At 38.8% G+C, this 57,671-nt stretch carries 62 protein-coding genes, 5 pseudogenes and 2 other annotated features (1 of these 69 running past the window's edge); of the genes and pseudogenes, 42 read left to right on the forward strand and 25 right to left on the reverse strand.

Going from position 1 to position 57,671, the window contains the following annotated elements:
- Positions 1–234 precede the first annotated feature (234 nt).
- A complete protein-coding gene (locus tag H4683_RS15500; RefSeq protein ID WP_192599744.1) occupies positions 235–654 on the forward strand; it encodes a hypothetical protein in 420 nt (139 codons plus the stop codon).
- Positions 655–789: 135 nt separating this feature from the next.
- Positions 790–990 (forward strand): hypothetical protein, encoded by a 201-nt coding sequence (locus H4683_RS15505; RefSeq protein ID WP_192599745.1) that lies wholly within the window; start codon positions 790–792, stop codon positions 988–990.
- A 1,155-nt stretch (positions 991–2,145) separates the two neighbouring features.
- On the opposite strand, the pseudogene H4683_RS22615 reads toward H4683_RS15505, so the two are convergent.
- The 4 genes and pseudogenes from H4683_RS22615 to H4683_RS15525 form a co-directional block, all read right to left on the reverse strand.
- A pseudogene (locus H4683_RS22615) lies at positions 2,146–3,196 on the reverse strand (tyrosine-type recombinase/integrase).
- Between the two features lie 144 nt (positions 3,197–3,340).
- A complete protein-coding gene (locus H4683_RS15515; protein WP_192599746.1) occupies positions 3,341–3,619 on the reverse strand; it encodes a hypothetical protein in 279 nt (92 codons plus the stop codon).
- A 747-nt stretch (positions 3,620–4,366) separates the two neighbouring features.
- Positions 4,367–4,843: a hypothetical protein gene (locus H4683_RS15520; RefSeq protein ID WP_192599747.1), complete on the reverse strand. Its 477-nt coding sequence runs from the start codon at positions 4,841–4,843 to the stop codon at positions 4,367–4,369.
- Positions 4,844–5,015: 172 nt separating this feature from the next.
- On the reverse strand, positions 5,016–6,485 hold the full coding sequence (locus tag H4683_RS15525) for an S-layer homology domain-containing protein (RefSeq protein WP_192599748.1): 1,470 nt from the start codon (positions 6,483–6,485) through the stop codon (positions 5,016–5,018).
- Positions 6,486–6,638: 153 nt separating this feature from the next.
- Between H4683_RS15525 and H4683_RS22435 the strand changes: the two genes are divergently transcribed.
- Positions 6,639–6,836, forward strand: coding sequence for a transposase (locus H4683_RS22435; RefSeq protein WP_225942139.1), 198 nt, complete (start codon positions 6,639–6,641; stop codon positions 6,834–6,836).
- 545 nt (positions 6,837–7,381) lie between these two features.
- Here the strand turns inward: H4683_RS22435 and H4683_RS15535 are convergent.
- The 4 genes from H4683_RS15535 to H4683_RS15550 are packed head-to-tail and all read right to left on the reverse strand — an operon-like array spanning position 7,382 to position 9,512.
- Positions 7,382–7,738 (reverse strand): hypothetical protein, encoded by a 357-nt coding sequence (locus H4683_RS15535; protein ID WP_192599749.1) that lies wholly within the window; start codon positions 7,736–7,738, stop codon positions 7,382–7,384.
- 52 nt (positions 7,739–7,790) lie between these two features.
- On the reverse strand, positions 7,791–8,537 hold the full coding sequence (locus tag H4683_RS15540; RefSeq protein WP_225942131.1) for an SHOCT domain-containing protein: 747 nt from the start codon (positions 8,535–8,537) through the stop codon (positions 7,791–7,793).
- 27 nt (positions 8,538–8,564) lie between these two features.
- The gene (locus H4683_RS15545) at positions 8,565–8,963 is read right to left on the reverse strand and encodes an ImmA/IrrE family metallo-endopeptidase (protein ID WP_338062482.1); all 399 of its coding nucleotides are present in this window, start codon (positions 8,961–8,963) and stop codon (positions 8,565–8,567) included.
- A 60-nt stretch (positions 8,964–9,023) separates the two neighbouring features.
- Positions 9,024–9,512 (reverse strand): helix-turn-helix domain-containing protein, encoded by a 489-nt coding sequence (locus H4683_RS15550; RefSeq protein WP_192599750.1) that lies wholly within the window; start codon positions 9,510–9,512, stop codon positions 9,024–9,026.
- A gap of 137 nt (positions 9,513–9,649) precedes the next feature.
- Here H4683_RS15550 and H4683_RS15555 point away from each other — a divergent pair, with 137 nt between their 5' ends.
- Together H4683_RS15555 and H4683_RS15560 are read left to right on the forward strand one after the other, a co-directional pair.
- Positions 9,650–9,826: a helix-turn-helix domain-containing protein gene (locus H4683_RS15555; RefSeq protein ID WP_192599751.1), complete on the forward strand. Its 177-nt coding sequence runs from the start codon at positions 9,650–9,652 to the stop codon at positions 9,824–9,826.
- A gap of 168 nt (positions 9,827–9,994) precedes the next feature.
- Positions 9,995–10,153, forward strand: coding sequence for a hypothetical protein (locus tag H4683_RS15560; RefSeq protein ID WP_192599811.1), 159 nt, complete (start codon positions 9,995–9,997; stop codon positions 10,151–10,153).
- Here H4683_RS15560 and H4683_RS15565 read toward each other — a convergent pair.
- Both H4683_RS15565 and H4683_RS22440 read right to left on the reverse strand, forming a co-directional pair.
- Complete coding sequence (locus H4683_RS15565; RefSeq protein WP_420826567.1) at positions 10,098–10,565, reverse strand: transposase; 468 nt, start codon at positions 10,563–10,565, stop codon at positions 10,098–10,100. The two genes, H4683_RS15560 and H4683_RS15565, sit on opposite strands and share 56 nt — an antisense overlap.
- A gap of 478 nt (positions 10,566–11,043) precedes the next feature.
- Positions 11,044–11,118: pseudogene (locus H4683_RS22440) on the reverse strand (VWA domain-containing protein); the annotation flags it as partial.
- A gap of 625 nt (positions 11,119–11,743) precedes the next feature.
- Between H4683_RS22440 and H4683_RS15570 the strand changes: the two are divergent.
- Positions 11,744–12,046 (forward strand): hypothetical protein, encoded by a 303-nt coding sequence (locus H4683_RS15570; RefSeq protein ID WP_192599752.1) that lies wholly within the window; start codon positions 11,744–11,746, stop codon positions 12,044–12,046.
- 294 nt (positions 12,047–12,340) lie between these two features.
- Here H4683_RS15570 and H4683_RS15575 read toward each other — a convergent pair whose 3' ends face one another.
- Positions 12,341–12,577 (reverse strand): hypothetical protein, encoded by a 237-nt coding sequence (locus H4683_RS15575; protein ID WP_192599753.1) that lies wholly within the window; start codon positions 12,575–12,577, stop codon positions 12,341–12,343.
- Positions 12,578–12,789: 212 nt separating this feature from the next.
- Here H4683_RS15575 and H4683_RS15580 point away from each other — a divergent pair, with 212 nt between their 5' ends.
- The 4 genes from H4683_RS15580 (at position 12,790) to H4683_RS15595 (ending at position 17,256) form a co-directional block, all read left to right on the forward strand.
- Entirely contained in the window at positions 12,790–13,161 is a 372-nt protein-coding gene (locus tag H4683_RS15580; protein WP_192599754.1) for a hypothetical protein, read from the forward strand.
- A gap of 88 nt (positions 13,162–13,249) precedes the next feature.
- Positions 13,250–14,149: a hypothetical protein gene (locus H4683_RS15585; RefSeq protein WP_192599755.1), complete on the forward strand. Its 900-nt coding sequence runs from the start codon at positions 13,250–13,252 to the stop codon at positions 14,147–14,149.
- A 91-nt stretch (positions 14,150–14,240) separates the two neighbouring features.
- Positions 14,241–14,466, forward strand: a binding site (T-box leader).
- Between the two features lie 44 nt (positions 14,467–14,510).
- Positions 14,511–14,736: a binding site (T-box leader), on the forward strand.
- Between the two features lie 49 nt (positions 14,737–14,785).
- A complete protein-coding gene (gene thrS, locus H4683_RS15590; RefSeq protein ID WP_192599756.1) occupies positions 14,786–16,738 on the forward strand; it encodes a threonine--tRNA ligase in 1,953 nt (650 codons plus the stop codon).
- Positions 16,735–17,256: a GNAT family N-acetyltransferase gene (locus H4683_RS15595; protein ID WP_192599757.1), complete on the forward strand. Its 522-nt coding sequence runs from the start codon at positions 16,735–16,737 to the stop codon at positions 17,254–17,256. Before thrS ends, H4683_RS15595 begins: the two co-directional genes overlap by 4 nt.
- 78 nt (positions 17,257–17,334) lie before the next feature.
- Here H4683_RS15595 and H4683_RS15600 read toward each other — a convergent pair whose 3' ends face one another.
- The 3 genes from H4683_RS15600 to H4683_RS15610 are packed head-to-tail and all read right to left on the reverse strand — an operon-like array spanning position 17,335 to position 19,854.
- Entirely contained in the window at positions 17,335–18,501 is a 1,167-nt protein-coding gene (locus H4683_RS15600; protein WP_192599758.1) for an MGDG synthase family glycosyltransferase, read from the reverse strand.
- Positions 18,498–19,115 (reverse strand): DedA family protein, encoded by a 618-nt coding sequence (locus H4683_RS15605; RefSeq protein ID WP_192599759.1) that lies wholly within the window; start codon positions 19,113–19,115, stop codon positions 18,498–18,500. Before H4683_RS15605 ends, H4683_RS15600 begins: the two co-directional genes overlap by 4 nt.
- Positions 19,116–19,143: 28 nt before the next feature.
- On the reverse strand, positions 19,144–19,854 hold the full coding sequence (locus H4683_RS15610; RefSeq protein WP_192599760.1) for a polysaccharide deacetylase family protein: 711 nt from the start codon (positions 19,852–19,854) through the stop codon (positions 19,144–19,146).
- Between the two features lie 200 nt (positions 19,855–20,054).
- Here H4683_RS15610 and H4683_RS21975 point away from each other — a divergent pair, with 200 nt between their 5' ends.
- Complete coding sequence (locus H4683_RS21975) at positions 20,055–20,189, forward strand: hypothetical protein (RefSeq protein ID WP_275403089.1); 135 nt, start codon at positions 20,055–20,057, stop codon at positions 20,187–20,189.
- Here the strand turns inward: H4683_RS21975 and msrA are convergent.
- Both msrA and H4683_RS15620 read right to left on the reverse strand, forming a co-directional pair.
- A complete protein-coding gene (msrA, locus tag H4683_RS15615) occupies positions 20,173–20,697 on the reverse strand; it encodes a peptide-methionine (S)-S-oxide reductase MsrA (RefSeq protein ID WP_192599761.1) in 525 nt (174 codons plus the stop codon). The genes H4683_RS21975 and msrA overlap by 17 nt on opposite strands.
- Before the next feature lie 169 nt (positions 20,698–20,866).
- Positions 20,867–20,965, reverse strand: a complete 99-nt coding sequence (locus H4683_RS15620; RefSeq protein ID WP_192599762.1) for a YjcZ family sporulation protein — start codon at positions 20,963–20,965, stop codon at positions 20,867–20,869.
- A gap of 223 nt (positions 20,966–21,188) precedes the next feature.
- Between H4683_RS15620 and H4683_RS15625 the strand changes: the two genes are divergently transcribed.
- The 6 genes from H4683_RS15625 (at position 21,189) to yfkAB (ending at position 28,220) form a co-directional block, all read left to right on the forward strand.
- Positions 21,189–22,235 carry an ArsR/SmtB family transcription factor gene (locus H4683_RS15625; protein WP_192599763.1) on the forward strand — a complete coding sequence of 349 codons (1,047 nt, stop codon included), beginning with the start codon at positions 21,189–21,191 and terminating at the stop codon, positions 22,233–22,235.
- Positions 22,236–22,258: 23 nt separating this feature from the next.
- Entirely contained in the window at positions 22,259–23,476 is a 1,218-nt protein-coding gene (locus tag H4683_RS15630; RefSeq protein ID WP_192599764.1) for an MFS transporter, read from the forward strand.
- Between the two features lie 170 nt (positions 23,477–23,646).
- Positions 23,647–24,606, forward strand: coding sequence for an LCP family protein (locus tag H4683_RS15635; protein WP_192599765.1), 960 nt, complete (start codon positions 23,647–23,649; stop codon positions 24,604–24,606).
- Between the two features lie 26 nt (positions 24,607–24,632).
- The gene (locus H4683_RS15640; protein ID WP_192599766.1) at positions 24,633–25,853 is read left to right on the forward strand and encodes an AI-2E family transporter; all 1,221 of its coding nucleotides are present in this window, start codon (positions 24,633–24,635) and stop codon (positions 25,851–25,853) included.
- Positions 25,854–26,085: 232 nt separating this feature from the next.
- Positions 26,086–26,868, forward strand: a complete 783-nt coding sequence (locus H4683_RS15645; protein WP_192599767.1) for a DUF4097 family beta strand repeat-containing protein — start codon at positions 26,086–26,088, stop codon at positions 26,866–26,868.
- Between the two features lie 221 nt (positions 26,869–27,089).
- Positions 27,090–28,220 carry a radical SAM/CxCxxxxC motif protein YfkAB gene (gene yfkAB, locus H4683_RS15650; protein WP_192599768.1) on the forward strand — a complete coding sequence of 377 codons (1,131 nt, stop codon included), beginning with the start codon at positions 27,090–27,092 and terminating at the stop codon, positions 28,218–28,220.
- Positions 28,221–28,419: 199 nt separating this feature from the next.
- On the opposite strand, the gene H4683_RS15655 is transcribed toward yfkAB, so the two are convergent.
- The gene (locus tag H4683_RS15655; protein ID WP_192599769.1) at positions 28,420–30,396 is read right to left on the reverse strand and encodes a M28 family peptidase; all 1,977 of its coding nucleotides are present in this window, start codon (positions 30,394–30,396) and stop codon (positions 28,420–28,422) included.
- Positions 30,397–30,533: 137 nt separating this feature from the next.
- On the opposite strand from H4683_RS15655, the gene H4683_RS15660 reads away from it, so the two are divergent.
- From H4683_RS15660 to H4683_RS15670, 3 genes are all read left to right on the forward strand, one after another.
- Complete coding sequence (locus tag H4683_RS15660) at positions 30,534–30,905, forward strand: hypothetical protein (protein ID WP_192599770.1); 372 nt, start codon at positions 30,534–30,536, stop codon at positions 30,903–30,905.
- A gap of 312 nt (positions 30,906–31,217) precedes the next feature.
- Entirely contained in the window at positions 31,218–31,673 is a 456-nt protein-coding gene (locus tag H4683_RS15665) for a hypothetical protein (RefSeq protein WP_192599771.1), read from the forward strand.
- A gap of 156 nt (positions 31,674–31,829) precedes the next feature.
- Complete coding sequence (locus H4683_RS15670) at positions 31,830–31,970, forward strand: hypothetical protein (protein ID WP_192599772.1); 141 nt, start codon at positions 31,830–31,832, stop codon at positions 31,968–31,970.
- A 311-nt stretch (positions 31,971–32,281) separates the two neighbouring features.
- Here the strand turns inward: H4683_RS15670 and H4683_RS15675 are convergent, their stop codons facing one another.
- The 4 genes from H4683_RS15675 to H4683_RS15690 form a co-directional block, all read right to left on the reverse strand.
- Positions 32,282–33,574: a M56 family metallopeptidase gene (locus tag H4683_RS15675; RefSeq protein WP_192599773.1), complete on the reverse strand. Its 1,293-nt coding sequence runs from the start codon at positions 33,572–33,574 to the stop codon at positions 32,282–32,284.
- Between the two features lie 9 nt (positions 33,575–33,583).
- Entirely contained in the window at positions 33,584–33,952 is a 369-nt protein-coding gene (locus H4683_RS15680) for a BlaI/MecI/CopY family transcriptional regulator (protein ID WP_192599774.1), read from the reverse strand.
- A 164-nt stretch (positions 33,953–34,116) separates the two neighbouring features.
- Positions 34,117–34,728 carry a nucleotidyltransferase family protein gene (locus tag H4683_RS15685; RefSeq protein WP_192599775.1) on the reverse strand — a complete coding sequence of 204 codons (612 nt, stop codon included), beginning with the start codon at positions 34,726–34,728 and terminating at the stop codon, positions 34,117–34,119.
- Complete coding sequence (locus tag H4683_RS15690) at positions 34,725–35,723, reverse strand: XdhC family protein (protein WP_192599776.1); 999 nt, start codon at positions 35,721–35,723, stop codon at positions 34,725–34,727. The genes H4683_RS15685 and H4683_RS15690 overlap by 4 nt, the downstream gene beginning before the upstream one ends.
- A 156-nt stretch (positions 35,724–35,879) precedes the next feature.
- Here H4683_RS15690 and H4683_RS15695 point away from each other — a divergent pair, with 156 nt between their 5' ends.
- Genes H4683_RS15695 through H4683_RS15705 form a run of 3 tightly spaced genes read left to right on the forward strand, consistent with a single transcriptional unit; the run spans position 35,880 to position 39,549 of the window.
- Entirely contained in the window at positions 35,880–38,225 is a 2,346-nt protein-coding gene (locus H4683_RS15695; protein ID WP_192599777.1) for a xanthine dehydrogenase family protein molybdopterin-binding subunit, read from the forward strand.
- The gene (locus H4683_RS15700; protein ID WP_192599778.1) at positions 38,222–39,052 is read left to right on the forward strand and encodes an FAD binding domain-containing protein; all 831 of its coding nucleotides are present in this window, start codon (positions 38,222–38,224) and stop codon (positions 39,050–39,052) included. Before H4683_RS15695 ends, H4683_RS15700 begins: the two co-directional genes overlap by 4 nt.
- The gene (locus H4683_RS15705; RefSeq protein ID WP_192599779.1) at positions 39,049–39,549 is read left to right on the forward strand and encodes a (2Fe-2S)-binding protein; all 501 of its coding nucleotides are present in this window, start codon (positions 39,049–39,051) and stop codon (positions 39,547–39,549) included. Before H4683_RS15700 ends, H4683_RS15705 begins: the two co-directional genes overlap by 4 nt.
- A 23-nt stretch (positions 39,550–39,572) precedes the next feature.
- Here the strand turns inward: H4683_RS15705 and H4683_RS15710 are convergent, their stop codons facing one another.
- On the reverse strand, positions 39,573–39,902 hold the full coding sequence (locus H4683_RS15710; RefSeq protein ID WP_225942133.1) for a hypothetical protein: 330 nt from the start codon (positions 39,900–39,902) through the stop codon (positions 39,573–39,575).
- Positions 39,903–40,062: 160 nt separating this feature from the next.
- On the opposite strand from H4683_RS15710, the gene H4683_RS15715 reads away from it, so the two are divergent.
- From H4683_RS15715 to H4683_RS15755, 9 genes are all read left to right on the forward strand, one after another.
- Complete coding sequence (locus H4683_RS15715; RefSeq protein WP_192599780.1) at positions 40,063–40,764, forward strand: YwaF family protein; 702 nt, start codon at positions 40,063–40,065, stop codon at positions 40,762–40,764.
- A 115-nt stretch (positions 40,765–40,879) separates the two neighbouring features.
- The gene (locus H4683_RS15720) at positions 40,880–41,083 is read left to right on the forward strand and encodes a hypothetical protein (protein WP_192599781.1); all 204 of its coding nucleotides are present in this window, start codon (positions 40,880–40,882) and stop codon (positions 41,081–41,083) included.
- A 482-nt stretch (positions 41,084–41,565) separates the two neighbouring features.
- Positions 41,566–42,165 (forward strand): Yip1 family protein, encoded by a 600-nt coding sequence (locus tag H4683_RS15725; protein ID WP_192599782.1) that lies wholly within the window; start codon positions 41,566–41,568, stop codon positions 42,163–42,165.
- Between the two features lie 236 nt (positions 42,166–42,401).
- A complete protein-coding gene (locus H4683_RS15730; RefSeq protein WP_192599783.1) occupies positions 42,402–43,274 on the forward strand; it encodes an ABC transporter ATP-binding protein in 873 nt (290 codons plus the stop codon).
- Positions 43,274–45,415 carry a hypothetical protein gene (locus H4683_RS15735; protein WP_192599784.1) on the forward strand — a complete coding sequence of 714 codons (2,142 nt, stop codon included), beginning with the start codon at positions 43,274–43,276 and terminating at the stop codon, positions 45,413–45,415. The genes H4683_RS15730 and H4683_RS15735 overlap by 1 nt, the downstream gene beginning before the upstream one ends.
- Positions 45,412–46,092, forward strand: coding sequence for a hypothetical protein (locus tag H4683_RS15740; protein ID WP_192599785.1), 681 nt, complete (start codon positions 45,412–45,414; stop codon positions 46,090–46,092). Before H4683_RS15735 ends, H4683_RS15740 begins: the two co-directional genes overlap by 4 nt.
- Before the next feature lie 18 nt (positions 46,093–46,110).
- Positions 46,111–46,662, forward strand: coding sequence for an RNA polymerase sigma factor (locus H4683_RS15745; RefSeq protein WP_192599786.1), 552 nt, complete (start codon positions 46,111–46,113; stop codon positions 46,660–46,662).
- A complete protein-coding gene (locus tag H4683_RS15750; protein WP_192599787.1) occupies positions 46,655–47,458 on the forward strand; it encodes a hypothetical protein in 804 nt (267 codons plus the stop codon). The genes H4683_RS15745 and H4683_RS15750 overlap by 8 nt, the downstream gene beginning before the upstream one ends.
- A complete protein-coding gene (locus H4683_RS15755) occupies positions 47,455–48,195 on the forward strand; it encodes an ATP-binding cassette domain-containing protein (RefSeq protein ID WP_192599788.1) in 741 nt (246 codons plus the stop codon). The genes H4683_RS15750 and H4683_RS15755 overlap by 4 nt, the downstream gene beginning before the upstream one ends.
- A 118-nt stretch (positions 48,196–48,313) precedes the next feature.
- Here the strand turns inward: H4683_RS15755 and H4683_RS15760 are convergent.
- Positions 48,314–48,715: pseudogene (locus H4683_RS15760) on the reverse strand (tyrosine-type recombinase/integrase); the annotation flags it as partial.
- A 550-nt stretch (positions 48,716–49,265) separates the two neighbouring features.
- On the opposite strand from H4683_RS15760, the gene H4683_RS15765 reads away from it, so the two are divergent.
- The 5 genes from H4683_RS15765 (at position 49,266) to H4683_RS15785 (ending at position 53,330) form a co-directional block, all read left to right on the forward strand.
- A complete protein-coding gene (locus H4683_RS15765) occupies positions 49,266–50,414 on the forward strand; it encodes an IS4 family transposase (protein WP_192599790.1) in 1,149 nt (382 codons plus the stop codon).
- A gap of 54 nt (positions 50,415–50,468) precedes the next feature.
- Complete coding sequence (locus tag H4683_RS15770) at positions 50,469–50,858, forward strand: hypothetical protein (RefSeq protein ID WP_192599791.1); 390 nt, start codon at positions 50,469–50,471, stop codon at positions 50,856–50,858.
- Positions 50,859–51,307: 449 nt separating this feature from the next.
- Positions 51,308–51,919, forward strand: coding sequence for a DUF2239 family protein (locus tag H4683_RS15775; protein WP_192599792.1), 612 nt, complete (start codon positions 51,308–51,310; stop codon positions 51,917–51,919).
- 61 nt (positions 51,920–51,980) lie between these two features.
- Positions 51,981–52,421: a DUF1330 domain-containing protein gene (locus H4683_RS15780; RefSeq protein ID WP_192599793.1), complete on the forward strand. Its 441-nt coding sequence runs from the start codon at positions 51,981–51,983 to the stop codon at positions 52,419–52,421.
- 18 nt (positions 52,422–52,439) lie between these two features.
- Positions 52,440–53,330: an alpha/beta fold hydrolase gene (locus H4683_RS15785; RefSeq protein ID WP_192599794.1), complete on the forward strand. Its 891-nt coding sequence runs from the start codon at positions 52,440–52,442 to the stop codon at positions 53,328–53,330.
- 173 nt (positions 53,331–53,503) lie between these two features.
- Here H4683_RS15785 and H4683_RS15790 read toward each other — a convergent pair.
- Positions 53,504–53,905 (reverse strand): annotated as a pseudogene (locus tag H4683_RS15790) (tyrosine-type recombinase/integrase); the annotation flags it as partial.
- Between the two features lie 408 nt (positions 53,906–54,313).
- On the opposite strand from H4683_RS15790, the pseudogene H4683_RS15795 reads away from it, so the two are divergent.
- Positions 54,314–55,581, forward strand: a pseudogene (locus tag H4683_RS15795) (IS4 family transposase).
- Positions 55,582–55,591: 10 nt separating this feature from the next.
- On the opposite strand, the gene H4683_RS15800 reads toward H4683_RS15795, so the two are convergent.
- The gene (locus tag H4683_RS15800) at positions 55,592–55,738 is read right to left on the reverse strand and encodes a plasmid partition protein ParG (protein ID WP_192599795.1); all 147 of its coding nucleotides are present in this window, start codon (positions 55,736–55,738) and stop codon (positions 55,592–55,594) included.
- 207 nt (positions 55,739–55,945) lie between these two features.
- Here H4683_RS15800 and H4683_RS15805 point away from each other — a divergent pair, with 207 nt between their 5' ends.
- The 4 genes from H4683_RS15805 to H4683_RS15820 all read left to right on the forward strand — a co-directional run.
- Positions 55,946–56,515 carry a DUF4879 domain-containing protein gene (locus tag H4683_RS15805; protein ID WP_225942135.1) on the forward strand — a complete coding sequence of 190 codons (570 nt, stop codon included), beginning with the start codon at positions 55,946–55,948 and terminating at the stop codon, positions 56,513–56,515.
- 35 nt (positions 56,516–56,550) lie between these two features.
- A complete protein-coding gene (locus tag H4683_RS15810; RefSeq protein WP_192599796.1) occupies positions 56,551–57,033 on the forward strand; it encodes a hypothetical protein in 483 nt (160 codons plus the stop codon).
- Positions 57,034–57,434: 401 nt separating this feature from the next.
- Entirely contained in the window at positions 57,435–57,659 is a 225-nt protein-coding gene (locus H4683_RS15815; protein WP_192599797.1) for a protein rep, read from the forward strand.
- Positions 57,565–57,671, forward strand: the start of a protein-coding gene (locus tag H4683_RS15820) for a protein rep (RefSeq protein ID WP_192599798.1). 115 nt of this gene lie beyond the right edge of the window; the window shows 107 of its 222 coding nt (coding positions 1–107); the start codon lies at positions 57,565–57,567; its stop codon lies beyond the right edge, outside the window. Before H4683_RS15815 ends, H4683_RS15820 begins: the two co-directional genes overlap by 95 nt.

Consider the following 57,671-nt stretch of genomic DNA (forward strand, 5'->3'; position numbering starts at 1 on the left):
ATACTTAAAAGGTTGAACCGCCGTATACCGAACGGTACGTACGGTGGTGTGAGAGGTCGGCTGATCAAATAATGATTAGCCTCCTACTCGATTGTCGATTTAAAGAGGAATTCGTATTTAAAACGCCGAACAATAGAATGATGAACAAATTATCGGGAGTGTCCTGTTCTTGTTCAACAATCGGGCCATTTTGTGAAAAGGTTTCGGTAAAACTTCCAAAGGAGCTGGAGGAATTTGAAGCGAATATTATTACTGATATTAATGGTTTGCAGTATTCTAACTGGATGTGGTGGAAATAAAGAAACCATTTCAGAAATTAATTTAGAAAACGTAAATGATAATGTGAAAAGTTTTATTGAGAATGTAGAAAGCGATGAAAAAGGTTTAGAAACTGGTATTTATATGTACAACGATTCTAAAAATCAACGCTATCTGTATCTAAATCAAGATTTCTTGGATGACGGAAGAGGTTTTGGAGATGTAGATATCAATACGGACGAAAATTCGATTAATATTTACCTGAATGACATCCCTGTTTCTGAGGGGGAAGTAGCCACATATAAGTTATACAAAATCAATCCCAAATGGGACTATGAGTACCTGAAGGTTTTCAAGAATGGTGAGGAAACGCATTTTGCAGGTATTGGGACTTAATAGATTTACTGAAGCAATCGGGCGCGATTGTTGAATTCATCTGTGCCACAATCGGGCCATTTAATTGAATACATTGAATAACATTTTAAAGCAAATTGGAAAGGGCAAGTATACCCAATAAGGGAGGGAAATTGTATGTTGATTAGTTTGATGCAAGGTATAGGGATTTTTTATTATTGGACTTGGTTTATCTGGCCATTTGTGTTTGTTGTTTCATTGGTTTATGCGATTTCATCTTTAGTAAAAGACGATAAAACATCAATGAATCCTGCCATAGTTGCTTCTATATCACTTTTAATAATTCTGGCTGGAGTGACTTCCCCTACATTTAGTTAACCATTAAAGGGCGCGATTGTTTAATAAGCGTCTCTTTTTTCTACTTCAACTAACGAGGCAGGTTAGTTCAATAAGAAAAAATGGACTTTTGATATTTTTATATGGAAAATTTAATAAAAATTGGAACTTATATTCGATTCAAACGTATTAAAGTAAAGAAGCAGGTTAGTTCAATAATGATTCTTTTTGCTCGTCTAATTCGTATGCAATATAAAAATCATACCTTTTTGTATTATATAACAATTATAGAATCATAATTTCGTTTCCTACTTTATAACAACTCCAATCGATAAACTATTTATAAAATTATTCAAAGGGGTTTATGCTGATGCTGACGATACCAGAATCAATACAACCATCAATCGTCTATGTTACCACCGCTTATTTTATTTTCTTACTCCTTTTTGTTTTTTTCAGAGTTGTTGTTTTCAATTTTGCCCTAAAAAACATTAAACGCCCACTAAGCATCGCTTACGATATTTCTCTTTTCGTCATTACAACACTTTGGTTCCTTTATCTACATTTACAAGACTATATTTATTACAGTTACGATTCCCCCACATTATTATTTGTTGGTTCAGCCTATTTCGTTTCAATAGTCGATTTCATATACAATTATTTTTCATATAAAAAAATAAAATCCACGAATTTGTAAACTCGTGGATTTTTATTCTTATCGCTTGTAAGGTACTTACCCAATAGCAGTCCACTGACAATCAGTGTAAATATTTGTACTTCAACTAACGGGTGCTTTAGTGCAACAATAGGAGATCGTCTATTGCCGGTCTTTTAAATTTGCTCTCAATACGAACATCAAAAAGGCCACCAATCCTAAATGGACGGTCGCCTTTTTTATTTGGGTACAATATTACATTCTATTAGCAACACTAACCATTCTTAAAATATGCCACCAAGCGTTTTTTTATTAGCCCCAATGTAGCCCCAACAACATGCTTCATCATGCTTTATCTTGCATTATCGTATTAAACAAAAATTTATCAAAAGGTTGAAGTAACGAGGTTACAGATGAATAACGGTGTATAATGCGTTATGAAAATGTTATAGCACGTACTATTCAATAGTAGCAAGAAAGCTTATACTACAAGGGTTCCGACCTGCTAAAACTACGATGTCCCCCCAAATGGTCCCCCAAACTCAATAATTAACGGCTTCACTGAATGCTTTGACAGACTCTATCTCAAGTTCCTTAAATGAGTGGCCGTACACTCTTAGGACCATCTCCGGAGTATTCCCTAGGCGGTCTGCAATTGTATTCAGCGGTGTGCCTTTGCTGATTAAGATGGTAGCATGAGTATGCCTAAGTCCGTGTGGTGTGATGCTTTTTACTCCAGTCTTCTTGACGATACGTTTAATCGGTCCGCACACTGATTTAACACTAATGGGGGTCGCGTATCTTTCAGAGATAAGTACATATTCTGATTCAGACCATATTTCCCCGTAGGTAAGCATTATTTTTTTACACCAAGTCCGATAGATTTTCAATTGATTTAACAATATATCGTCCACAAAAAATGTCCGGTAACTATTATTAGTTTTCGGCTTTCTGTCACCATGACTGTCGCGAGTGCGTTCAATTGTAATTGTTTTTCGTTCGAAATCGATATTGGTCCACCGAAGCCCTAGCATTTCTCCTCTTCTCATCATTTACGACTGTTATTTTATTGAATCTGTTGCGCGGAAGAATTTCATCTTCGACAGCAGCATTAACAGCGATTTTAAAAATGTTGTGATAAAGTTGGACGCTACCTGGATCATACTTCTTCAGCAGAGCGTTAATATACTTTTGCTTGTAAGTTGTACGATCTAGCGTTGTTAATTTTTCCTTTCCAAGCAACGGCTTGATGACTAGTCGATTCGCTTGTTCACGTTGTACACGTGTACTGATTTCCCAATCATTCTTATTCGCCTCAAACCAACTATCCATCCATTCCGCAACGGTGATATTCTCATTATCAACACGTTTAACATGACCGTTAATCAAATCCGTTTTAATTTTCAGTAATTCTCTAATTGCTATGTTCTCTGAGGCTAATCCCTGTTTAGGTTTTTCGCGGCGATTCTTTAACGCGTCATAGTACCGATGTCGGTATCCCCACAACTTTTCACCTTCGGCATTGAAATAATGAAATACCTCAGATTCTTTCTTTGAGGGATATTTCTTCGGCTTCTTCTTTGTAGTTTTCATCATGTTTATCTCCCTTTTGCGTTGACAGGCGCACGGTGGGGGATAGATATGGGCATCACCTCCTTTCATGAATCGAATGTACGTTCACTTTATAGTTAAAAGAAAACTCACCAAAGGAAAGGTGAGTTTAGATGAAGCCGCTTTTTATTTAATCGCAAACCCTAACACGCCGATAATTAGTGCTGTAGCAATACCGACAGAAGTTAAGATAGTGGTGATTAAAAAACGCCGTGATTCTTTTTGATCAATCGAAAGTTGAGTCTTAAAAGAGTTAAATTTAGTTTCCAAGCTGCCATCAATTTTCATGTGTAGGTGGTCGATTTTTTCGGATAACAATTTTTCTTGAGTGATAAATTTTTCGTCCATCGATTTTGCCAACGCACCGATTCGACCATCGATGTATTCTTTTGGTGTAATATCCAAATTACTCACTCCTTTAGCTGTATTTATCGAATCCTCATCGGATGAGGTTTCATATTTTGAGGCAAGAACTTCTGCGATAGAATCTATTATTCCGATTCTTATTTCTTCTATATATTCGGCACTACTTATTTAGAATTAACTAGGTGGTATACCTCACCAGTATAACGAACAAATCTAGCGTGAGGCCATCACCAAGCGATAAATCGGTGTTGGAAGAACATTCTATTTGTTAAGTGCTGACTATATATTATATCATTTTCTGGATAAAAGGATCCTATCACGCCTCTGAAATTATTGTGACTTTCTATTTTTACAAGATTATCCGCCATATTACTCATCCTCACTAGTAATATTCAATTTAGTACTGAAAAGGGAATTGGAAGAATGGTTTAACATTAAATTTATATCAGAACTTTTTTTCACTTCAGTTGCCGAGTAAATAATTTCAAGTGAATAATAATTCCAAACGAAGTCCTCACTTGGGAATTTTTTTGTTTCCGGGAATATCTAATGTTGTGAAAAACTGAAGGTTATCATGACTTAAAAACTTCTCGTCACAATAAAATTGAGAAGACGAGAGAACTTCAAAATTCTTTCCTCCATTTTGGTAAACTATATATGTTGAACTTATGATCTTCACCTAATCTCCAGCGAAGGCGTCTTACTGGGGTAGCCGAAGCGATTGGTTTTCTAGCAGGCTTATCGCGGGAGGCATCCCCAAGCGCCAAGTGATGTTGAAGGGATTCTTTAGTTCAATCTATATAGATGGAAAGTTACAGTTTCAAAGTATAGAAACCTCTTATTGTCTTCTTGGATTTCCGGATGAAGTTCTTTGAACCAATCTGATTCAAGATCTTTTTCATTGCATACATTGCCTCTCCAAAACGATAAACCTAATTTTAGAAATTGATAGCTGTAACCTAGTGATGACTCTGGATCTCTTAAGTAGGGAGTGATAGTATCGAAGAGCTCTATAAGCTCAATAGCTTTTGTATTTAAAATATCGATCCCCTTGAATTTGCATTGAAAGTGGTGTTTAAGATCTTCTATGATAAGATGAATATCTATAACTTTTCCTTCTTCATCGTATTCAAAAAAGAATGAGTCTTCATGGATGTTGTACTTCTCGATGTTTAGTTTACTATAATGTTCTACTTCTTCTATCTTCATTCCAAAATTAAATAAACCAACTGAATGTCCTTCGTTTATTATTAATTCATCCATTTTATTCCTCCAAAAAAGTTGTGTTCATCTGGGAGTAATACAAATCTACTCAATCTCTTATGAATCAGTTTACAGTAGAAATTGCTGAGGCTCTAGTGGGGGACGGGAAGAGATTGTCTATTTCACGGAAACGCAAAAAGCAGACACGCCGAGCGGTCTGCTCTTTACTCCATCACATATCCGTAATATAACCATCCGATCTAATCGAAACATTCCAAATAGAACCGATTCCCTTCACATCTATCCGAAGCCCCGATTGATGATAAAACTCTGAACGGACAGGTTTCTCATATTCAATCACAATTGTATCTTCTTTCTTACCAGTAAGACGAGCAGTGAACAGATTTGTGCTGGCATCTCTTGTAATCTCCGCGATCTGCTCGTGGGCTTTCGTAACAATCTTATGCTCCCCTATATCATCTGCTGTTCCTTGCTTATACGTCGCGGAAAGTTCTTCACTTAACGACTCTACTTCGTAATAAAAATGCGTTTTCTTTGCTTTTGCTTCAATTCCATAGCGTGATTCCTTACCGCTAGCGAAACGTACAGTAGCAATGTACTGACCGGGCTTGTCGATATCAATGCAGACATTCGTGTGATCACATGTTTTGAACGCCACATTGTCGGACAGCTTCTCTCCGTCCATCGTCGTAAGCGAAATGTTTTGGGCTACTTCCTTGTCTCCGAATATCCCTTTTTCTTCGAAGTTGATGTACGGAGTGTCGAGTTGTATGGCTGTCGGCAGAAAATCACTCGTCTCCTCGAGCGTCAATTTCAACTCGTCGTTTTCTTTTTTCACATGCACATAATATTTTTTGTAGTTCTCCGTTTCAAAAAAATGCTTATCAGACAGGATGAAAGTGCCCGTTCCTTCTTTTTTCGGGATCAATTGGATTTTATCGCCCTGATAGCCATCCTTCCATTCCACCAAAATCACATCGAATAGACCAGGATTCATTTCAGTTTCCATAACAAAGAATCGACTCCAGCCAAAATCATTCGCTCCGAGTGTCACCACATTCGTCGGTTTCGCCTCTTCCGTCGCTTTGATCATTTTGGCAGCTTGACCTCTTGTGATGGAGAGATTCGGGCTAAATGTATTGGAAGTCGTTCCTGCCGTAATGCCGAGATGGTGGATGATCAAAACATTCTCGTAATGCGACGAATCCCATTTCCACCCGATATCTTTGAATGGATTCTCTCCGTGCTGGCGCGGTAAATCAAACGCCTTGACCAAAATTGAAGCCATCTGTCCTCGCTTGATTGGATCATTTGGACCGAAACGCCCATCTGGATAACCGCCAATAATACCTTCCTGCGCCATCGCGGCAATCGCCATGTAGTAGCCATTTGCCGTCGGGACATCTTTAAATCCAGGATTCTTGACATTCTTCGTATCCAATTTGATCATCTTCGCAATAATCGCGGCTGCCTGCCCTCTCGTAATGGAATTCCCTGGCTTGAATGTGCCGTCCGGATAGCCTCCGATAATATTGCGTTCCGCCAGATCATTGACTGCTTCTGCGAAGTGCTTTGTTGGCGGCACGTCTTCAAATAGCTGTTTGCTTGCTGCGTTGCCGGATAAAGGAAAACTGCTGGCAAGCAACAGTGCGCCGAATAAAGTGATAGTTTTTTTCTTCATTTGGTTTCTTCCTTTCTATCTTTTTTTATGGGTCGTTGCTGTTGGGTAAGCAACCTACAGACGGAGATATTCAGAAAAAGTTTCGAAAATTTTTTCAGCAGTTTTGGTGAGTGGATGAATTGTTTTGGGTTTTCAAAGTACTAAAGCGGATCACTGTCTTTATTTTATCTGCCGCCTTATAGTCCCCAACTAAATTTGATGGAAGGAGTTTGGAAGTGGTTAAAAGAATCCGTCATCAATACTGTTTTTTTCCCGAATGTAGATAAAATCAAGAAAAACGTCAATGAGTTTCTGAATTGGGTTAATCAAGATCTGGATACCGTGGTAAATAGATTGTACGTTAGGATGTAAAACAAAGGTTCAACTTATATAGTAGAATATATATATAACGAGTCTCTTTCTAGTGTAATTGGATTGATTAGTTTTTTAAGACCATTTAACGTAAAATCGAGTACAATTTCAGTAACTCCATCTTTTTCTAATCTAGCTATAGAACTATTTTCGTGTTCTTTTCCGCTACGGATCGTAATCCGCTGTATACCTGGCATTAAACTCATTGAAGTCAAAAAATCCACCAAACTGGTATTTGTATTAGTGAAAAGTTAAAAGAAAAGCCCTAGGTAGGGCAGTATCATTCAAACCACTCAACTGTTCCCAGTACGCTTTTATGCGTCAACAACGCATCAACTCTCCGGTTAAATATCAATTCCATTCGGTAATACGCGAATTCCTCAGTAACCACGAAGTGATCAGCAATCCCTGTAATCCAATTCCACTTCCTTAGTAGAATCCATACCTATCCGCAACTAGCTTAATATACCCACCAATAAGGTAAAAAAATGCGACAGAGAAGTGGGCGGGGGATTCATCATTGTTGTGACAACTTTCTTATAATATCAATCCGAAGATAATGCTATTCTTGCATCGTCTCCGATGACGTCGGTTCTGTCAGATTTTATTCTCCCTGTTTTTTCTGTTTCATTAATTTTCATCGCCACTCCAAGCTCTCTTGTAACCTTTTTGCCTTTTGAAAATTTAGCTAAGGGAGAAAAAGCACTAGATATCTGTTTTTCCCGCGGGGCAGCTTCATAGACTTCTTCTTGAATTATCTTTTCGCAAACTGAAAAATAAGAATATATTTCTGTTACTCGCAGTGTTTCTTTGACAAAATCCAAAGTACCTAAGAATCTATTGTCGTTGAATGGATCTAAAATTTCTTCCCCTTCCAAAAATATCTCTTTATCATCATCCAACGATATATATCATTAATTTAAGTTAAAAGAAAAGCCCTGGGTAGGGTGATAATTATTCTTTTCTTTTGATACCTAACGCCACTTCTAATTGAGTTAATTTCACAGCAGCCTGCATCATTGCGATATCTGATTCTTCCATAAGTTTTTGAATATCTGCATCAGTTGCGGGCTTTAAATTACTTTCGTTGATTGCTTTAGCCATGTCCTTGTGCGCTATTTGTCTTTTGATCATCGTCATTTGGTAAGCATTTTGGAATTCGCTCAAGAGTTTTTTGTTTTCTTTAGAAAGAAAGTCTCCCTTTAAATCCCCAATCGTTCCGTGTAACCATTTGTATCGTTCTTCGCCTGATTTTAAGTTCTTATATGTATTTGTAGAAGACAAAGATCCTTCTGAGAATTGGAGCAATGTAGATTTCCAGTAATCTGCATGAGTTATATCGAATTCCTTCATAATTTTATCGATTTCAGGCTTCAGCTTTTCATTGTATACTTTACTTTCTTCCTGCTCTGTCAACTCATTTTTCTCTGTGTTTTTTTCACTCTTTTCACTCGTCATTGCGATAACGGCAATTATTAACGGAAAAATCATTATGATTCCGAAGCAACCCAAACAGCCGAAAGGTTTTTTCTTTTTAATTGGCAGAACGGGAATATTATTCGATTCATCCTTGCTTATTTCAACAATTTGTTTTTCTGTATTAGGAATTAGTCCTTTTTTCATTTTGTCAAACTCTTCTTGCGTAATGACTCCTTCATCCAGCAATTTTTTAAGTTTTTTAATTTCATCTGCGATACTCAAATCTATAAGCCCCCTTCTATTTGTTGCTCATCGAACATTCCGTAAATTGTTAAGATGCGAAACCTCTTCAGGCATGCTATACATGTTAGCAATCTCGTTGATTGAAAGACTATTATCTTTGTACTCGTAGATAACGTCATCAGAAAGTAGTAACTCAACCGCAAAAGTGTTTGCTTCAATTTCGATTCTTTCTATAGAGAAAAACGTATTTTTCTTCAAAAAAGGTGTATTAGCATTTGGATGTAATATTGCATGTCCTAATTCGTGTGCACAGATGAATTTTTGTAATGCTTCTTTGGCATCATTATTGATGTGAATGAACTGAATCCGCTTGTAACGATTGTAATATCCTAAAGTGCCCCCTAGCATTTCAAAAAACAGAAATACCTTTATATTGAGCGATTTCAAAAGGATCGTTCGACTCACATTCTTTAATCAGCCTAGTAGCTGCTTTTTTGGCACAATCATCACTCCTTTGTAAGTTTTTTAGTCTCTATATTTTTTAGGAGTGAATTTTTGTTTGGCCAGCCGCTTTGCTAATCGCATAGAGTTTTCCAACGAAGCGATAAGAAGTTCTTTATCTTCATCGTCTATCTCTTCTATTGTTTGTCCGTCGAATTGAGAGTAAACCCCCTCTTTTCCGAGGTTACTTATCATATTTTGTAAATCCTTCGCGATATCTCGTTCATCTTTTGTTGTTAATTCCGGAGGGGTTGAATCCCAATCGTTTTCTTCGTTATCCGTCTTCCCTTCTATATAACCCGCAACCCTCATTAATTCTTCGTAGGGATAGCTATAGGCCTCAGCTAACCGTTTTAGAGTATCTGGCGATGGGTGTATAGGTTTTTTCGAACCTCTTCTGTAACCCTTTTCTATATCAGCTATATACGTATGGCTTAATTGCGTAACGTCTGCAATTTCCCTTAAAGACTTTTTACCTCGTAATTTTTTAAACAACTCTCCTAAACTGTTCATATCAACCCACCTTGTAAACTCTATTTAACATAGTGTAAACCATATGCAACAAATTAATAAGCTATTTTAATTAAAAAACTTGTAGAACATAGTTGACAATCTGTTGCACATATATCACTACAAAGGTCGTAAGCAATGTGAAACATCTTCGTATTAGTCAAGAGTTCGACTTAACGCAAGAGGAATTAGCTAAAGCTTTAGGAGTTTCAAGACATACGATTATATCTATAGAAAACGGTGGTAACACGACGGGTAAAATGGTGATGAAAATTGCGGAGTTCTTCAGAAAAGATCCGAGGGCAAATTTTTTATAGATGATGTTGCACATAGAATACAGAAGAGTTAATCGGAACCAGAAGAAAAAACAGTAGTCTAACAGCATCCTCATGTCAAAGTGGTGGAGAAATCGCATAGAGGGGATTTAATCAGTAACCCACATACAATCAACGGGAGTGGGGAAGACGGATAGGGAGGTGAGAGGGATGACAGAGGAACGCAAACAGGAAATCATCGAAGAACAGATTGGGTTGTTGGTGAAGCTAAACGAGGAATGCGAACCCGAACAAATCATACTAAACTGCGAAATCAGACGTGTTGATTATTCAGAATTAGGTAGACAAGTCCTGTCATTTGCAAAGTAATTATACAGAAAAAAGCCAGCGTATCCTCCAGAAGCATTCGTAGAAAAGAAGTAGGCGATAGTTTTGGTCTATAAATTGAGGCCTTTGTCTGTTGGTGAAGCCAGATTAGTAGTACATATGCGATTAGCGCCGCAAACAGCTGACTAAACACTGCATTTTCAGTCGTGCCAACTAACATTGGCACATTCAGGCTTTGTTTAATCCAGCGAAAAAAAGACTCAATTCCCCAGCGTGCTTTATACATATCGGCGATTACTTCAGCGGACACGTTGAAAAGACTTGTCACTACACAGATTTCATTTCCGTCGTTGTCTTTAAAAAAGACGACACGATGCCGTATTTCCGAACGCGATTGAATCGTGCCTAGAAGACAGGTAATGTCCCGCGTGACGTTCGAGTCTTTTGGTGGCACACGTAACAGTGACTTTTTACAAGAGAGCGTTCCTTTTTGTCGATTTTTTATGGAAATTTGTTCATAATCAACACGCCTGGCTTGACATATTACTACTGGGCTTCAATAAGTGATTGAATATTGTTATATATTTCTATTAATCAACGAATGGGTAACGGATAATGGATTTGCAATGTGGAATAGAACTATATACTCGGCACTTAGCAAATGGAAAGCAAGGAACATATATGTAGAAATAAAAAATACCTCAAACATCGCTTCTACGCTAGATTTGCTCATTGGTTTCGTGAGTATTTTTCAGTTTCCACTGATTTGTACCTCATTAGGTAGCACCCCCTAATGAATTACAAATAAATAGTGCCGAGTATATAGAACAAAATTTTAAGGTTAATTTCACAGTCTCTTTAATGATTTGAAAGAAAAAAGCAGGGATTTTATGGAGGAATAACCTGCTTTTTCTAAACTGCATTCAGACAATCTATTTTGTTATTCCTAATCGTCTCGCTTCTTTAAGCCAATGAGGGAATTCATTAAACAGTCGATTATAAAGGTCTTCATCACTAAATAAACGCGTTCATTTCTACAATAAGAGGGGACATTGAAAATAATATACACCTTAAAAGTTCGTGAAATCGAAGAAAATGTTCAATAAACAAGGTAGTACTTATTGAGCTAAACGGGTTGCTTTAGTTGAAGAAGATAGAGAACCTCATCATACGAGGTCCTCTCTTTATTTTCGCAAAAATAAACAATATCATAATATAGCACGTCTGTTGATTAGCTAGTTTTTCCCAATAAAAACATAGAAAAAAGACACCCCATTCTGATATGATGTAATGCGACAAAACAAACATCTATATACAGGAAGGGTGTCCTAAGGGGAGGATTGAACTGCATCCTTCCTTTAGGAAACAGTTTAGCACAATTTCAAAGCTTTTATCTACCCTAATTTCACCAGAAGAATTGATGGAACTGGTTAGGTCGCTTTTCAAGTCTTGAATGTTAATTCATGAATGCATTAAACTGTATATATAGATTGTCGAATAAAGATATAATTTGTCGATTATACCCTACTTTAGACATATTTACCTGAAAAATAAAGGTTTTTCTTCTTTATTGGTAGAATAGGTTATTTAAGAATTTGCGCAAATTCTACTAAACATATAGGAGGAGTTTTTATGAGGAAGATGAAGAAAAATATTGTCGGAGTAATAGGACTGGTTTTATTGATGTCGTTTGGTCCAATTTTCAATCAAGCATCTGCATCATCAAGTGATAGGGTAACAGAGAATCAACTCAATCCACAGGAGAAGTATGTTGAAATAATAAGAACTATTTATCATGTACCAGTACCTGAATTTTATTATGAAGATGCCGATGGTTATAAAGGATATATTTATTTTTTAAGAACTCTCTCCCTACCCTCCCCATACCCTGAGTTCAAAACAAGGGCAGTATATGGTGGAATTGTTTATCGTTAAGATATGTGTCCGATAGACGACATGTAGCTTGATACCGGATAGCTCGCACGAAAAGATGCCCAGGTAAATCAATTCTTACCGCTGATGATCATCGTAGAATCCACAAGGAGGAGAGCTAGTTTATCCGACGTTTTGGACGATTGTGTAGCAAATGGAATCTTAAGGAATCCAATCGCGGGTGGTAAACGTATTGAAGTTTAAGGGGAAAAATTAAGGAAGCCCTGGTGCTAACAAGACTAATAAAATTAAAGGCGGCCATTCCATTGTGAATGGTCGCTTTTTTCATTTAATCTTTTATGCAATAGTTCTTGTTTTGTTTGACCGTATCAATGGGACATACGGTGCGCTCATCTTTGTACAAATCTTACCTGAGCCGTCCTCACGCAGATCGACCAACCAGGTTAACCATAAGTCTGATCGGCATCGTCTCACACCCTCCGGCGTCAAATCCACCTCAAGATTCAATGTATCACTCTCATTCATTCGCATGATCCATGACTGAATATGCTCTTCATCCGTATTCAATTTCATGTTTTGGTCAGCCTCAAGCTTTTTGTCTATCTTCCAGGTTTTTTTATCCCGCATTAACGGTGGGCAGACTAAATATGCGATGTCCTGTGCGTCGAAAAACCTCTAATGATTGAAGTTTCACTTTATCTGCCAAATTACACATCGCTCTCAACTGTTAATAATAGATTGATATAACCGATAACATTATTATTGGTGCGAAAGGGGATTATTTATTGGACATCCGAGAATTATATAAAAAAATCAACCAAAGTATGGACGATTTAGACTTAGTTTCAGCTAGAAAGTACATGGAGGAAAACCTAGATTTATTAAATAAAAACAAACTACATCTTCGAAGTAATGCACGGGAATTATTGAAATTTATTGTAGATAATGCCGATGCAGAAACTGAACCTTTGAACCGAAGGGATATGATTACGATATACTCGATAAATACGTTTGCTTCCAAATTTGATATAAGGGGCCTGAGATTTACAATCAAAAACAATATGGATTTGTTAATGAGAGAAGATGTCAAACACTACTTAAATGCAGATGCAAAAGCTTTGTTAAAGGGAATGTCTGCAATCCAGATAGAGGATTAATTAATAGTAAGTGAAATGAGCGCATTTTAGAGCGTTCTTTTTTATTGTTGGACCTACCTATATTGAATATGAAAGGAAGCTGAAGAGAGTGAATGTTCTACTTGCACCATCAAACGAACAGATTGCTAGATGGATTGAAAATTACGTGCCGGAAAAAGATCTGTTTTTCGTGAGAGAAGAGCAATTGCCAAAGTTCAATAACTATCTACATAACACATTAGTCATCCTTAAAGATGAGTTTTTCAAACACGCCACCTATCTACAAATCCAACTGGCAAATAGTTATGAGTACTGGAATATTTCAAAGGACATCGAGTACGTTATTGTGGCACAACCGGATTGGATAACTAGTCTTGCAGCTTCAGACAAAGAAGCTCTCCTCAGAATACAGATTAGTGTGGGTCGGGGGCTAATTTTCCCGCTAGACTTGTTCTCTGCTATTGATGTAGTACCAGTAGAGTATATTTTGGAAGAGAAGGAAAAACAGTATGTTGTTCTTCAATATGATATGTGGAATAAGCTTCCCTTTTCTAGTAAAGAGGAAACGATTAAAGCCTATGCGCTTCTATGGGACAATTGGTTGTGTTCAGCAGTTCCTATGAATATACCGGCACATTTAAAATCATTCGCAAATACCTTTTCTGAAAAAGCAGGTGCTAACTGTTTGGCAGCAACGCTATTTGCGGTCAGTAGTCAACCTGAATATCAAGAATGGATTATACATGAATGGGTCCACCAAAAGACTTTTTTGGCAGGATTGAAAAATGCCTCTTATAAACAAACGGAAGAGGAACTTCATGAAGCGGATGTCGTTGCGTGGGTTAATGAAGAAGGTGTCATTCAACATGCAGCCTACCATATTGGAAATCAATTATTTTTCAATAAAAACGGACAGACTTTCTTCAATCCATGGAAAGTCATACATTTAAATGAATTGAATGAGGAATGGAAGAAGTTCAGTGTACGCATTTATCGGAAGTTTGCATAGAATGGATTTTATATTATAAGAAAAACTTGCTAAAGTAATATGTTTCTTGTAGTATGATAAATAATTCATTTTGATTTGTTCTAAATATTTTTGAAAAACGATGACAAAGACATGAATTATTTTGATGGTTGCCAGAGAGGGAAGAAAAGCTGAGATCTTCCTAACGCGGATAAATAATTTACCACTTTTGAGTTGCATTAGTGAAAGTTAGTAGCTAATGCCGTCCCTGCTACGTTACAGCACCATAAGCTAACTCCATTGATTGATGGACGTTAGAAATTTGGGTGGAATCACGGGTAAACACACTCGTCCCTTTCGTAGGGACGAGTGTGTTTATTTTTTTGATATTTACTAATACTTTTGAAAAGCGATGACAAAGACATGAATTATTTTGATGGTTTACAGAGAGGGAAGAACAGCTGAAATCTTCCTAACGCAGAAAAATAATTTACCACTTTCGAGCTGCATTAGAGAAATTAAGTATCTAATGCCGTCTATGCTACGTTACAGCGCCATAAGTAAATACGATTGTTTGATGGTATTTAAAAGTTTGGGTGGAAACACGGGTAATCATACTCGTCCCTTTATTTGGGACGGGTATTTTTTATAGATAAAAATAGAAGAGGTGCTATGAAAATGACTAATAAACAAATTGAGATTCGGTTTCCAGATGGTAGCCAAAAAAAGTTTCCGTTCGGAGTATCAGTAGCAGATATTGCACAATCAATTAGCTTAAGCTTGAAAAAGAACGTAGTAGCGGGAAAAGTGAACGACCGATTATATGATTTGTCACACTGCATTATGGAAGACGCTACACTAACTTTAATCACAAAGAATTCAGAACAAGGACTCCAAATCTTAAGACATACGACTGCACATGTTCTGGGGCAAGCCGTTAAAAGACTTTATGATAAGGCCAAATTAGGGGTTGGACCTGTTATTGAAAATGGTTTTTTCTATGATTTCGAATTATCCAGTAGCCTCACTCCTGGTGATTTAACAGCGATTGAAAAAGAAATGCAATTAATCATTAAGGAAAATCTAGCAATTGAGAGAATGGAAGTAACATATGAAGAGGCTAAGAAGCTATTTGAAAACAGGGAAGAGTTGTTTAAATTACAATTGTTAAAAGACATCCCCGTAGATGAAAAAATAGCGCTTTATAAGCAAGGAGAGTTTGTCGATCTTTGTCGTGGGCCACATCTTCCGTCAACGGGTTCTATAAAAGCTTTCAAGTTAACACATTTTTCAGGAGCCTATTGGCGCGGCGATAGTAAAAATCAGGTTATGCAACGTATTTATGGATTTGCATTTTTGAATAAGAAAGACTTGAGCCAGCATCTATTTCTTTTGGAAGAAGCAGAGAAAAGAGATCATCGTAGACTAGGTAAGCAATTAGAGTTATTTATGTTCTCGGAAGAGGCACCTGGAATGCCTTTCTACTTACCAAAAGGGCAGGTGATACGAACAGAGTTGGAAGGTTTCTCACGAGAGCTTCAAACAAAAGCAGGGTACAAGGAAGTACGTACACCGTCTATGATGAATCAGCGTCTATGGGAACAATCAGGTCACTGGGATCATTACCATGAGAATATGTACTTTTCCGAAGTAGAAAATATGAAGTTTGCGATGAAACCCATGAACTGTCCGGGGCATATGCTGATATTCAAAAACAGTCTTCATTCGTACCGTGATTTACCCATTAGAATGGCTGAATTCGGTCAAGTCCATCGACATGAATTTAGTGGTGCGCTCAATGGATTGTTAAGAGTTCGCACTTTTTGCCAAGACGATGCGCATATTTTTGTAAGACATGACCAAATTGAAAGTGAAATAAAGCATGCTTATCATTTGATTGATGAAGTATATCGTGTTTTTGGTTTTAATTATTCTGTAGAACTTTCAACAAGACCGGAGCAGTCATTAGGAAGCGATGAACTTTGGAAGGATTCCGAAGAGGCTTTGAGGAATGTTCTGGAGAGTCTAGACATTAAGTATCAATTGAATGAAGGGGACGGAGCGTTTTATGGCCCTAAAATCGATTTTCATATCAAGGATGCACTTGGACGTAGCCACCAATGCGCAACAATTCAACTAGATTTCCAAATGCCGGATAAGTTCGATCTAATTTATATTGATGAAAACAATGACAAAGTTCGTCCAGTCGTTATTCATCGCGCAATTTTCGGGTCGATTGATCGCTTCTTCGGTATATTAATTGAACATTTTGCAGGCGCATTTCCAATATGGCTGGCACCTATTCAAGTCCAAATCGTACCTGTTTCAAACGTTCATTTGGACTATGCACTAAAAGTACAGTCCTCTTTAAGAAATAAAGGTGTACGGGTCGAAATTGACGATCGAAATGAAAAACTTGGCTATAAAATAAGAGAAAGTCAAATTCAAAAAATCCCGTATATGCTTGTACTTGGTGATGCTGAAGTCAACGAAGGTACGGTAAATGTTCGGAAATTTGGAAATCAAGACTCAGAGAGTTTATCATTAGAAGAGTTCAATAGACTGATTAAACAACAAATAGAAGAGCGGTCTTTGAGTCATGTAATAGACGAAAGGGGAAATGAGCAATGAACGTTAGGTTGGTAAAACCAACAATCGAGTTACAAGATGAGTACATGTCATTTTACGAGGAATGGGGGGGTTCTGGAGAGGAATTCATCCCATGGGTTATTGGGAAGGATCCTACCGATTTTGGTGAAATGGTGAAGGAACTACAAAATGCAGAAAAAGGCATTGGATTGCGGCCTGGTTGGGTTCCTGATACCACATATTGGCTTGTAAATAGTGAACGGCGTGTGTTGGGAGCAGTTAATATACGTCATGATCTGACCGAGCATCTTCGAAATGTTGGTGGACATATTGGCTATGGAATAAGGCCGAGTGAGCGAAAAAAAGGATTTGCGACTAAAGTACTTGAGCTTTCATTGGTCAAAATGAAAGCATTGGAAATTAATAAGGTTTTGGTAGTGTGCGACGAGGTAAATGTCGGTTCCGAGAAGACAATCCTTAATAATGGCGGAGTTCGGGATGAGGATTATGTGGATGAGAACGGAAACGTCGTGAGGCGCTTTTGGATTGAAATAAGCTAAGGTTTTAGTAGAGGGATATTCAAAAAGGAACTCTAGTCGAGTTCCTTTTTGAATACTTGATAGTATTGTGATGAAAATTCAAACGTTCTGCAATAGCTTTTCACTTTCTAGCTTGTCTGAAGGCTGAATCGGGAAGAGTTTGAACTCATTAAAAATAATCGTAGAGAGCGCATCTCCGACGGTACACGTTATTTCTTGACAATACAAATCCATTTGCTGCCTCATTTTTAAAAGTTCTGCCGGATCACTAAGAAGCTGGATTTTTTCTTTGTCAGAGGATGAAAAAGAGATTTTATGCGTCATCCCATTCTCAAGCAAAAATTGAAAGTTTACTTCTTCCGGTCCTGGTAAAAAATCGTTTACAAAGATCGGGATTCTCTTTCGAAGGGCTTCACTAATCGTGACGCCGCCTGGTTTTGTTATAATTGCATCTATTAGATCATATAATTTATTCATTTCCATCTTGCTTTCAATATACCTCATGGGTGTAATATGAGGAGATTGAAGTTTTTCAAGTGAGTAAAACAATTTTTCATTATTTCCACATAATATTGTAAAGTGCACTTCAGGAAGTACGTCTATCAACTTTAGCAACTCATTTGCATTAAAGTAACCTATGTTTCCACCTGCGACTAAAACATGATTTTTAATCGGATTTGCAGATTCGGCGGACTGTTTAAATGAGGAATGGATTGGAATACCCGTCACAAATATGGTGTTCGCGTCCACACGGTATTGAGAAATAAGTGACTCTTTCGCTTTATGATGGGGTACTAAATGATAATCAGACTCATTTTTTTCCCATACATCATTAAGAAATAAGTCCGTATACACATTAATTAGTGGTATCGGTTGGATTAGCTTCTTTTGTTTGAGTTGTCCAATAATATTGGAAGGAAAAGCATGGGTACAAACGATAAGAGATGGACCCTCTTTTTCGATTAGTTTTCTCATCTTTTTCTGGAAATAGGGAGCCGTCAAACGAAAAGGTGATTTTGACGGTTTTGGTGATTTATTATTAACGAGCATACGATAAACAGATTGATAAGAAGATGGGGATTTGCGAATCCAGTTCATATAAAAAGAACCGATAAACTTTTCTAAGTTAGGACTACAAAAGCTTAAGAAATCCACCATTTTAATCGTTGCATTTGGATAGTGTTGACGAATGCTTTCATTGATTGTTTCAGCAACTTTTGTATGTCCAGTAGGAAATTGAAATAATGGCAGAACTAAAATTTTCATGAGGCTTCTCCTTGTCCTTGTAGTTGATTTCTAATTTTCTTTCTGACCATTTTAAACAGCGTCGAGCAGATGAATATAAATAGAAAAATGAACCCGAAAAATGAGACATAGTTAAGGGGAATATCAAACCAACTTCCCAGATAATAGCCACCGATTATGTATGGGATTGTCCATAAAATCGAGCCAATAAAAGAGCACCATAAATATGTACTAAATTTGACGTGTGTAGCTCCGGCGAAGTATGGATTAATTTGACGTATTCCTGGTAAATAAAGCCCGAAAATAACGGTTCTTTTGATATTTTTCTTGTACTTTTCCTGTACTTTCATCCAGCGCGTCTCTGTTAAACCAACAAAGCGTCCATACTTTTGGACAATGGAATGGCCCATTTGTTTCCCGAAAAGATAAGCGACAATCATGCCGATAAATGTACCTAGAAAGGCACTTAACACACCATAACCTAATGATAATTCGCTAGGTATACATGCAATTCCTATCAAAACGAGCAAGGATTCCTCCGGGGCTGGAATCCCAATAATCCCAAAGAATAGCGAAAGAAATATGATTACATACCCATACATATGTAAATAATGAACGATCGTTTCAATTGTCATAATTACCTCTAATTCTTTTTGACGTTGTTCATTGTCTTTTTTTATGAAGGTTTAAATCTTTCAACGAAAGAAACTCCGTGTTGTTAATTTTACACATAGCTATAAATCTTGATAAGTACTTTACCATTTCTTTTGGCGCATCCCTATCTGCTCCAGAGGTATCCCCGTTATCATGGAGAAGTAAAATGGACCCTTCGGCAGGTTGCTGCTCAAGTAAATGGAGCTGATGGGTATCGATTTTCCAATCTTTAAAAATATGGGACCACATGATGATGTCGTATTTTCTGCTTAGCGAAAGTGTTGCTAAATTGAAGTGTCCCCATGGTGGGCGATAATAGGCGACAGGTTCTTTTGTGATTTTAGAGATTACTTTCTCGGTTGAACTAAGTTGCTTCTTTAATTGCCAAGGATTGAGTAACCAACTTGATACATGACGAAAATGATGAATGCCAATTGTATGTCCTTCTTTATGCATTCGATGAATAATTTCAGGATGCTTTTCAACTAGTTCTCCTACCACAAAAAAGGTGGCTTTCACTTGATTCTTCTTCAATAAATCAAGCAGTTGCGGTGTGTAGTCGGGATGTGGGCCATCATCGAATGTTAAAAGTATACCATTTTGTACAGACAATTTCTTTGTAATATGAATATTCATCATCCGTATTATACTAGTTGTGAAAACGGTATAAAGAAGAAAAATTAAAAGAGCTACCAATAAGAGTAACAAAAAGTATCTCAACTTACCAACTCCCTCTTGAAAAATGAGTCTTGCATATAAACGTTTGTAAGCGGAGAATGTTGCGTTCTTTATAAATCTTCATAACTTAAAACAGTGTTGCAGGAACTGAATTTGCATAGGTCATTTTTAAGCAGTAAAAAGCCATCGATATCTTAGTGTCGTCCTACTAGTATGGGGATTATACCCTGGGGGAGGAATAAATGATAGAAGATAAATCTTTCTTACCCCTATTTAATCACCTGCAGTTTATCTCTTCTTTGCGAATGGTAATAAAAAAGCAATTCAGTGAACTTATCAACTGGATTGCTCTTTTTTTGATTACCAATGGTTCTTAATAAACTCATCTCTCCCCGAAAGCGTACGGTCTTCTTCGTAATGGTCTTTTTCCTTTGTATAATAATCTTGGTGGTATTCTTCTGCATGGTAGAACGTTTCAGCGTGGCGGATTGGTGTCACGATTGGCTTAGAGAACTTACCACTTGCCGCAAGTTTCTCTTTGGATTGTTCGGCTATTTCACGTTGTTCGTCCGTGTAATAGAAAATGGCGGATGAGTATGAATGTCCACGATCTTGGAATTGTCCATCCGTATCCGTCGGGTCGATTTGTTGCCAAAATACCTCTAGCAATTTATCGAACGGAAATACGGTGGGATCAAAGGTGATTTCGACAACCTCTAAATGACCTGAGTCGCCTTTTTTGACATCTTCGTATGTCGGGTTTTCGATATGTCCGCCCATATAACCGGATACAACGTCGTAGATGCCGTCCCATTCTTTGAATGGTTTCACCATACACCAGAAGCAACCCCCTGCAAATACAGCTTTTTCAATAATTTTTTTCATAAAATTGAACAACTCCATCCGTGTCAACATAGTTGAATTGTATCACAGTTATAATCGTGAGAAATAGCATTTTCTTGTATTCAATCCATAAGAAATAAGAGCGCCAATTAAGCGCCCTTAACGTTGAGAGGTTCCTATGAGTGGGTGAGCAATAAGCATTTTGACCTCTTTAATAAATAAAGCTTGCGCCAATAATGATCAACAAGATGAAAAGCACAACGAGCAAAGCAAATGAAGCACCTGCGCCTCCTCGACATTCACGTCCCATACATAACACCACCTTCTTTACAGACTATGCATTGTGACGTGAGAGAGATGGGGAAAAGCCGGGCATAATGACATTAAGAAGTAAGAATCATTGATGATTTTATAGTGGAACTCTGTTAATAGAACATTAAGTTCAATATTTATTGAATATATTATTCGATAAATATTGAACTTTTTTCTGGTAGTCTATATACTATGACAAAAAGGGAGAATGGTGAATAGTTATGAACATACTAAATATTACGCCGAAAGGTAGAGAATCATTTAAAGTGGAGCTTGAATATTCCTTGTTATGGGAAAGTGCATTGGGAATCGCGGCTGTAACAAACACGCCTTTGGTGGATACCTTGGAGAAGCAAAACGAATTTGAGAAATACAGTGCAATCATGTCTAGCGAACTACGATTGGAATTGGACTATGTAGAAAAAAACAATACATGGAAAAGTCTTCTTCAACTCCTTCATAGTTATGAAAGTTCTTCCTCTGATCTAGGAAACTTCATTGGATATATTAATCATCTGCCTGAAGTAGAGCTAAGGTATATTTGTCTACCATATCTTGGAATTGACTTTCAAGAAAAAAGGAAACTTACTGCTGAGGGAGATAGGGATTCAATTCAGTTCATGATGAAAAAAACGGAAGAAAATAGCTTCTTTCCAGGCTATATTAATTTTATTAGCCAAGTTCCTATAGCTGAACTAAGAACTCATTTAATTAACGTAATATCTTTATGGCATGAAGTAGTAATTGAGTCTCAGTCTAGTCATGTAAACGCTATTTTAAAAAGCGATTGTGATGAGAAAAATAGTATGATAGAAAAATTCACTTCCGAGGAGTTTGTTTCATGGGTTACGGGAGGGATTGATTATATCCCTGAACCGAGTGTACACACAGTTTTATTAATTCCTCAGATAACTTATCGTCCATGGACAATTGTGTCTGACATTGAAGAGATGAAAGTCTTTTATTACCCTGTTGCAGATGGGAACATTCACCCTACTGACACCTATCTGCCGAGTACTATTTTAATTCAAAAATATAAAGCATTGGGGGATGAGGTGAGGTTACGAATTATTAAACTATTATCGGAGCGGGATCATTCGCTGAAAGAAATAACTGAAACGCTTGAATTAGGGAAATCTACTGCGCATCATCATCTCAAAATCCTTAGAACAGCTACTTTAGTGGAAATCAAAAATTCGAAATATCGTTTGAAAGAGAGATCTATCAATTGGTTGTCGCGTGAACTAGATTTCTATTTAAAAAAATAAACCATGTCTAGGAGTGATGGATGATGACCAAGCGGATACTGAATAATCGAGGCTTTGTATCCTTGTGGGTGGGAACCGCAATTTCAGAGTTAGGTGGCTCTTTCGGAACATTTTGCAATTCAATCATTGTATATGAACTTACTGGTTCTAAACTGGCTTTAGGGAGTATGTGGTTACTGTATTTTATTCCTTCTATTTTATTGCAGCTAATCAGTGGACCGTTCATCGATAGATGGAGTAGAAAACGGATTATGGTTTTCTCTCAGTGGGCAAGGGCGTTGGTCTTTCTTGTTCCATTGTTATCTATTGCATTCGGAACTATAGAAGTGTGGCATATTTATATGGTGCAAATCATCATTGGGCTTGTCACTCCGCTTTATGTTCCAGCAAGTCAGGCCATTACTCCGACAATCGTTTCAAAAGAGCAGTTAAGTCAGGCCAACGCTTATCTTGACGGGACGACAAGATTGATGATGTTCTTAGCGCCAGTATTGGGCGGCATCGTTATTGAGTATATAGGAACTGAAAATACATTGTTCTTTGTCTTCCTATTGCTTATTTTAAGTGGATTTCTTCTTTTATGGATTAAAGAACAAAGAATGTTAGTTGAAATACGTAAAACGTGGTTTGAACAATTCAAGGAAGGGATAAGCTATTTCTTTAAAGAACGGACAATTGTTTGGTTGGGAATATTCCTTGCGTTTGTACAATTTGGTGTCGGCGTTACAATGGTCATTAATTTACCTTATATTACGGATGTATTAAACGGCAATTACGAAGATTATGGACTGTTTATGGCGGGCTTTCCATTAGGTTACGTAATCGGATCTATGCTAGTTGGCAAACTGAAGTTCCGGAGTCGAAGAGTGTTGATGTTAGGATCTTTAGTAATCGGTGGGTGTACGTACATTTCGCTGGGTGTAGTGAACACGTTATACCTAGCAATTCTTATTGAAATTATTGCCGGCATTGCGCTGTCATTCTTTTCTATTCATAACACAACATTTTTTCAACAAACGATTCCAAATCATTTGATGGGCAAAGTAATGTCTGTTAGATTAGTGATTATTAGGGGAGTCATGCCTCTTGGAGTTCTTGTGGGCGGCGTCTTTAGCGAACTTTGGGGAGTTCGAGCATTGTATATAGTGATTGGTTCTATAATCAGTTCAGTTTCTATTATAGGAATTCTCTTGCCTTACTTTAAATTTATAGACAGGGTATCACATGCAAAAGAAGTTTAATCGAAGTCCGGTATTTCGAATCATCTGTTTACCAGGACTTGTGAAACATGATGAATGTGGAATAGGATAGCGGTTGTGATTTATCATGGTATAATTGGTACAGCAATATGCAACAAAGAAGCTTCCCATTCGTCATTATAGGTAGATCATTTTTTGGAGGAATTTAAAACATGGAAGATCATTATGAAGGACCTGTGCCGAGAAGAAGAAAGAAAAAGAAACTTCGTTTAGGACGGGTCATTTTTACAGTCTTTACACTATGCTTCATTGGAATCGGATTCTATTCATATAGTCAATATAATGCAGGTAAAGCATTGGCAAGGGGCAATGCAATCGATCCTGGTCCATTTAAAGGGGATGCAGTAGATCCCAAATATACGTCAGTTGAAAATTTTTTACTTCTTGGTGTAGATAATGATGGTAGCGGCAAATCTCGCACGGATACGATGATGGTGTTGTCATGGGACAAGAGTGCTGGAACGATGCGGGCCATTTCATTCATGCGAGACATTTATGCAGATATTCCAGGATATAAATCGTACAAACTGAATACTGCTTATTACCTTAACGGCGTCCAATCTACGAAAGATACTATAACAGGCATGTTTGGCGTGCCGATTCATCATTACGCAATCATCGATTTTGATAATTTCGAATCCATCGTAGATATCGCTTTTCCAGGCGGTGTAGAAATCGATGTTAAGAAAGAAATGTCCGAAAAAATCGGTGTTACACTGGTGCCAGGGAAAAAACCGTTGAACGGTAAGGAATTACTAGGGTATGCTCGATTCCGTGCGGATGCGGAGGGGGATTTCGGACGTGTTGCGCGTCAACAGGAAGTCATTTCGGCGATGAAAGCGGAAGTTATCCGTCCAGGCATGGTTTTCACTGTACCAAAACTAGCGGGAGCAATTTCAGGCTTTGTTAAGACGGATTTAACGGCAAAAGATGAAATCTCACGTGCAATCTCCCTTCTATTGAAAAAAGGGGCGAATGTTGAAACAATGACAGTACCTGTGGAAGGTACCTATTCATTCAAATCGTATTCACATGCTGGTTCAGTTATTGAATTGGATGTTGCTAAAAATAAAGAGGCCATTGCAAAATTTCTCACCATGCAGCTGGATTGATGAGATGATTTTGAAGGAGGATGCAAATGAACTTCGATGAAGAGGTACGACCATCAACGCGTGTGGAAATTGAAAATAGAATTGGGCGAACATCGAGTTTAATCCTTTTTCTTGGTGGGCGAAGTACGTTGTTTGTCCTTGTTTCCGTCCTGTTAATTGGCTTGATCATTCTCGTCTTCAATCGGGTATCCTTCATCTTTTATCCGATTACGGTGTTCTTCTCGACCGTCGTGCTGCCAATCATTCTAGCCACCATTGCATACTACTTATTGAGGCCCATACTGCGTTTATTGGAAAAGATGAAAATCCCTCGTATATGGGGAATCCTTATTATTTTCATAGGGGCGATTGGACTCATTACATTATTGGTCGTTCTCGTATTTCCATTTTTAAGAGAGCAATTTCATAATCTGGTCGATGAATTCCCAACGTATTTCAGGCAACTCTTAGTGACGGTTGACGAATTTTTACGCACTTCTATATTCGCATCTTACTACGAAGGACTTGGTATTAATGCATTGTCACTTGTTGATACAGCACCTGCGAATATCGGTAAATTTTTTGCCGACACTGTCGGTGGAATTGCCAGTGGCATAACATCCTTCGTTTCGGCATTGACAGGTTTCATCCTAGCAATTGTGACTGTACCGTTTATTCTTTTCTATCTACTGAAAGATGGAGAAAAATTGCCGCAACTTATCCTAAGAATGTTACCTCCGCGTATGCGTAATGACGCTGAAGTCATTTTTAGGGATGCAGATCGACAAATTAGTTCTTATATACAGGGGCAGATTCTTGTCGCCATCTGTATAGGTGTTATGGTTTCCATTGGATTCCTCATTATCGGGATGAAGTATGCACTGTTACTAGGCGTCTTAGCAATGTTTACGAGTGTCGTCCCTTATCTGGGTCCACTGATTGCTATTACTCCCGCTGTCATCATTGCGATTGTCACATCACCTTTTATGCTTTTAAAGCTTGCGGCCGTATGGACGATTGTCCAGTTGATAGATGGGAAGTTCATTTCACCGCAAATTATGGGTAAATCATTAAAAATTCATCCGATCACGATTATTTTTGTCTTATTAACTGCAGGTTCGCTAATTGGTGTGCCAGGTGTCATTCTCGGGATTCCAGCGTATGCATTATTGAAAGTGGTCGTAACCCACGTGTTCAAATTGTTCAAATTAAGGCTTAATAAATATGAAGCCGATGAAATTTACCATTATGAGCAAGTGGAAGACTAGAGGCTTCTCTGTCATCTGGGAATAGTTACTTACAAATGCGCCTATGAATTAGGCGTTTTTGTTTTTGATTTTATAGTTAATTCGCAACTAGAAATTAGGATTGTAGCTTGCCCTACGACTAAGGTCTGAGAAGAAATCGCTTCTCAAGTCTATTGGAAGATAAGTCCATTCCTTTATAATGAGTTATGACGGATAAAATATGAATTCGATTAGAAAATAGGGGGTAGAAGAAATGCGGAATAAGTTGCTGGTTATTGTCTTCCTTTTAATTGTGGGTGTCGTTGGAGGTCTGTATGCGAAAGATTTATTTTTCGGAACGAATGACACGAAAAAAACGATTCAAGATATTTCGTTTACGAATATTGATGTGGAGACAACGAATGCTTCGGTCGAAATTCGTCCGACGAAAGATTCCATTGTGACCGTTGAGGTGTCAAATCAAAACGAGAAGAAGCGTAAATATACGCTCAAAGCAGATGTGAAAGGAGATACGCTTTCTGTTGAATTAAAGAATAAGTGGAATGGGTTGTTTAGTTTCGGTTCTAATTCATATACAGTAGTTATCTTGGTTCCTGACAAGGACTATAAAACCATCCAAGTTGAAAGCGATGTTGGAAAGATTAGCGTGGAAAACCTGAAGACAGATAATCTCCAATTGGAAACAGACGCTGGAACAATTAATGTGAAAAATGTAGATGCGAAAGCTGTTGGTGTGAAAACCGCAGTTGGTAAAATCGACCTTGATCACGTTGAGGGAACAATTATAGGGAAAACGGATACAGGTATGATAACGATTGTAACGCCCCATTTAGATCGCGCAATTGACTTGAAAGCAGATGTCGGGAAGATTATGATTAAAACAGAAAAAGAACCGACGAATGCGACAATTGAAGTAGAAACGAGTATCGGTACAATCGATGTTTTTGGAGCGAATGATAAGAAGACGGTATTTGGCAAAGGTGAACATTTGATTCACTTAGAGACGGAAGTTGGTAAAACCATTGTGACGAAGTGATTATTAGGTTCTGTCCGTCAACGGAAGGAGCTTTTATGCTAGTAATTATACGGTGCGGAGAGTGCAACAGTCAGTTTTCTAATAAACCGGCAGTGTAACGTTGAAAATACCCCATTCAAAAGTTAATTTATTGGATGGGGTATCACTATGCTCTTGCGAAATTTCAGTTGGAAGTGCATACTATTTTAGTATCGTACTATATGTATAGGAGCTAGTTAAAAATGAAGACTGTTTTGACAACACTTGAAAAAATGACACCTGCTTATGATCCATGGGAAGCATACTTGGATATGCAGGAGCACGGCAAACTAACATTATCGAGTATTGAATTTACAACGACGTATTTATGCAATATGCGCTGTGAACATTGTGCGGTCGGTTATATGTTACAGCATAAAGACCCAGATGCACTCCCTGTCGAATTACTCATTTCCCGCCTAGGGGAGATCCCTCATTTACGGACCATAAGTCTTACAGGCGGTGAGCCGATGTTCTCCAAGAAGTCTGTCGATCAATACGTTTTACCGCTTTTGAAATATGCGCATGAACGTGGAATCCGGACGCAAATGAACTCGAATTTGACGATGCCCCTCGACCGTTATATGACGATTGCGCCCTATTTAGATGTCTTACATATTTCACATAACTGGGGCACGCTCGATGATTTCATCGATGGCGGTTTTGCGAATATGGAACGGAGGCCACCTCGTGAACGCCGGGCGGAGCAATTTAAGCGGATGATTGATAATAGCCGTGCATTGGCTGAAGCAGGCGTCATGGTGTCAGCTGAGACCATGTTGAATAAACGCACGCTGCCTCATCTTGAACATATTCATAAACAAGTTGTGGAAGAAATGAAATGTGCGAGACATGAGGTTCACCCAATGTACCCGAGTGACTTTGCTTCGCAACTTGAAGTACTTTCTTTAAATGAAACCAGAAAAGCGATTCATGAATTATTAGATTCCCGTGATGAGGATATATGGATGTTGTTTGGTACGCTGCCATTTTACGCATGTAGTGATAACGAAGAGGATCTCGCGTTATTGAATCGGATTTATAATAGTAAAAATGTCTCAGTGCGCAATGATCCGGACGGCAGATCTCGTCTGAACGTCAATATTTTCACAGGCGACGTTATCGTGACAGATTTTGGCGACACACCACCGATGGGTAATATTCAAACGGATTCGCTTCCTGCTATGCTTAATCGTTGGTTGGAACGACCTCTTGCAAAAACGATTGGTTGTCATTGTTCTGCTGTCCATTGTCTTGGCCCAAATTTATTGGTGAAAGATGCGTATTATCCCGAGATCGATTTTGCCAAGCGGCAATCAAAAATTACGCGATAAATTAAACTTATAACGACAGCAATGGTGAGCAGTTATGAAAGTCCAATATCTCCAAAGAAAAAAACATAAAAAAACAAGAGGACAACGTCTTAATGACAAAAACCTCTTGTTTTTTTATGCTCTTGCGTCTCTGTATTAGATTGCGATATAAACAGACGCGGTAAGCCAATTCACTTTGTGGAGGGGATTGTAAATAGTTTTAGAACGAATTTAAAGTTTCAGCTACAATTTCTACTATATTATTATTTTGAATAATATTCTCTACTTCTTTTTCGGAAAGCGTTGACTTAATTCCTGCATACGAAGCACCGTCTATTTCAATCACGACTTCTTTTCCTTTAGCAATAGTAACAGTGTAGAATTCGTTATTGACTTCTTGTTTATAAGAAAAAAAACGAAGAGGCTCAGACTCAGATTTGAAATTCAACTCAAACAACTGCTCGTTGATTTTAATTTCTTTTATGATGTTTTCAGAATTATCATCATCTCTAGCCAAGTTCTTGCTTATACTTATAGTTATTTCTAAAACTTGTTCCGAGTCTTGTTCTGAATAATACTTTAATCCTAAGAAGCCTAAATCTTTAGGAGATGTTTCCTTTGTATAAACCTTATTTACTTCAAATTGCGAGGTGTCTACATTTAATTTATTCGTCCAAATTCTTTTTAAGCTATAATTATCAATAATTGGACTAAATTTAACTCCAGGATAATAAGATTTAAATTCATTTAAGTTCTCAAATGTATAACTTAGATGCTCAAAAATAATCAATTTTTTTTCTTCACCATATTCAGCAAGTTTATATTCGTTGTATTTAAGTTCCTCCAATCCTTTCGTAAAATATTCTTGAAATTCTTGAAATTCTTGAAATTCTTCAGACAATTTCTCATCTTCAGCGGTAAGTTCATATTGTTCATGTTCATTGATGTGTTCATGTTTATACACATTGTTGTCGTGCTTGATAACAAATTTCATTAAAGTATCACTTATGTTCTTCAGAAAGCTTAAATTAATATCTTTTATCGTATTATCTGATGGCAAGTGTATTTTTTTCATTACATTTTGACTTCCGATACTAAGGCCATTCATATGATGGTGCAAAAAGGAAGAATGATCACTCATTATAGTACCCGAAAGGTCTATGTTTGTTTTTATACCATTGTCTTCCAAAAACACTTGAAGATCTTGAATTAATTCTTGTGACACTTCTGTTTCGGTTGACACTAAATCCACTGGTCCATCAAAAAGAGAGTCTAAATTTATATTATAAATATGCTCATATTTTCCTTTAATAGAATCAGTAAAGAAATAGCTACCTTGTAATCCGGAGTCTTCCCCATTAAAAGCAACGATTATAATGTCGTTTTCTAGAGAGCCTTGATAGTCTATTAACTGTCGAGCGATGTTGAGTAATACAGAGACGCCTGTAGCATTGTCAATAGTGCCTGAGTAAATGGTATTGTTGACCTGCCCTACATGGTCAAGGTGTGCCGACAGAACAATGGCTTTTTTGCTATCTTTTCCTGGAATTTTCCCTACGACATTATAGGCTTGAATAGTTTCTTCTTGTGCTGAGCTTGCAATCTCGATTTGACCTTTTTTAGATTTTTTAAGTTTGTTGTACGTTTCTTTGGTAATTTGAATAATTGGCTTATCGAAATTATCCATTCCTAGTGTTCGACTCAATTCTTTTTTGACAATAAGTACACCTTTTGATTCTTCAAAAGCTTTTTGAAAATCACTGTCATCTTCTAGAACAATAAACGCTTCTTCTAATTTAGAATCATTAATATCCAGTGTATAAGGAGATTTAATGGTATAATCTGTGAAGCCTGAACTCTCTAGAAAGTCTTTTCCTCTTTCCAGCTCTATTGTCTTTCCATCATCTAAAGTTATATTAATATCAAATTTTAGCTTGTTAGGGTCGTGGAATTTATGTGGATACTCTATTAGGAAGCTATCTTGTTGAAATGTCTCTAGTCCCAATTCTTTGAAACTATTTTCTACAAAATCGACTGCCAACTCATTTCCCTTAGTTCCAGTAAGCCTACCACTCATTTCTTTGGAAGTTAAATTTTCTAATGTCTCCTTTAAATCTTGATTTTCAGCTTTTTCTTCTTCTGCATCACATCCACTCATAAATATACAAAAAAACATAATAAATAACAATTTTCTCACAATACAACCCCTTTTATCTGATTATATGAAACGTTCAAAGAAATGTATTTACATTTAATTGGTATAAATGTATCATAAAACTTGAAGGGGTTGGAGTCAATGGAAAATACTTATAAAATTCAGGGGGTTATTACAAAATGAAGACAAAAATGTTTTTACCTTTACTATTTGGAATGTTTTTGATGATCTTTCCCACAATTGGGTTTGCTCAAGGCAATGAGAACTTAAATGAATTACCTTTTGAAGAAACAAACAGTTTCTATGAAGAGACAGTAAATCCAATGTGGATTCCTTGCCCTTATTGGGAGAGCGATCACAGATGGCAAACTGGAAATGTTACCACTGGTCATGTAACTGAATACCACACCCACAGGATTGCTGGCGTAGACTTTAAAAATTGCGAATGGAAACAATGGACACGCTACACCGAACAGTATTGTGCTTGCGGAAAATATAGAACATTGCAACAATATATTGGACCTAGCAACGATAAACATACTTATAATTAATAATTGAAAAAGCTAAATACCCTATATTCAAAAAACGACAAACTTGTTATGTGAATTTCGAACCAACTATTAACTCCAACCTATACACCTTCAACACATTATTTAACTAAGCAGGTTTATTCTCTAAGAGAACTTCAATATTTTTCTTATGAAATAAAAACAAGAGGAAAACGTCTTAGTGACGCATACTCTTGTTTTTTTATTTTGAACGCCCATAGACAATTATTAAGCTATAACCCTCTTTGAAAAGTGCGATCTTTAGATTGAACTTTCAGTCACGACGTTCGTCTATAGAGAAGGGAAGGGGATTATATGAAAACATTTTTCCAAAACAGTTATTTCGGATTCATCCTGCTATTTCTATACGTACTGCTGAATTATTTCGGATCAATTCAGCGCATGAACATCATGGATCTCGATAGCTATATGTATGAAGCGACAAAAGATATCGAAGGTTCAGGGACGGTTTTCGCTTTAATAGCGTATGACCCAATTTTTCAGGTGTTGTTTTCATTTGTATTGATGATTTTCCTAGCGGCTATATTCTTGCTCGCTAGATTTATTTTCTTGACGGTGACTTCCGCAAAAATATGGAATGGAATGTATGTCATTTTTGCAATGACGGTGTTATATCTGATGTTTTCTGTTGGAAGTGCGGCGATTCATCATATGGAGTGGGGAATTTATTTGCTAGTATTGCAAGAGTGTATGCTGATTTTATTCGGTGTATTTGCGTTGGGACATATAAAATTGCTACGCGGAACTTGAGTTCCTAACAAGCGTCAGGTCGTTACATTGAATCATCAAATGATAGAATTATCTGATAATTATCTTTCGTATCGACATCGAATACAAGCCTTTTATCAGTACAGGGGTACAGTTTTCCTGTTTGCAAATCAGTGGATTAGCGTACTTTGAGGAGGAATGAATAGAATCATGGTGATTGGAGTAGCTTCCGGTGTAGGAAAGTCAAATGTTAACTATGGAGAAAGGGCTGTTGTAATAAAATACAACAGCCCTTTTTCTCTACAAATTTCATTTTTAAAGTGTGAAAGAACTGGTTGAACGTACACTTGTGTACCTACTGCAAAACTATATAGACGACCAGCAGTTATAGTCCCATTAAGAGGAGATGTGGTAGGACGATGCCTCCCAATGATATTTTCCCGTTGAATGATTGTATAATCCTACACGAATAACACTTGGTTTCGGCGACCAACTAACATTATATTTCACTGTTTTTTTCTTAACCATGGAGATTCGACTCTGTCCATACGTACTATTTCTCGCTAAGACATTCTAGTCAGTATTATAAGCAGCAATAACGCCTACTTAATCACTAATTACAACCTTAGGAAAAGGAGCAGCCCTAACGCCTATTTACCACCAGTTACAACCTTAGGAGTCTTAATGCCTACTTTAACTTTACCACCCTTTACAACCTTAGGAGTCCTAACGCCTACTTTAACTTTACCACCAGTTACAACCTTAGGAGTCTTAACGCTTGCTTTAACTTTACCACCAGTTACAACCTTAGGAGTCTTAACGCCTGCTTTAACTTTACCACCAGTTACAACCTTAGGAGTCCTAGCGCCTACTTTACCACCAGTTACAACCTTAGCAACGCTAACGCCTACTTTGTTATCAGTATATACCTCCTGCTTTGCACTCGCGGCATCTGCCACAATTGCACCTACTGACATAAATCCCAGAGTGAGCATAATTGCAGACACGCGAATCCATTTTTTACTTTTAAAATTTTCGTTTTTCAATATCATTGTAATTCTCCTTTCAAGATGTTTTTGCTTGTCACTAAATGCGGAAAATAATTTTACTCGTTGGTCTGCGACATTCCAAAGTACATTTAAAATCAACTCACAATATCGCCTCCTTTCCTGATTATTCATTGATTTTACAACACTTTCGTCACATGAGAGTTCACAAAAGTGGTCAATGTCACGTCTGGCCATATAAACTAATGGGTTAAACCAATGGACTGCATTGATTAAAAGCAGCAAGCATTTTATCCATGCATCATGGCGCTTCCAATGCGTTAATTCATGAAGAAATATACACCGCAATTCTTCTAGTTGAAATTCAACATTCGGCAAAACTATACGTGGGTGAAAGATGCCACTCAGAAAAGGTGAGCTAATACTCGAAGAAATGTATACGGGTATTTTTTCTGATATGCCCATTTCTTGTTTGCATATTGAAAGCATTCCTACAATCTGTTGATCATCCGTTAGTCGGCACAAGCTTACAATACGTTGATTTGCTTTATAGTTCTGAACAATGACAATTGCGATGAATACCAACGTTCCCATCAGCAAAAGATAGGGGAGAAAAACTAGGATTGAATAGCCTATGGAATAGCTTTCCACCTGCACTAATTCAGGTGGAAGAGCTGTTTGGGAAGTCGGACTAAAACGCATGATAGAGGGCAAGTTCAGTACTTTGTCAATCTTTGGGATGATATTCAAATCCAGCCGTGATAGCCAGTAATGGTAAGGAATCAGGAACAGTGTGGCAATCACAATATTGGAGTAATAATGCCATGTTGCTGTAAAATATTTAAGCGTTACCGTACTCAACATCTTCAAAATCAGGTAGAATACCCCTGCTATAACGGACATCATCAACAACTGAGTGTACATGTTCATCAGCATAAAAATCACCTACTCCTTTAAGCGCTTCATAAGGCTCTCAATGTCTTCCTTCGTTAAGTCGTCATTCTCGCACAATGCAGTTATCAGGCCAAATACGGACCCTTTATGCACGTCTTTTATGAATTGTTTTGTTTCGGAATTCCGATATTCTTGTTCTGTAATGCAAGCTTCATAATGATAGGCCCTTCCAATTCTTGTTGCTTTAATAATTCCCTTTTCAATCAAACGTGCCAAAAACGTAATGACTGTGTTTTGCTTCCATGCATTTTCTTCTGGCAGACCTTTCATAATTTCTGAAGTAGTTACAGGGCTTCCCGTTCCCCATATAAATACCATAATCTGTTTCTCGGCATCCGATATGCGTTGCAACTTTTTCATGATGATTCTCCTTCCTTATTAATCTATACCGTGTAGGTTAATTTAAATCTACACGACGTAGATTAATATGTCAAGGCATTTCATTACTGAGTAAAATTACACTAGTTACATTGGGTGGTGTTCAAATTACCTATACAAATCTAGGTAATGAAAAAAGACCACTATCATTTCATTTTTTCTATTGACTTAAGTACCTGATAATCCTCTTTCGTATCGATATCGAATACAAGCCTTTTATCAGTACAGGGGTACAGTTTTCCTGTTTGCAAAAAATCACCTTGTAAAAGTGCTCTTGCTCCTTTGTCACCACGTAATTTCAGCAGGTCGGGGTACATGGCCGATGAAAAAAGGACAGGCGGGGTAATCGTCTGTTCATATGTAGTTGCGACGAACCTACATGACGGGTTTTTCTTCATACAGGTAATCATTTTTTCGAGCATTTGGACTGTGATGAAAGGCTGATCGGCCAGCATGACAATGACGGCATCCATCTGCTCTATTTGAGCTTGTTCAATTCCGCATCGTAATGACTCGGATTGGCCATCATTTGCAGTGGAACAGGTAAGGATTGTGACCTTCTCGTTCGATTTCATTGCATCAGGCAACCACTTCGCTTCCGCCGTATTTGTAATAATATATACTTCATCAAGCAACGATTTCAAAGCAGTTTCAAGCGCCAAGCTCCCTACGGTCATTGTCCCAACAGGTAACGCCAATTTATCGCTCCCCATCCGGCTACTGTTTCCAGCGGCAAGGTAAATACCGGCAATTTTCATGTCATTTTCCCCCGTCTCACGGCAATTAATTCCGCCACAATACTGACTGCGATTTCCTCAGGTCCATCTGCACCAATGGAAAGTCCAATCGGTGAATGAATCCAATCAGGAACTTCTCCGCCATACAAGCGTTTCATCCTCTTCTTTGATCCCAAAACACCAAGATACAACAGTTGAAACGAACAAAGACTTTGCACTAGTTTGATATCCTGCTGAAAGTCATGCGTCATAACAATGACAGAATCCAGCGGGCTGAACGGAATATTACCGATTAGCTTCTCAAGGTCGCCAAGTTGAAATGATTCTGCAGTGGGGAAATAAAGTTCGTTGCAAAGCGATTCGCGCCAATCAAGCAGATGGACAGCATAACCGACGTTCCCTGCAACACGGGCGAGTGGTCTGGCATCTGCACCCGCACCGATAATGTAGAGATTTGGTTTAGGCCATACTACTTGACGATAAACCGTTTCATCGCACACGGTTACCTGGCCTGCAATGTTTTGAAAAGGTGTGGCGGTGTCTAATTCGGGTCGAGTTTCATCATTTACCTCACCAAACTTTGCCCCACTTCTGCTTATAAATGAATACATATTAAAATCCTTCATCGATTGCATGTAGTAAACGGGCTGTTTCGCTTGCAATTGGTCATTCAAAAAGGTGAGTGCTTTTCGGAAAGTCGCATCAATAGCGCGAACCATAACGGTCACAACCCCATTGCACCCCGCACCGCGCCCCCAGCCCAAATCATCTTCCGCACTTAAATCATAACGAAATACGTCCGTTTTCCCTGTGTTGAATAAACCCTGCGCCCGGTTATGTAGATCACTTTCAAGACAGCCCCCACTAATCACACCTAATCTCGTATCATCTTCTTTTAGTAACATCCAAGCGCCTTCTTTGCGATAAGCAGACCCGTCTACATGCACAATCGTCGCAAGTACAGTGGGTTGGTCATCAGTCAATATCGTGCTAATTATTTCTTGAAGCCGTTCCATTTATCCACCTCGTAAGTCCAATTCATTGCTACAACTTTGCCCTAATTGAAGCCTTTCTATGCGATTCAAGAATCAGTCATTATAAACAGGGCCTGGATTGGATAAAATATGACTACTAGTAGATGAGGATAGGTTAAAAATTCGGGAGGGGTTTTCATGGATACTTCAATACGGTCAACCGTCGGGAAGTCGGAACAGAGAATCGATACAGTTGAAAAGGCCACTGGGAGAGTTCGATATGTGGGGGATTATGCGGTTCCTGGCATGTTGTATGCTAAATTGGTGACGAGCACAGAGGCGCATGCCAATATCAAAGCAATCGATACAACAGAGGCTTGGAAAGTACCAGGTGTGCGCGCAATCGTCACAGGTGAGGTTTTCCCTTTCCATATCGGTCCAATCCTAGCAGACCGACCTCCTTTAGCGTTTGAAAAAGTGCGTTATTACGGTGAACCTGTAGCCATTGTTGTAGCCGATCATGAACATCAAGGGAAACTGGCGGCGAGCCTAGTTAAGGTCGAATACGAACAGTTACCCGTCGTGAACTCTGTTAAACAGGCATTTGAGACCGGCGCTCCATTAGTGCATACCGATTCAGGCCAGTATATGAAAATCATCAGTGACGTCTATCCCGTACCTGGAACGAATATCGGCAGTCATATTAAAATCCGTAAAGGAGATTTCGGTACTGCATGGGCAGCGTGTGCGGAAACAGTAACGGCTACTTATTCATTTAATTTATCGGATCACGCCGCCCTCGAAACGCGAAGTACACGAGTTGAAATTAATCCAGCTGGTAAAGTCATCGTTCATTCTTGCACGCAGTCACCTTTTACCATCAAGAAAGTATTAAATCAGTTTTTCAGTATTGAAGTGGGCAATATTATGGTTCATGTCCCATTGGTAGGCGGCGCCTTTGGAGGGAAGGGAACTATCCAGTTAGAACCGCTCGCTTATTTAGCATCGAAAGCGGTAGGAGGCAAAATGGTGAAGTTGCAATTTGAACGGGAAGAGGATATGAGAACAGCTCCTTGCCATATCGGATTTGACGCGACTATTAAACTGGGGGTTGATAAAGGGGGTAAATTGCTTGCGGGACAATATACGTTTTTGATTGATTCAGGAGCCTACACGGACCAGGCGGCAGGAATAACAAGGGCGGCGGCGCTTGATTGTACAGGCCCTTATGACATCCCGAATGTATGGTGCGACTCCTATTGCATGTATACCAATCATCCGTTTGCCACGTCATTCAGGGGGTACGGTCACCCCGAATTGACATTTGCGGTAGAAAGGACGATGGATCAATTAGCCCGGAAATTAAACATGGATCCCATTCAATTACGACTTCTTAATTGCATCAAACCTGGAGACACGACGCCAACACAATCTGTGCTTACAGCAAGCAATATCGGTGATGTGGAGAAATGTATGCTCCGCGCAAAGGAAATAATCGAGTGGGATAAAGGCGAGCGGATTGAAGTCGGGACAGAAATCGTGCGCTCCAAAGGAATCAGCATGATTTGGAAAACATCGACAACTGCTACTAACGCTCAAGCGGGTGCGGTGTTGATTTTTGAGGCAGATGGCACTGTCAATGTAAACTGCGCGGCAATTGAACTGGGACAAGGAACGAAAACAATTCTTGGACAGATTGCTGCTGAAACACTGAAAATGGGCATGGACAAAATTCATGTGACGATGGAAGTGAACACACAATATGACCCCCATCAATGGCGAACGGTAGCGAGTAGTACGACCTTTTTGGCGGGACAGGCAGTACTCGCCGCTGCTAAAGATGCGATTACCCAATTGAAAAAGACAGCAGCCATTGTTTTACAATGCGCCGAAGAAGATTTAGATGTGGGCGGAGGACGTGTCTATTTGAAGCCAGATCCATCACATGGTGTCGACTTCAAGGACATTGCGCTAGGGTACACATTCCCGAATGGCCATGCGATTGGCGGTCAAGTTGTCGGTGTTGGCAAACATATTCAAAGACATTTGACGCCAATGGACAAAGAAACAGGGTTCGGGAAACCAGGTCCGTGGTGGTCTGTGGGTGCGCAGGCGGTGGAAGTGGAGTGGAATGAACGGGATTATACGTACAAAATAGTGAAGGCCGTTACAGTTCTTGACGGGGGTACTATCATTAATCCCATGACTGCAACACAGCAAATGAGGGGCGGCATGTATATGGGGCTTAGTTTCGCGAGTACAGAATCATTTATTTTTAATGAACAAGGCGTGATGCAAAATCCGGATTTGCGTAATTATCAACTGCTACGTTTCGGTGAACAGCCGGCGGAATATCTCGTCGATTTTATCGAAACGCCGTCCGCCGATGGTCCGTATGGTGCGCGTGGGATTGGGGAATACGGGGTGATTGGTATGGCGGCAGCACTGGCAAATAGTCTATCAGTGGCGGCACAAGTGGAGCTAAATGAGTTACCACTCATCCCAGAATTCATCTGGAGAACGAAGAAGGAGGGTGGGAAATGATTGCGTTCGATTTTAATTACTTCAAGCCATCCACGATTTCGGAAGCGGTCGATACCTTTAACGAAGCACGGGAACGTGGGGAGAAGACCATCTATTATTCAGGTGGAACGGAAATCATCACGTTCGCACGTGTGAATAAAATAACGATGGACACAGTCATTGATAGTAAAGGGATTCCAGAGTGTAACGTGCTAGAGATACAGGGCGATAAGCTGGTCATCGGGGCGGCTGTTTCATTGAATAAAATAACGGAGTCGAATTTATTTCCTTTATTGGGCCAGACCGTTAAGAAAATTGCGGATCACACTTCACGGAATAAGATTACGATAGGTGGGAATCTAAACAGTCAATTGATGTACAGGGAAGCGATGTTGCCTTTACTAGTGGCAAATGCAAAAGTAAGAATTGCAGGCAAGGAAGGGGAAGAGGTCCTACCGTTAGAAAAGTTTTTTAACAAGGAAATAGATGAAGGGAAGTTCCTTGTACAAATCATAATCGATACACAGTACGTAGATTTGCCTTTTATTAGTTTGAAACGCACGAGAATGTCGAAGGTTGGTTACCCGGTTGTCTCCTTGGCGGCATTGATGAAGAATCAGCGTATTCGCGTTGCATTTAGTGGGATCTCTGAACATCCTTTTCGCTCAGCTGTTGTCGAAGGGGTTCTCAATGATCGCACATTGACGGTGAAAGAAAGAATTGACAAGGCCGTAGCCAAACTTCCTGCATCTATTGTTCAAGACATACATGCTTCGGCGAAATACCGCGAATTTGTGTTAAAGAATAGCCTGACAGACGCGCTAGAAAATATGGAGGGCATAAAATGATTATTTCAAACGGAATAACAAAGTCGATTATCCAACTTCATGTCAATGGGGAAACCCACGATACTGTCATTCGATCCGCAGATACGCTCCTGCATACATTACGGGAACAATTAGGGCTGACAGGGGCAAAAAAGGCTTGTGGAAATGGCGATTGCGGAGCATGTACGGTACTGGTGAACGGTGAGTCGATGCACTCTTGTCTATCGCTAGCGATTGAAGCAGTTAATCAGCCGATTACGACCATAGAAGGACTGCTAGATTCACCTATTCAAAAGGCGTTTATAGAAAACTGGGCCATTCAATGCGGCTATTGCACGCCGGGTTTCATTGTAAACACCCATGCGCTTATAACTAAACATCCGAATGCCGGCGATGAAGTGATTGAGGAATGGTTGCAATCAAATCTTTGTCGGTGTACAGGGTATCAGGAGATTATGGCGGCGGTACGGACAGTGTGCAATAGCTCGCAACTTAGAACCCCCCCAACAAATGAATGAACTGTCGAGGGGGGATGGTGGTGTTAGCCTTTTTTGAAACTGTTGTTGCCGCTGTTCAATGATTGGATTAGCTGAAGCGTTTGCGCCGCCTGATCAATCTGTTGGCGGACTTGTTCCAATTGCTGTTGTACAGTAGACGGTGACTGGGTAACGGCCGCGCCTTGTATCTGGTTTAGTAGCTGCGAAGCTTGTTGAAGTTGTTGTTGCGCTTGTTGAACGGATTGTGTGTCGAACATGGAAGTTATTTGCTGTATTGTCTGTACGGCTTGTTGCATTGCTTGAAGCGCATGCTTCTTTTGCTTTTGGAATTGTTGTTCAACTTGCAGCTGATCTTGCTTATTTTGCTGTACCAAGTGGGGGGACTCCTTTCATTTAAAAATGCCTCAGTCGCTACTAGTATTCGGAAAGTAAACAGTTTTTTAATCAAAAAGGAAAGTATTTCGAAACTTCAATCATTTTCCGCGAACAAAATGATATACTAAACTCATTCACTTTGTTGAAATGGGGGAGAGCATGTCAGAAAATAATGAATCAGCATTCGTGATGTTTTCATTGCCACATTTCGCGGCAATAGGGCTATTAATTTTCGCTATTATACTTTTATATAGCTTTAAAAGAAAAGTACACGTAACTATTCTTGGCGGACAACGGATTGAACGAGTTTTCGCAATCTCTTTATTAATGATGGAACTCTATTTTCATATGTCGTATATGTGGGTGGGTCGATGGGCTATTAGCTATTCGTTGCCACTTGAATTATGTAGTTTTTCATTGATTGTAGCCATCACCTTGCTCTGGACCGGGAATCGTCACCTTGTCGATTTCGTCTTTTACGCTGGAATCGGAGGGGCTATCCAGGCTTTTTTGACGCCTGTGATTGATTTTGGTTATCCACATTTCAGATACTTTCATTTTTTCTATGTCCATGGTGGCATCATTTTGACGGCACTTTATTTCTACCGGATGAAAGGTTATCGGCCCACTTTTAAAGGAATAATCAAAACAATGGTGACTTTAAATGGTTTGTTGCCAGTAATTTTTGCTATAAATTGGATTGTGAATGGCAACTATATGTTTCTACAGCAAAAACCTAGTGGTGGAAGCCTATTGGACTATCTGGGTCCCTATCCGTGGTATATCCTATCACTAGAAGCAGTGGCTTTTACCATGTTCCTCGGTTTATGGCTAGTGTTCAAAGGTAAGCGGAGAGAATAAAGCGCATGTTTTTCAATTAAAATGGACAGCTAATTGCAAAGGATGGTATTCTTAATGGTAACAAGTATCTCTAGATAATGATTTGAGATGAAAACTTTTATAAGGGGAATCGTATATGACTGAATCAAATGAAACGAAATCTACTGAAGAACAAAAAACAAAAGCAAGCTACAAAGACATTATCAAACAACAGCTTGAAGCAAAGAAAAATAAACAAAATGCTGGTAATTTAATAAGTGGTGGCGTTCAACAGACGAAGAAAATGAAAAGCCAGCAAGCAAGAAAAGCGAGTAATTCACATAGGAAAATGGGCGTTTAATCTCGAAAATTCTATAATCCTGCATGGGTAACTACTTAATTTAAAGGCCGTTTGACGTTAATACGTCAAACGGCCTTTTGTGCTGCAATTTGCATTGCAGTCTAGTTATTTTTAACTATTTCTAACTATGGAGAGGGGAGAAGTGAAGAGGAGAGAAGTGAAGAGGAGTTCCTAATCTTGTAATGGGTCTACTTTCATCCAGTCCATCTTTTCATCTAGGAACAGAAATAGTTACGAGTAATTAGAAAAATGACATTGACACTAAAGATAAATATGAATATAATGGTAATTATGTTAAAATGATTCACGAAAGGTTTTTGGGAGTAATGTAAGGAAAATAGTTCCGCCTAGAGAGGGTGTTATCTAATTAAAAAGCGCGACATACAGCGCAAACTGTATTGAAAAACGCAGTATCATACTAACAGAACTAGAGAATGGATCATCAATCAGCACCAGTAGATAATGGAAAGTAGGAATGCTAAATGAATGAAAAAATGAATCCGTGGCTTTCAGTTTGGGTAAAGCCCCGAAAAACGATGCGCTATGTAATTGAAACAAAATCGATGCAATATATGTTAATTGTCGTCTTAATTTCGGGTGTAATTGATATATTGGATAAAGCGAGTAACAAAAATTTAGGAGATTCCTTCGCTTTACCGCTCATTATCTTGATGGCGCTTGTTTTGGGTCCTTTGTTTGGGTGGATTGGATGGTGGACAAGTTCGGGAATCTCCTATTGGGTTGGAAAATGGTTTGGTGGTCAAGGAAGTTTTGATGATTTACGAATGGCGTTCGCTGTTTCCTATATACCGCTTGTTTTGTTGGGTGTATTTTGGATTTTTGATATTTTAATCGTTGGCGCAGCACTTTTTACTGAGGCTCCTGAAGTTCCGTATTCCCAAATAGTATGGCTGATAATCCGTAGCATAATTTCAGTTATTGTGGGCATTTGGAGTACTGTTATTTTAATTAATACAGTGGCCGAAGCGCATCGTTTTTCCGCTTGGAAAGCATTTGCTACCATTATACTTCCGGTAGTTGTCCCGGTTTTCTTTGTGTTTTTACTCTTTATGTTCATTTAATCTACGACTTTGAATTGAACTTAACCGTCAATTCAAAGTCTTTTTATTTGATTATAGATTGAATTGCTAAGAAAGTTGTTCGTGGTAAAAGATATCGTTTGAACTTACCACCTTCTTTTATTCATCTTTTCAAAGGTTGGAATACTAAGCGGATTGTTGTTTTAAAATTTTCAGTGAAACAATTTTAATCTTCCATTCGTGAAAGGGACAAGAAGCGTATTGGAGGAGAAATTAAAATGCACACAATCACTATAAAAGGACTGACTAAATCATTTCGCAAGTTCCGAGCGCTGGATGGGATCGATCTACAGATTGGACCTGGGTTGTTTGGACTGCTTGGACCGAATGGAGCAGGAAAGACAACATTGATGAAAGTCCTAAGCACAAGTAGTAGTTGGAGCGATGGAAAGGTGACGGTATATGGATTTGACCTTTTAAAAGAAGGCGATAAAGTCCGTGAATTGCTGGGCTATTTACCGCAACAATTTCAAACACCTCATCATTTTACCGGGGGACAGTTATTACACTACATCGCAAGCATGAAGGGCGTTTTGGATACAACAGAACGAACGAAACAAGTTGAGCGTGTATTACGCGAAGTGAATCTCGAACAACATGCAAATAAAAGAATAAAAGCGTATTCTGGTGGCATGAAAAGAAGGCTCGGCATTGCGCAAGCCTTACTTGGGAATCCCAAACTCATTATTTTTGACGAACCAACAGCTGGCTTAGATCCTTCGGAGCGAATTCGTTTTCGAAATCTGATTGAAAGGTTAAGTAAAGAGTGCACAATTATTTTATCGACTCACATTATTAGTGATATTGAATCTACTTGTGAAAAGGTTGCTGTTATGAATAATGGAGAAGTGCATTTCCAGGGATCAGTCGAGGAGCTAGCCCAGATTGCAGAAAATGTGGTTTGGGAGCTGCACGTGCCTATTTCAGAATATGACCTTATTGAAAGAGATTATGTAATCATTTCGAGTAGAAGAGAAGGGGATCATGTGCTTTTCCGAGTTATTTCAAAAGTTCAACCCCATCACCTGGCAAAAACTGTTTCACCTTCTCTTGAAGATGGTTACATGGCCATATTAAATGGGGTGATCTAATGAATGGGTTTTCGTTCATTTTTAAAAATGAAGTTTCATTATTGTCCCGAAATAAATTTTTAATACTTCCGCTCGTAATTAATGTACTTTGTTGGGGAACGATCATCACTTTTTATGAAGTAGAGCCTTTTCATTTCGAAACGCGAGGGGAGCTATTTTATACGAACTTTCAGTGGATCTTAGTGGTGAATCTCCTCTTGCTAGGCTTATTTGCGACATACGTAGGAGGGAAAGATTCGGAGAGCGAATTTGAATCGTTAGTCATTACATACTCGGTAAAAAACACACACTGGTTGATTGGAAAATGGTTTGTTGCCCAATGTTACGGTGCATGTTTCACCTTGATAACGTTGTTTATTCAAGAGCTATGGTTTCTGAGTGGTGGCATGGAAGTTGATGAGGTAGTGCAAAACAGTTTCTACATTTTTTTTCAAATGGAAGGAGCACTATTTTTAATCATCTCAATCGGGTTTTTACTGGGTAGTTTAATTCGGAGCGTGATTTCATACATGATCACGCCAGTTGTAATAGGGTGGATGACATACATAACCGTAACAATTACGATTAATTCTCCCATAAATCCCCGGTTAAAGCTAATACTCAGTCAGGATGCAATGTATACGGTTAATCCTTACAGTGGTATTTGGGGGATTGGAAATATTTTGGGTAATTCACTTCTACACCAGGCGGTTGTGCTGTTAGCAGGTTTCTTTCTATTAGTAGTAACGCTATTAATATATCGTCCAAGACGTAGCCAGAGAAAAGAAAAATTTATTGTAATAACTATGCTAGTGGCAGTAAGTATTCCGGCTATGTTGTTAGGTAAGCAACGGTATAACCAGTATGATGTTGCTTTTAAGCATTATCTTGAAACGGGTCAAACCTATTTGATGCCTTTAGAAGAGGAAGAGTCCTTTTATGAAAATAGATGGGATCAAACTAAAAGTAACTTTTCTATGGAACAGACGGATTTGGTCGTCGTATTTCCTTTAAAAGATACCATTTCCGTAAAAAGTGAATTGGTAATTCGCCATAATGGGGAGATAGCAGTTAACGAATTGGAGTTGACCCTCCATCATGCGTTGAGCGTGACGAATTTCGATAATGAAATTATAGATTCTTTTATACAAGATGGTGATTCCATTCTTGTAAAAACAAAAGAGATGATTCAACCGCAACAATTAATCCAGTTGAAACTGAATTATGAAGGGAATATCAAGCAATATCGCAATGATGCACTCGTAGAACAATCGTTCAGCAGTGAAGACGGCATCTATCTTCCAAAAGAGGCAGGCTGGTACCCCCTCATTGGAAAGAGAAAATTGGCGATTAGTAGCCCACACTCCCACATATATTCGAATTTCGACTTACGGAACGGTCGAATGGTCGAGACGATTCCGACTGCATTTACTGTTCATATCGACCAGCCTTATGGTATCCCCATTACGTTAACAATTCCAGAGGTAGAGAAAGGCATCTATAAAGGGATATCATACTATGGCTTGTCTCTAATCGGAGGTAACTTTAAGGAAGAAGTATTTGAAGGGATACGGCTGATTGGCCATTCTGACTTGATTCCAGGCGCCCGGAATGAGGTGACTATGAGCATTGATGGTTGGCGGTCTATAGAGGAATGGTTGGGTGTTCCGGTCGTTCCAGAAGTCATCTATATAATGGACTTCATGCATGCCGAATTGACAAGACAGTCGCCGAGTCGAGAATTTCTTGTTTGGGATGGGTTTGTGTTAAAGGGTTTACTAGAAAGGGAAACAACAAGGGCTTTTTATACGACTTCATCCCTTGTAGGAGACTACTTATTTAATACAAACAACGATTTGAGAAATGATTCGAGAATTGTAATTAGTCTTATGGATTGGGAATTTCAAAAGCACTTTGGTACAGCATCTAATTTCGAAAGCTATTCTGAAGTATATTATGAATCAAATCTGGCAATATCCCCGAGAGAAGAAAAACTCATTCACATGATTGGGAAATACGAACAAAAAGGTGAAGTTGAATTTAGTGCGCTCGTCAAATCTGTTTATTTACAATACGAAGAAATGGAAGACAAAACGGGCTTCAATCTTGTGAATGCAATTGAGGTCTTTGAACAATTAGAAATAGAGGGACAAGATTTATGAGCGGCGTATGGCTTAGGATGCGTATTTGGCTGAAACTTTGGTTGACGACGGTGCATTCAATTTCCATCATGTTACTCGTTCCGATTAGTATATATCTCGTTTTCACTATTGAAGCGGGGGACATTCGATCATTTTCAAGTTTGGTGTATGAACAAGCGACAGTGATTTGGTTTGTATTTGTTTTGCAATGGTCTTTCTCCATTGATTTTAATTCGAATTTCCATGTTCAATTGATAACTTATCGTTTATCGAGAGTGCACATTATTTTGGAAAGATTGCTTTTCTCATACTTTATCTTTTACAGCACCCTCATACTCCTAACAATTGTGTTCAAAATTTGGGGATTCAATTTTTCCTGGTATAGCTTAGTTTTTACAATTCCTGTGCACGCAAGCATTGGCGGAGTTGTTTTATTCGGTACAGTTATGGGAAATCATTCGCTTGGCGGCTTGTTCGGGGGACTCATTTCTGGGCTATTTTTAATCGTTGGCGGAGAGTTGTTAGGGAATCTTAATCCGATTTTACTCAAATTTCAAAATGTCTACAAGTATGTAGTCGAAACGGGTATGGCTGAGACAAACTCAGGTTGGATTACCACAAATCGATTTTTTTATCTGCTACTAGGTGTTCTATTAATCGTTCTAGCGTTGGTACAGTTCAATAAAAAGACTTTTTAGATGGATGAGGTAATAGGAATGCAAGATGAAGAATATATGAGGCAATTGTCATTAGGGAATGAGTCCGCACTGGATTCACTTGTATTCCTTTACCACAAGCCATTACATGGGTATGTGTACCGATTATTGCTTGATGAAAAATTGGCAGAAGACATTATTCAAGAAACATTTATCAAAATTTACAAACAAGGAAAAAGAGGAGATATACCGGATAAGTTTAAACCGTGGATTTATAAAATTGCTACAAATCTTTGTAAGGATTACTGGAAGAAAGCATCTACCCAAAGGGAGAAATTGACCGATCAGTATGAAGGGGGTCATGTGCAAGTTCATCATATTATTGACTTGCAGATTGAACGCAAGTGGATGATTGAAGCATTGAATCAATTGACGATTGAGTATCGAATGGTTCTCTATTTGCGTTTTTATCAAGACCTGAAGTATTCCGAAATAGCATTGGCATTGGATATACCGATAAATACAGTCAAAACACGGATTACACGCGGTTTACAGCGCTTGGAAATCATATTAAGAATAGATGAACAGAAAGGGGCGGGGGCAGATGAATGAAGATCAAAGGTTGACACGACTTGAAAAAGAATGGCAAAATCGTTTCGATTGTTTCACAACTCCCCAACCTTCTACAAGGCAGTCATTCGATTTGTTGAATAAAATCAAAGAGGATCATGCAGTAAAACCTCTTGATATGCGGGAAGAACTAGAGAATCAGCAACAAATACAATCAGCGAGATCCCGATTCTTCCATTTGTTTTTATCACAATGGAATTATTACGGCTCACATAGTTGGCTCTACACGGGGATTCTTATGCTTTTCTTAAGTTTAACAATTGGCGGAAACACTGAAAACGTGATAAATGCTTATATCGAATGGGTGAGGTGGGGAACTTTAGTTGTCATTTTTGGTATCGCATATGCTTTCCGCACGAAAGATGAAGGAAATTGTATTATTGAAACACTTAGTTATTACCCTTTGCATTACCAACTATTTGCGCGTTTCATCATCGTAATGGGTGTACAAGTACTGATTACAATCCCGCTGAGTTTTTATGTTTTTGCAAGCGTGAGTGCCATCATGCTTCTTTTTTCTTCATTGTTGGTCATGTTCTTTTTCGGTGTTGTCGGTTTTATCAGTACGTTCTGGTTTGGGCAGAACATAGGCTTGATCATTACGCTAACAGTATGGCTGTTACAATTGTTAGGTAAGGGTAAAGGTGGAATTTTTTATTTATTTCAGGTGCCGACGAGTCATACGTTCGTATATATGCATGGTATGGTTTTCATTTTATCTTTACTATTAGCTAGTAGCGCATTATTGAAAGTGAGAATGAGGAGGGTTGCTGCATGACGGTTCGGATTAGCTTGCACGACGTAGAATATTCGTTGGAAAATCAACGAGTGATAGATGTCATCTCTTGCGTTTTCACGTTGGGTATATCGTATGTAGTTGGTGGAAATGGGGCTGGGAAGAGTACATTGTTAAAACTCATTTCCACCGCTTTGGAACCTGAAAGTGGTGGCATTATTTATTCAAGATTAGTACATGATCGTCTACTGGGAACGTACCGACAACAATTGGATGAAGAAGAGATACGAAGAATGATTGGATACTTACCTCAAGATTTTAAAGGCCATTCATCTATGACGATTCAGCGGTATCTAAAATATATTGCGTACCATAAAGGTATTCCGTATCACCTTGTTGAATCTAAATTGAAGCTTTGGATGAAAGACAGTAATCTTTATAAAATCAGAAATAAAAAGTTGCGGCATTTATCTGGAGGGCAACTTCAAAAAGTGGGACTCATTCAAGCTTTGATTAATGAACCAAGAATTTGTATACTAGATGAACCATTTGTAGGATTGGATCATACTGAAAAAGCATTCTTCAAACGTAAAATTGAGCGCTTATCCTTTCATAGCGTGATTATTATCAGTACACATTTGATTGAAGAAATCGGACAGTCAGCAAACAATAGGCTTTTATTTATGGAAAATGGGAAGATTTCCTTTCTTAAAGGGGTAGATGAAGTTGCCAAAGTATTTAAACGTACAATTGGTAAAGTTGAAGGGGTAATAGATTAATTATCGAAGAAAAAGAACGTATACATAATACAACAAAAATATAATTGCATACGTTCTCAAGGCTGGTAAGCATTCATGTTTAGTCCATGGTAAACTACCTAACCAAACTAACTTATCTTTAGATATATTCGCTGAATTCTTCAGGTTTCCATGAATGAATCGCATGACGTTCCTTCTCAAAAACTTTCTCCAAATAGATCATCGTTGTTTCAATTTTCTCGTGTCCTAGTGAGCGCATGATGTCATAAATATCGACGCCATTCAATTTGGATATGATAGCAAAAGCATGTCGAAAAACGTGTGGCGTGATTTTCATCGTTTGATCCGATAACTTTAGTTCTTTCAAGCTTATAATCTCCTTTTTTACGTATTGTGACAAATACGAAGGGGAATAAGCTCGTCCAGTATTCGTTGTAAAGAGCGAGTCTTGCTGTGATGCTTGTGTAATTGGTGACTGCCCGCGTGCAGCGCGAAACATATGAATACTGTGAACCACTTTGTCTTTTAGCGGAACATGCCGCCTCTTATTTCCTTGTACACCTACTTATGGGAATAAAAGCGGAAATTAAATATAATCTTTCCATAGCCCCTTGTTTATACACTATAAACAAGGTTTTTCTTTTTTCTCATTATAGTATATTATGGGATTTAAGTGTATTGGGAATATTCCTGATATAAAATGTGAATTAAATTAGGCTCAACACCGAAACATGTACTTGACTTTTCAACAACTGAGAACCTTATCATTACATTCCAGTAAAATCGGTTATTTGCTATTACTTTCAACTGCAGAGAGTACGAAATATAGATATTTTGTATAGCTTTTCATGTCAAGAACAGACTTTGGTGTTGAGCCTTAAATTAATAATAATATATTATAAGTTGAGTCCCTCAAAATGATTTTAAATAATCTAATCTAATATAAAATACCACGTCTGTTGATTAGCTAGTTTTTCCCAATAAAAACATAGAAAAAAGACACCCAATCTGTTACGATGTAAAGCAACTAAACCAACATCGATATACAGGAAGGGTGTCCTCAGGGAAGGATTGAACTGCATCCTTCCTTTATGAAACAGTTTAGCACAATTTCAAAGCTTTTATCTACCCTAATTTCACCAGAAGAATTGATGGAGCTTGTAGAAAAGCATCATTATGAAGATGTCGCACGCAAATTCCATGTTAAAGATCTTCTCGATTTCTTTGTGGCAGCAGCCCTTGAAAAATGGGCGGGTTTCCGGGACGGCACTGAGGTAATGGCATCCATCGGTCTGTCGCCTGCTAATTATTCGACCGTCAGTAAGAAGGCAGCAGACGTTCCTTATGAAATTTTCAAGGACCTCTTTCATCTGCTGATTGGTAAATGTAATCGAGCAAAACGTAGGACAAAAGTAGTGAAACAGGCGCTCCTTCTCGTGGATTCTACGACGATTACTGTCGGAAAAAACCGCTTACCTTGGGCGCCATTTCACGACGAGCGATCCGGCATCAAACTGCATGTTGCCTACACTTTGGAAACCGGCATGCCACTTGAAATAAAGGAAACGGGTGGGCTAAGTCACGATGGTCCAGCTGGCGAATGCCTTGCAAACAAGGCTTTCATACTCGTCCAAGACCGTGCGTACGGTAAGCATGATCGGTTCGATATGTTCAATAAATCCAATAAACAGAAGCAGAAACAGTACTTCGTCATTCGCCTTCGTGACAATGTTGAACTGCATCGACCGCATTCGCTTAACAGGATGCAACAGCCGGATTCGAATGTAGTCGGTGATGTGACGTGTCAGGTGGGGACGAAACAATCCCGCACGATAGACCGTTATCGCGTTGTAACTTTCTGCGATCATGAAGGACATGATATCCGTGTCGTTACGAATGTGATGGGCGTAAGCGCTGAAGAAATTGCCGAAATGTATAAATCTAGGTGGGCCATCGAGTCTTTTTTCCATTGGATTAAAGGCTACTTGAATCTTCCCATTTTATTTGGCAACTCCAAAAATGCCGTATTTACGCAACTTTTTATCGCATTAAGCGTATTTGTGTTACTAAAATGGTTTTTCGATCAAGTGAAAAAAACAGGTAGAAAATCAATCTCTTTCCGTAGCTTCACCCGCAGTTTTTTGGCGCAAACATTAGCCGTGGAATGGCTAAGTGCGGTTGTCGATTTCCTATGTCGTTTGAGGGAATACAGCGAAAGAGGTTTACCTATATTTGGTTAATCAACAGACGTGATAAAATACTTACATTATAAATTGTTAAGAGATGAAAATTGTATGGAATTAGAAAAGTACAAATGGGTTGTAAGAGAAAATAAGATAGAACATTTACTTGGTAATAACCAGTTGGAACAGAGAACAGTAATCACAATCGGTGTACAAAATAAGAAAAACGGCATTGTTGTTCCACATCCAATTACTCACTTCATTAAAGAAAACTATGAATTCAAGGGGAAAAGTATAAGCGCTCAAATTAATCCTGCTAGAAAGATAGTAGGCTTATTAAATTTCATCAATGAACAAATAATTATAGGAAACCCAGATTACCAAATCCTACATGAGAAAGGATTTAGAGGATTACAACTTAAACATGGAGCACAATATATCCTCAAGACTTTTATACAGAGTTCGAAAACTTTCCAAAGGAGCAAACATCTTACTCAATAACCAATGAAGATAATGTTGTGTTATTAAGTGATGTTAAAAAAGTAGAACTTTGGCAGATGACTTTGATGGAAAGTTTTAATAATTGAATATATGTTTATTAGTCTTTGTTGAGGGGTTAAATATAATAGAAATAACTCAAAATCTCACCCTCTGATTTTAGAGTATTCTATCGCAACCTAACTTGACTCGATGGGTAATATCTGACCTAGATTTATTAACAGGGTTTATGAACAGTTATTGAAGCGGAAAACTATTGGGATATTTCCGTGTTCATAAATGAACGGGTTTTGGAACAAATAATAGCATCTAAGCGCGGTCCCTCCTAGGCCGCGTCTTTTGCATTTATTCCCTCCATCACGAACGACAAAATATATTTTACCCGGGTAATATTGACTTTTTATTTTTACCCGGGTATAATTCGAGCAGGCATTCAGAAGAGGAGGTACATCATGAAAAATGACCAAACTAGCTTTTACTGCACGGCATTTTTGGGTGTGGGAGTCGTCGCCGATGGTTCGTTATATCACGTTGTTTCTACAGTGAAGGATACTCTGGAGGACAGAGACCTCACACAGTTGCTTATATTTGACGATTCCACGGGAAAGCAAATAGATGTTGATTTTCGTGGGCAGTCAGATGAAGTGCTCAAACGATTAGGAGAACAGTTTGGTGACTTGCCCGGTATGGAAGTGAATCACCAACCTACACGGCAGGTCGGTCGACCCAAGCTGGGAGTTGTTTCCGGTGAAGTTACGTTATTGCCACGGCATTGGGAATGGCTCAAGAGTCAACCTGGAGGGGCGTCGGTAACATTACGAAAACTCGTTAATGAGGCTCGCCATGCTGGAGGAAAACAGAGCAAGATACGAGAGTCACAAGAAGCAACATATCACTTTATGACAACTATGGCGGGGAACTTCCATCAATACGAAGAAGCTCTGCGGGAACTGTATAGTGGTGATTTGGATCGTTTTAACCACTTCATCGATGCCTGGGCACCTGATATCAGAAACCATATCAAAAGATTAGCCGCTAATGCATTCCCTGAAGGGAACTTATGAAAGAAAGCATGTGGAGGCCTAAAGAATTTGGAATAAAAAAGGTTCTACGAAAGGAGCCACTATGACAGAATTTGAATTTAATCGCTACATCGACCCAACACAACGCGCTGGCATGAGGTTCATACAGCGAGGCATTGAGGGCAGCATCGTCATGTTGAACCTCATGCGTTTTCGTGAAGTTGCCGATTACACAGCCAATCCTGAGCTAACACCAGAGAACCCAATCAGTGGTGCCGAAGCTTTCAACCGCTATATTGAGCACACCCTCCCATTTCTCCGTGAAAGCGGAGGTGAAGAGATGTTTCTTGGTGATGGCGGGGAGTTTCTTATCGGACCCGAAGAGGAAAGATGGGATCTTGTCATGATGATCCGCCAGAGCAGCGCGCAGTCGTTTCTTGCTTTTTCAAGTCATCAAGACTACATAGCCGGTATCGGGCATCGCACTGCGGCGATCGAAGATTCACGCCTTCTTCCTATGACAGAACTTCCGATATCAAAATAAAAGGAGGAGCACAATATTATGAACATCCTGAAAGTCAACAACATCGATTTGGCCTATGACAGTTTCGGTAACGAAAATGACGAGGCTATTGTCCTAATCGCCGGGCTTGGAACCCAGATGATCCGATGGTCGGATTCGTTTTGTCGGATATTAGCAGCGAGGGGCTTTCGTGTAATCCGCTTTGACAATCGCGACGTAGGTTACTCGACGCACTTTAGTCATTATCCGACGCTGGATTTTAACGCACTGGCGACTGCTCTCATGTCGGGACAGCGACCAGACATCCCTTACACTCTCGATGACATGTCCAAAGACGCTATCGGACTGCTCGACGCACTATCAATTGACCGAGCCCATTTCGTTGGCAGGTCGATGGGCGGAATGATCGCCCAGATTGCAGCCAGTGAGTACCCTGAACGGGTTTTATCACTCACATCCATTATGTCCAGTACCGGTAATCCAGCCCTTCCACAAACTTCCCCAGAAGTCATGGCGATGATGACTAAACCGGCGCCGAACCCATTTGAGGATGAAGCAGGATTTTTGTCGCACAGCGTCTCTTTTGCAAAACGCATCGCCGGCACCGGCTATCCGTTTGAAGAAGATGCTTATCGGGCGCTCATTCTGGAGGAAGTCCAGCGAGCCTACGATCCAGGCAGTGTCGGACGACAAATTGCTGCTATGGCTGTCGCCGGTGACCGTCGTCCGCGGCTTGCGACTATAAAAGTACCAGTACTTATCATTCATGGGGTGGACGATCCCCTGATCGTACCGGCGTGTGGCGAGGACACGGCTTCTGCCATCCCAGGCGCCGAACTAATGTTGGTTGACGGCATGGGACACGACCTGCCGCACCAACTGTACAAAGAAATCGCTGATGGCATAGAGCGAACAGCTCGTCACAATTGATACGCGCTTCCTGAATGCAACCAGCCGGAGTCCCGCGGTGTCCAATGCCCAGCTGCGCAGCGCTCATTGTAGCTGAGTGTTAATCAATCTTTATTCCGAAGCAACAATACCCTCACGCAACAGCTCCAAAGCTACGGTTTTGGACAGTTTACGTGAGGGTATTTTTATTTCAATCAGATATATTCTCCGAATTGATCCGATTTCCACGCATGAATCGCATGTCGTTCTTTTTCGAAAATCTTCTCTAAATATATCATGGTCGTTTCAATCTTCTCGTGTCCGAGCGAACGCATAATATCATAAATATCGACACCATTCAGCTTGGAGATAATTGCAAAGGCATGGCGGAATACGTGCGGTGTGATGTTAAGAGATTGATCCGATAGCTTCGGTTGAACAGTACCCATTATTTGTTTGCTTACATACTGCGACAAATATGAAGGCGAGAAAGCCCGCCCTGAATTTGTTGTGAAAAATGGCGTATCTAATTGAGCGTGTTCAATAGCTGGCCATCCTCGTGCTACCCGAAACTGATGGATACTGGTGACAACCTTATCTTTTAGCGGTATGTGTCGCCTTTTGTTACCTTGTACACCTACTTATCGGATAAAAATCAAAATTATATAATATCTTTCCATGAGCCTTACTTTATACACTATAAACAAGGGTTTTCTTTTTTCTCATTATAGTATATTATGGGGTTTATATATAATTAAAATATTCAGAATATAAAAAATGTTGATTGAATTAATATTAATATACTATGGGTTGAGTCTCTAAAATGATTTTAAATAAATAATCTAATATAAAATACTAACTCAACTTTCGCACCTGAATAAAGCCCGCCAACCCAGGTCTTTCATGGGGGTAATCGACATTCTTTATATTGCTTGACTTTTAAATTAAAACGTGAAAAAACACCCCATCTACGGTAAGTTGGAATTGTCTAAAAACCACTACCATATAGAAGAGGTGCTTCCAACATGATAGACCATAACGAGCAAACTAATCAACTACCAAATTAAAAGCAGTATTTAAAGAAATGTCAAAACATCTTCGGAACGCCGCTATTACAAAGCGCATGGGCTATAGCTGCACCTATCTTTTCCAACTTGTCTTTTGTCTCATTTTCTAACATAAAAATTGGTTTCGATTACTCGATTCCAAAAAGGCAGATGGTGTTCCAGCTAAAGACGCTGTGTACCGTTTCCTAAACCACTCCAAATATGCTTGGCGGCGGTTTTTACTGTCATTGAGCACGCATGCGATTTCAAAGGTCGATGCACTTACGCATCAAGAACGAACAAAGGTATTTATTTTAGATGACTCTACATTTGATCGGAATCGAAGTAAAAAAGTAGAACTACTTGCACGATGCTTCGATCATTCTTCAACGACGAATCGTTTCTATAAAGGTTTTCGAATGTTAACGCTTGGTTGGTCGGACGGGCATTCTTTCATGCCGATTGACTTTTCACTACTCAGTTCAAAAAAAGCCCAAATTAACGGGATTTCAGAAGATATTGAGTTAACGTACATCAGGTTACAAAAGACGTGTAGAAGCACTCCAAACCGCACCTGAACAGATTCCAGCCATGTTGAAGAAGGGCTCGACGTCATCGGGATGGTAAAAGCGACAAAACAGCGTTATTGGGTAGGCGACCAAAAAGTCGACTTAAAAGCACTTTACCGATTAGCCACGCCTTGCCAAGGTGAAAAAGGCGTGATTCGTTCCATCCAAACATCTATGACAACAACGGGTGTCCCTGTCAAAATCGTATTCATTCAAAATCGGAATAAAAAAAGGGAATGGCTTGCCATTTTGAGTACCGATTGCACCCTAACTGAGAAAGAAATTGTGCGTATCTACGGTATGCGTTGGGATATTGAAGTGTTTTTCAAGGTGACGAAATCGTTGTTAAAACTCCAAAAGGAGTTCCAAGGGCGTTCTTATGACCTGTTAATCAGCCATACAACAATCGTTTTTGCGCGTTACATTGTCCTCTCTTGGCAAAATCGATGTAATACAGATGATCGCACCATAGGTGGGCTATTTTTCGAGTTATGTGATGAAGTAAATGAACTTGATTGGGTTGTGGCATTGCAGCAATTAATCGAACTTATTCAAGATGTCCTAAAAGAGACGAATAGTAAACTCAAAAAACTAATTGAAAGTCAACTGACGCAATGGATGGCAGGTTTACCTAGCTATATCAAGGCTTACTTGCCGATTTCCAGCTGCGAAAGTTGAGTTATTTAGATTATTTTTTTTCGTCTAAATAATTTTTGATGATGTTTTCAAGTAATTCGTTAATTTTTTTCTTTTCTTTTACGGCTTGAATTTTGAATTGATGATGAAGATCTTCGTCAATGTTAGTTGCTAGCCTGCTTTTTCCGTTTGGTGTCATGAGATCACTCCGTCCTTCGTTCAATCGTTAGTTTATACAAAAAAAACAAAACGGAAATGTGATAATGTGACTTTCTACTCTTTTTTTCTTTGTCCAGAGGAAAAAAAAGAAGTTTGGAAAAAAAGGTTCACAATATGTTTTTTTTGGTCGATAGTATCCATGATAACTAAAATTAGGGAGGGATAATTATGAAAAATTTTTTTTACAATGGCAATGTTAGGCGTACTATCTATTTCAATGTTGTTTACGGGGACGGAAACTGCGGCAGCATCTGTTTCAGAAAGTTCAAGTGAAAAAATTAAAAAAGAATTTTTAAAAGAACAGCTTTTAGAAAAAATTAAAATTGAGTATCCAAATGCACAATTTATTGATTTAACTGATGAAGAATTACAAAAACAAGAAGAGGCAAATTGGGGGATTAGAGGTTCAGCTCCACCGTTGAGTTATTTGGAAGTTTATTCAGTAATCTCTACTCAACACCCGACTTATGAATATTTCAGCCCAAGTCAGTTATCTTCAGTTTATGATCATGGAGGGGCTGAACTTTATATAGTAACAAGGGAACTTGGGTATGGTCATATTAGATATGCTAAATTTAATGGGATCAATTTACTAGAATATAAGAAACAACATATAGACTTAGATGGCGATTCAATTGTTGATGGATGGTATATTTGGTGGGATGCTAGTGGTAACGATAGTGGTACATTTAATTACCAAAATACTTCAACGAATTTTCCAAGTAATACAATGTCTGACTCCATTTTCATTAAATAAAAATGCCGTGTGTTCGGTAGAAGGTAGTTGATTATATGAATATAAATTCTATTGCTCCTTATCAATTAACATCATTTTATTCTGAAAATACTAGTGCGAAGTCGGATCATGTAGAGGAATCTGTATTTCTTATTAGTGAAACAGTAGAAAAAATAGAGAAAAAAGATTCTTCTGCTCTTTATAAAGAACTTTCTAGTAAATATGATGTTAGAAATGCTACTTTTGGAGAAATCATTGAAATGTCCGAAGCGTTATATGGGGCGGGAGAGATATCTTTAAAGGAACATGCTGCTTTAACATTTGATTATGACAAAGCTACTAGCAGTTTAAAACGACATGCACCAGGATATATTTCGGCCGATTTTGATATGTATGAAACGTTTGCTAATAGTAAAGGGGAAAGAGATTGGATTGCGGAGTTTGAGGCAAGAGCATCGAAAGATTTTAAGTATGGTAATTTAATTGGTTATCAAAGTAAAATGAAGGTTCTTGACATCTTGGAACGATTATCGCATTGAGAAAGAAAAAAAGAGTGGCTGCGGCTACTCTTTTTTTCTTTGACCAGAGGGAAGAATATCGGGAAGTGTCAACGGTAAATGTCTGACTGGAGCAAAGCGGAAGGAATTTAAGGAGTTGATACGAGTCACTGATCTTCCACCCTCTTGGCTTTTCCAAATGCACATTTGGAAACTGCCTACCGGCGAGGGAGCCCCCGAAAGAGTTGGGGGTTGGGGGCTTGAATGGAGGGGGTCGAGGGGGAATTTTTCCCTCGTGGGTTTGGGCAAAGCCCAAGGTCTTTTCTTTTGAATTATGGGAATGAATTTGCAATCGTCGCGGAAATAGTCGCGGAAATACGCAACGGTGAAAAGTTCATTTCTGCTATGGGAAAAAGCAATGGGGTAAATTTTGGCGAAAAGCGATGAATTTGGACTATGATCCAGTTGCTCATATTCAAATCGTGCGACCGAAAAACAAACATAAGTCGGATGTAGAATCGGCTGTAGCCGAAACAGTAAAATATCCCGTAAAAGATACGGATTTTCGGACAGATGATAAAAAAACTGAAGAGTGTAGCCGATTCGGAAGAAGGTCTATACAGAAAATGGTTAATTTCGTATGGCGGATTACTGAAAGAAATTCATAAGGAATTGAATTT

Source organism: Sporosarcina limicola (genome assembly GCF_014873855.1).
In the GTDB taxonomy this organism is placed as follows: domain Bacteria; phylum Bacillota; class Bacilli; order Bacillales_A; family Planococcaceae; genus Sporosarcina; species Sporosarcina limicola.

Coding starts and splice junctions, on each gene's coding strand:
- H4683_RS15505 (WP_192599745.1), top strand. CDS start 790: ATGTTGATTAGTTTGATGCAAGGTATAGGGATTTTTTATTATTGGACT.
- H4683_RS15520 (WP_192599747.1), bottom strand. CDS start 4,843: ATGGATGAATTAATAATAAACGAAGGACATTCAGTTGGTTTATTTAAT.
- H4683_RS15525 (WP_192599748.1), bottom strand. CDS start 6,485: ATGAAGAAAAAAACTATCACTTTATTCGGCGCACTGTTGCTTGCCAGC.
- H4683_RS15550 (WP_192599750.1), bottom strand. CDS start 9,512: ATGAACAGTTTAGGAGAGTTGTTTAAAAAATTACGAGGTAAAAAGTCT.
- H4683_RS15560 (WP_192599811.1), top strand. CDS start 9,995: ATGACAGAGGAACGCAAACAGGAAATCATCGAAGAACAGATTGGGTTG.
- H4683_RS15570 (WP_192599752.1), top strand. CDS start 11,744: ATGAGGAAGATGAAGAAAAATATTGTCGGAGTAATAGGACTGGTTTTA.
- H4683_RS15575 (WP_192599753.1), bottom strand. CDS start 12,577: ATGAAATTGAATACGGATGAAGAGCATATTCAGTCATGGATCATGCGA.
- thrS (WP_192599756.1), top strand. CDS start 14,786: ATGACTAATAAACAAATTGAGATTCGGTTTCCAGATGGTAGCCAAAAA.
- H4683_RS15595 (WP_192599757.1), top strand. CDS start 16,735: ATGAACGTTAGGTTGGTAAAACCAACAATCGAGTTACAAGATGAGTAC.
- H4683_RS15600 (WP_192599758.1), bottom strand. CDS start 18,501: ATGAAAATTTTAGTTCTGCCATTATTTCAATTTCCTACTGGACATACA.
- H4683_RS15605 (WP_192599759.1), bottom strand. CDS start 19,115: ATGACAATTGAAACGATCGTTCATTATTTACATATGTATGGGTATGTA.
- H4683_RS21975 (WP_275403089.1), top strand. CDS start 20,055: ATGATAGAAGATAAATCTTTCTTACCCCTATTTAATCACCTGCAGTTT.
- msrA (WP_192599761.1), bottom strand. CDS start 20,697: ATGAAAAAAATTATTGAAAAAGCTGTATTTGCAGGGGGTTGCTTCTGG.
- H4683_RS15620 (WP_192599762.1), bottom strand. CDS start 20,965: ATGGGACGTGAATGTCGAGGAGGCGCAGGTGCTTCATTTGCTTTGCTC.
- H4683_RS15625 (WP_192599763.1), top strand. CDS start 21,189: ATGAACATACTAAATATTACGCCGAAAGGTAGAGAATCATTTAAAGTG.
- H4683_RS15630 (WP_192599764.1), top strand. CDS start 22,259: ATGACCAAGCGGATACTGAATAATCGAGGCTTTGTATCCTTGTGGGTG.
- H4683_RS15635 (WP_192599765.1), top strand. CDS start 23,647: ATGGAAGATCATTATGAAGGACCTGTGCCGAGAAGAAGAAAGAAAAAG.
- H4683_RS15640 (WP_192599766.1), top strand. CDS start 24,633: ATGAACTTCGATGAAGAGGTACGACCATCAACGCGTGTGGAAATTGAA.
- H4683_RS15645 (WP_192599767.1), top strand. CDS start 26,086: ATGCGGAATAAGTTGCTGGTTATTGTCTTCCTTTTAATTGTGGGTGTC.
- yfkAB (WP_192599768.1), top strand. CDS start 27,090: ATGAAGACTGTTTTGACAACACTTGAAAAAATGACACCTGCTTATGAT.
- H4683_RS15660 (WP_192599770.1), top strand. CDS start 30,534: ATGAAGACAAAAATGTTTTTACCTTTACTATTTGGAATGTTTTTGATG.
- H4683_RS15665 (WP_192599771.1), top strand. CDS start 31,218: ATGAAAACATTTTTCCAAAACAGTTATTTCGGATTCATCCTGCTATTT.
- H4683_RS15670 (WP_192599772.1), top strand. CDS start 31,830: ATGAATAGAATCATGGTGATTGGAGTAGCTTCCGGTGTAGGAAAGTCA.
- H4683_RS15675 (WP_192599773.1), bottom strand. CDS start 33,574: ATGCTGATGAACATGTACACTCAGTTGTTGATGATGTCCGTTATAGCA.
- H4683_RS15680 (WP_192599774.1), bottom strand. CDS start 33,952: ATGAAAAAGTTGCAACGCATATCGGATGCCGAGAAACAGATTATGGTA.
- H4683_RS15685 (WP_192599775.1), bottom strand. CDS start 34,728: ATGAAAATTGCCGGTATTTACCTTGCCGCTGGAAACAGTAGCCGGATG.
- H4683_RS15690 (WP_192599776.1), bottom strand. CDS start 35,723: ATGGAACGGCTTCAAGAAATAATTAGCACGATATTGACTGATGACCAA.
- H4683_RS15695 (WP_192599777.1), top strand. CDS start 35,880: ATGGATACTTCAATACGGTCAACCGTCGGGAAGTCGGAACAGAGAATC.
- H4683_RS15700 (WP_192599778.1), top strand. CDS start 38,222: ATGATTGCGTTCGATTTTAATTACTTCAAGCCATCCACGATTTCGGAA.
- H4683_RS15705 (WP_192599779.1), top strand. CDS start 39,049: ATGATTATTTCAAACGGAATAACAAAGTCGATTATCCAACTTCATGTC.
- H4683_RS15715 (WP_192599780.1), top strand. CDS start 40,063: ATGTCAGAAAATAATGAATCAGCATTCGTGATGTTTTCATTGCCACAT.
- H4683_RS15720 (WP_192599781.1), top strand. CDS start 40,880: ATGACTGAATCAAATGAAACGAAATCTACTGAAGAACAAAAAACAAAA.
- H4683_RS15725 (WP_192599782.1), top strand. CDS start 41,566: ATGAATGAAAAAATGAATCCGTGGCTTTCAGTTTGGGTAAAGCCCCGA.
- H4683_RS15730 (WP_192599783.1), top strand. CDS start 42,402: ATGCACACAATCACTATAAAAGGACTGACTAAATCATTTCGCAAGTTC.
- H4683_RS15735 (WP_192599784.1), top strand. CDS start 43,274: ATGAATGGGTTTTCGTTCATTTTTAAAAATGAAGTTTCATTATTGTCC.
- H4683_RS15740 (WP_192599785.1), top strand. CDS start 45,412: ATGAGCGGCGTATGGCTTAGGATGCGTATTTGGCTGAAACTTTGGTTG.
- H4683_RS15745 (WP_192599786.1), top strand. CDS start 46,111: ATGCAAGATGAAGAATATATGAGGCAATTGTCATTAGGGAATGAGTCC.
- H4683_RS15750 (WP_192599787.1), top strand. CDS start 46,655: ATGAATGAAGATCAAAGGTTGACACGACTTGAAAAAGAATGGCAAAAT.
- H4683_RS15755 (WP_192599788.1), top strand. CDS start 47,455: ATGACGGTTCGGATTAGCTTGCACGACGTAGAATATTCGTTGGAAAAT.
- H4683_RS15765 (WP_192599790.1), top strand. CDS start 49,266: ATGAAACAGTTTAGCACAATTTCAAAGCTTTTATCTACCCTAATTTCA.
- H4683_RS15770 (WP_192599791.1), top strand. CDS start 50,469: ATGGAATTAGAAAAGTACAAATGGGTTGTAAGAGAAAATAAGATAGAA.
- H4683_RS15775 (WP_192599792.1), top strand. CDS start 51,308: ATGAAAAATGACCAAACTAGCTTTTACTGCACGGCATTTTTGGGTGTG.
- H4683_RS15780 (WP_192599793.1), top strand. CDS start 51,981: ATGACAGAATTTGAATTTAATCGCTACATCGACCCAACACAACGCGCT.
- H4683_RS15785 (WP_192599794.1), top strand. CDS start 52,440: ATGAACATCCTGAAAGTCAACAACATCGATTTGGCCTATGACAGTTTC.
- H4683_RS15800 (WP_192599795.1), bottom strand. CDS start 55,738: ATGACACCAAACGGAAAAAGCAGGCTAGCAACTAACATTGACGAAGAT.
- H4683_RS15805 (WP_225942135.1), top strand. CDS start 55,946: ATGGCAATGTTAGGCGTACTATCTATTTCAATGTTGTTTACGGGGACG.
- H4683_RS15810 (WP_192599796.1), top strand. CDS start 56,551: ATGAATATAAATTCTATTGCTCCTTATCAATTAACATCATTTTATTCT.
- H4683_RS15815 (WP_192599797.1), top strand. CDS start 57,435: ATGAATTTGGACTATGATCCAGTTGCTCATATTCAAATCGTGCGACCG.